The organism is Dietzia sp. IBK-p2-15D (genome assembly GCF_057773105.1).
Window position 1 is genome coordinate 1 of sequence record NZ_JBYMTK010000002.1, and the last position, 57,001, is coordinate 57,001.

General features: G+C 70.4%; 53 protein-coding genes and 1 tRNA gene (1 of these 54 cut by a window edge). 21 read left to right on the forward strand and 33 right to left on the reverse strand.

The window, feature by feature from the left end:
- Nucleotides 1–259: 259 nt before the first annotated feature.
- The 10 genes from AC3DEV_RS02880 to AC3DEV_RS02925 all read right to left on the reverse strand — a co-directional run bounded on the left by AC3DEV_RS02880 (nt 260) and on the right by AC3DEV_RS02925 (nt 12,628).
- Nucleotides 260–2,521, reverse strand: coding sequence for a S9 family peptidase (locus AC3DEV_RS02880; protein ID WP_488371240.1), 2,262 nt, complete (start codon nt 2,519–2,521; stop codon nt 260–262).
- Nucleotides 2,518–3,411, reverse strand: a complete 894-nt coding sequence (locus AC3DEV_RS02885) for a phosphoribosylaminoimidazolesuccinocarboxamide synthase (RefSeq protein WP_069389287.1) — start codon at nt 3,409–3,411, stop codon at nt 2,518–2,520. Before AC3DEV_RS02885 ends, AC3DEV_RS02880 begins: the two co-directional genes overlap by 4 nt.
- Before the next feature lie 70 nt (nt 3,412–3,481).
- Nucleotides 3,482–4,345: an alpha/beta hydrolase gene (locus tag AC3DEV_RS02890; protein ID WP_488371241.1), complete on the reverse strand. Its 864-nt coding sequence runs from the start codon at nt 4,343–4,345 to the stop codon at nt 3,482–3,484.
- A 54-nt stretch (nt 4,346–4,399) separates the two neighbouring features.
- Nucleotides 4,400–4,618 carry a hypothetical protein gene (locus AC3DEV_RS02895; protein ID WP_396444175.1) on the reverse strand — a complete coding sequence of 73 codons (219 nt, stop codon included), beginning with the start codon at nt 4,616–4,618 and terminating at the stop codon, nt 4,400–4,402.
- Nucleotides 4,619–4,696: 78 nt separating this feature from the next.
- Entirely contained in the window at nt 4,697–6,136 is a 1,440-nt protein-coding gene (gene purB / locus AC3DEV_RS02900) for an adenylosuccinate lyase (protein WP_488371242.1), read from the reverse strand.
- Nucleotides 6,137–6,158: 22 nt separating this feature from the next.
- Entirely contained in the window at nt 6,159–6,302 is a 144-nt protein-coding gene (locus AC3DEV_RS02905; protein ID WP_156776009.1) for a hypothetical protein, read from the reverse strand.
- A 68-nt stretch (nt 6,303–6,370) separates the two neighbouring features.
- Nucleotides 6,371–7,546 carry an aminotransferase class I/II-fold pyridoxal phosphate-dependent enzyme gene (locus AC3DEV_RS02910; protein WP_488371243.1) on the reverse strand — a complete coding sequence of 392 codons (1,176 nt, stop codon included), beginning with the start codon at nt 7,544–7,546 and terminating at the stop codon, nt 6,371–6,373.
- Nucleotides 7,547–7,576: 30 nt separating this feature from the next.
- On the reverse strand, nt 7,577–9,289 hold the full coding sequence (locus AC3DEV_RS02915; protein WP_488371244.1) for an SLC13 family permease: 1,713 nt from the start codon (nt 9,287–9,289) through the stop codon (nt 7,577–7,579).
- Nucleotides 9,290–9,378: 89 nt separating this feature from the next.
- Complete coding sequence (locus tag AC3DEV_RS02920; protein ID WP_488371245.1) at nt 9,379–10,857, reverse strand: family 43 glycosylhydrolase; 1,479 nt, start codon at nt 10,855–10,857, stop codon at nt 9,379–9,381.
- Nucleotides 10,858–10,996: 139 nt separating this feature from the next.
- Nucleotides 10,997–12,628, reverse strand: coding sequence for an AMP-binding protein (locus tag AC3DEV_RS02925; protein WP_119191924.1), 1,632 nt, complete (start codon nt 12,626–12,628; stop codon nt 10,997–10,999).
- Between the two features lie 164 nt (nt 12,629–12,792).
- Between AC3DEV_RS02925 and AC3DEV_RS02930 the strand changes: the two genes are divergently transcribed.
- Nucleotides 12,793–13,944 carry an acyl-CoA dehydrogenase family protein gene (locus AC3DEV_RS02930; RefSeq protein WP_119191923.1) on the forward strand — a complete coding sequence of 384 codons (1,152 nt, stop codon included), beginning with the start codon at nt 12,793–12,795 and terminating at the stop codon, nt 13,942–13,944.
- 83 nt (nt 13,945–14,027) lie between these two features.
- Nucleotides 14,028–14,612 (forward strand): isopentenyl-diphosphate Delta-isomerase, encoded by a 585-nt coding sequence (idi, locus tag AC3DEV_RS02935; protein WP_488371246.1) that lies wholly within the window; start codon nt 14,028–14,030, stop codon nt 14,610–14,612.
- 14 nt (nt 14,613–14,626) lie between these two features.
- Here idi and purD read toward each other — a convergent pair whose 3' ends face one another.
- Both purD and AC3DEV_RS02945 read right to left on the reverse strand, forming a co-directional pair.
- A complete protein-coding gene (purD, locus tag AC3DEV_RS02940) occupies nt 14,627–15,883 on the reverse strand; it encodes a phosphoribosylamine--glycine ligase (protein WP_120285136.1) in 1,257 nt (418 codons plus the stop codon).
- A 58-nt stretch (nt 15,884–15,941) separates the two neighbouring features.
- The gene (locus AC3DEV_RS02945) at nt 15,942–16,646 is read right to left on the reverse strand and encodes a TetR/AcrR family transcriptional regulator (RefSeq protein WP_396468090.1); all 705 of its coding nucleotides are present in this window, start codon (nt 16,644–16,646) and stop codon (nt 15,942–15,944) included.
- Between the two features lie 126 nt (nt 16,647–16,772).
- Here AC3DEV_RS02945 and AC3DEV_RS02950 point away from each other — a divergent pair, with 126 nt between their 5' ends.
- A complete protein-coding gene (locus AC3DEV_RS02950; RefSeq protein ID WP_067711927.1) occupies nt 16,773–17,201 on the forward strand; it encodes an HIT family protein in 429 nt (142 codons plus the stop codon).
- A gap of 34 nt (nt 17,202–17,235) precedes the next feature.
- Here AC3DEV_RS02950 and AC3DEV_RS02955 read toward each other — a convergent pair whose 3' ends face one another.
- The 3 genes from AC3DEV_RS02955 to AC3DEV_RS02965 form a co-directional block, all read right to left on the reverse strand.
- Nucleotides 17,236–17,661 (reverse strand): nuclear transport factor 2 family protein, encoded by a 426-nt coding sequence (locus tag AC3DEV_RS02955; protein ID WP_488371247.1) that lies wholly within the window; start codon nt 17,659–17,661, stop codon nt 17,236–17,238.
- On the reverse strand, nt 17,645–18,019 hold the full coding sequence (locus tag AC3DEV_RS02960; protein ID WP_363426409.1) for a nuclear transport factor 2 family protein: 375 nt from the start codon (nt 18,017–18,019) through the stop codon (nt 17,645–17,647). The genes AC3DEV_RS02955 and AC3DEV_RS02960 overlap by 17 nt, the downstream gene beginning before the upstream one ends.
- A gap of 178 nt (nt 18,020–18,197) precedes the next feature.
- Nucleotides 18,198–18,270: transfer RNA gene (locus tag AC3DEV_RS02965), tRNA-Thr, on the reverse strand.
- Between the two features lie 77 nt (nt 18,271–18,347).
- On the opposite strand from AC3DEV_RS02965, the gene AC3DEV_RS02970 reads away from it, so the two are divergent.
- From AC3DEV_RS02970 to AC3DEV_RS02980, 3 genes are all read left to right on the forward strand, one after another.
- Entirely contained in the window at nt 18,348–19,730 is a 1,383-nt protein-coding gene (locus AC3DEV_RS02970) for a threonine/serine exporter family protein (RefSeq protein ID WP_253696030.1), read from the forward strand.
- A 70-nt stretch (nt 19,731–19,800) separates the two neighbouring features.
- A complete protein-coding gene (locus AC3DEV_RS02975; RefSeq protein WP_067711921.1) occupies nt 19,801–19,983 on the forward strand; it encodes a hypothetical protein in 183 nt (60 codons plus the stop codon).
- Between the two features lie 34 nt (nt 19,984–20,017).
- Nucleotides 20,018–21,466 (forward strand): alpha,alpha-trehalose-phosphate synthase (UDP-forming), encoded by a 1,449-nt coding sequence (locus tag AC3DEV_RS02980; RefSeq protein ID WP_488371248.1) that lies wholly within the window; start codon nt 20,018–20,020, stop codon nt 21,464–21,466.
- An 81-nt stretch (nt 21,467–21,547) separates the two neighbouring features.
- Here AC3DEV_RS02980 and AC3DEV_RS02985 read toward each other — a convergent pair whose 3' ends face one another.
- The 12 genes from AC3DEV_RS02985 to AC3DEV_RS03040 all read right to left on the reverse strand — a co-directional run bounded on the left by AC3DEV_RS02985 (nt 21,548) and on the right by AC3DEV_RS03040 (nt 33,250).
- On the reverse strand, nt 21,548–22,327 hold the full coding sequence (locus AC3DEV_RS02985; RefSeq protein ID WP_488371249.1) for a hypothetical protein: 780 nt from the start codon (nt 22,325–22,327) through the stop codon (nt 21,548–21,550).
- Nucleotides 22,324–22,866: a hypothetical protein gene (locus tag AC3DEV_RS02990; RefSeq protein ID WP_096906008.1), complete on the reverse strand. Its 543-nt coding sequence runs from the start codon at nt 22,864–22,866 to the stop codon at nt 22,324–22,326. Before AC3DEV_RS02990 ends, AC3DEV_RS02985 begins: the two co-directional genes overlap by 4 nt.
- The gene (locus AC3DEV_RS02995; RefSeq protein ID WP_335672364.1) at nt 22,866–24,284 is read right to left on the reverse strand and encodes an MCE family protein; all 1,419 of its coding nucleotides are present in this window, start codon (nt 24,282–24,284) and stop codon (nt 22,866–22,868) included. The genes AC3DEV_RS02990 and AC3DEV_RS02995 overlap by 1 nt, the downstream gene beginning before the upstream one ends.
- Entirely contained in the window at nt 24,281–25,549 is a 1,269-nt protein-coding gene (locus AC3DEV_RS03000) for an MCE family protein (RefSeq protein WP_488371250.1), read from the reverse strand. Before AC3DEV_RS03000 ends, AC3DEV_RS02995 begins: the two co-directional genes overlap by 4 nt.
- The gene (locus AC3DEV_RS03005) at nt 25,549–26,814 is read right to left on the reverse strand and encodes an MCE family protein (RefSeq protein ID WP_488371251.1); all 1,266 of its coding nucleotides are present in this window, start codon (nt 26,812–26,814) and stop codon (nt 25,549–25,551) included. Before AC3DEV_RS03005 ends, AC3DEV_RS03000 begins: the two co-directional genes overlap by 1 nt.
- Complete coding sequence (locus AC3DEV_RS03010; protein ID WP_488371252.1) at nt 26,811–27,959, reverse strand: MCE family protein; 1,149 nt, start codon at nt 27,957–27,959, stop codon at nt 26,811–26,813. Before AC3DEV_RS03010 ends, AC3DEV_RS03005 begins: the two co-directional genes overlap by 4 nt.
- On the reverse strand, nt 27,952–29,007 hold the full coding sequence (locus tag AC3DEV_RS03015) for an MCE family protein (RefSeq protein WP_488371254.1): 1,056 nt from the start codon (nt 29,005–29,007) through the stop codon (nt 27,952–27,954). The genes AC3DEV_RS03010 and AC3DEV_RS03015 overlap by 8 nt, the downstream gene beginning before the upstream one ends.
- Entirely contained in the window at nt 29,004–30,242 is a 1,239-nt protein-coding gene (locus tag AC3DEV_RS03020; RefSeq protein ID WP_182658413.1) for an MCE family protein, read from the reverse strand. The genes AC3DEV_RS03015 and AC3DEV_RS03020 overlap by 4 nt, the downstream gene beginning before the upstream one ends.
- 9 nt (nt 30,243–30,251) lie before the next feature.
- Nucleotides 30,252–31,094 (reverse strand): MlaE family ABC transporter permease, encoded by an 843-nt coding sequence (locus tag AC3DEV_RS03025; protein ID WP_371607075.1) that lies wholly within the window; start codon nt 31,092–31,094, stop codon nt 30,252–30,254.
- Nucleotides 31,095–31,104: 10 nt separating this feature from the next.
- On the reverse strand, nt 31,105–31,869 hold the full coding sequence (locus tag AC3DEV_RS03030; protein ID WP_096906016.1) for an MlaE family ABC transporter permease: 765 nt from the start codon (nt 31,867–31,869) through the stop codon (nt 31,105–31,107).
- 260 nt (nt 31,870–32,129) lie between these two features.
- Nucleotides 32,130–33,047 carry a 3-oxoacyl-ACP reductase gene (locus AC3DEV_RS03035; protein ID WP_067712141.1) on the reverse strand — a complete coding sequence of 306 codons (918 nt, stop codon included), beginning with the start codon at nt 33,045–33,047 and terminating at the stop codon, nt 32,130–32,132.
- A gap of 8 nt (nt 33,048–33,055) precedes the next feature.
- Nucleotides 33,056–33,250, reverse strand: coding sequence for a ferredoxin (locus AC3DEV_RS03040; protein WP_067712138.1), 195 nt, complete (start codon nt 33,248–33,250; stop codon nt 33,056–33,058).
- 107 nt (nt 33,251–33,357) lie between these two features.
- On the opposite strand from AC3DEV_RS03040, the gene AC3DEV_RS03045 reads away from it, so the two are divergent.
- The 4 genes from AC3DEV_RS03045 to trhA are packed head-to-tail and all read left to right on the forward strand — an operon-like array spanning nt 33,358 to nt 38,115.
- On the forward strand, nt 33,358–34,620 hold the full coding sequence (locus AC3DEV_RS03045) for an acyl-CoA dehydrogenase family protein (protein ID WP_096906017.1): 1,263 nt from the start codon (nt 33,358–33,360) through the stop codon (nt 34,618–34,620).
- Between the two features lies 1 nt (nt 34,621).
- Entirely contained in the window at nt 34,622–35,692 is a 1,071-nt protein-coding gene (locus AC3DEV_RS03050) for an acyl-CoA dehydrogenase family protein (protein WP_488371255.1), read from the forward strand.
- Entirely contained in the window at nt 35,689–37,362 is a 1,674-nt protein-coding gene (locus AC3DEV_RS03055; protein WP_488371256.1) for an AMP-binding protein, read from the forward strand. Before AC3DEV_RS03050 ends, AC3DEV_RS03055 begins: the two co-directional genes overlap by 4 nt.
- A gap of 21 nt (nt 37,363–37,383) precedes the next feature.
- Complete coding sequence (trhA, locus tag AC3DEV_RS03060; protein ID WP_181694273.1) at nt 37,384–38,115, forward strand: PAQR family membrane homeostasis protein TrhA; 732 nt, start codon at nt 37,384–37,386, stop codon at nt 38,113–38,115.
- Nucleotides 38,116–38,291: 176 nt separating this feature from the next.
- Here trhA and AC3DEV_RS03065 read toward each other — a convergent pair whose 3' ends face one another.
- Both AC3DEV_RS03065 and AC3DEV_RS03070 read right to left on the reverse strand, forming a co-directional pair.
- Nucleotides 38,292–39,398, reverse strand: coding sequence for an NAD(P)H-dependent flavin oxidoreductase (locus tag AC3DEV_RS03065; RefSeq protein ID WP_488371484.1), 1,107 nt, complete (start codon nt 39,396–39,398; stop codon nt 38,292–38,294).
- 2 nt (nt 39,399–39,400) lie between these two features.
- Complete coding sequence (locus tag AC3DEV_RS03070) at nt 39,401–41,038, reverse strand: acyl-CoA synthetase (protein WP_488371257.1); 1,638 nt, start codon at nt 41,036–41,038, stop codon at nt 39,401–39,403.
- Nucleotides 41,039–41,120: 82 nt separating this feature from the next.
- Here AC3DEV_RS03070 and AC3DEV_RS03075 point away from each other — a divergent pair, with 82 nt between their 5' ends.
- The 5 genes from AC3DEV_RS03075 (at nt 41,121) to AC3DEV_RS03095 (ending at nt 46,701) form a co-directional block, all read left to right on the forward strand.
- Nucleotides 41,121–41,927, forward strand: a complete 807-nt coding sequence (locus tag AC3DEV_RS03075; protein WP_488371258.1) for a crotonase/enoyl-CoA hydratase family protein — start codon at nt 41,121–41,123, stop codon at nt 41,925–41,927.
- A gap of 68 nt (nt 41,928–41,995) precedes the next feature.
- Complete coding sequence (locus tag AC3DEV_RS03080) at nt 41,996–42,373, forward strand: response regulator transcription factor (protein ID WP_488371259.1); 378 nt, start codon at nt 41,996–41,998, stop codon at nt 42,371–42,373.
- 16 nt (nt 42,374–42,389) lie between these two features.
- On the forward strand, nt 42,390–43,646 hold the full coding sequence (locus tag AC3DEV_RS03085; RefSeq protein WP_488371260.1) for a HEAT repeat domain-containing protein: 1,257 nt from the start codon (nt 42,390–42,392) through the stop codon (nt 43,644–43,646).
- On the forward strand, nt 43,643–45,085 hold the full coding sequence (locus AC3DEV_RS03090) for a glycosyltransferase family 2 protein (RefSeq protein ID WP_488371261.1): 1,443 nt from the start codon (nt 43,643–43,645) through the stop codon (nt 45,083–45,085). The genes AC3DEV_RS03085 and AC3DEV_RS03090 overlap by 4 nt, the downstream gene beginning before the upstream one ends.
- On the forward strand, nt 45,082–46,701 hold the full coding sequence (locus tag AC3DEV_RS03095; protein WP_488371262.1) for a sensor histidine kinase: 1,620 nt from the start codon (nt 45,082–45,084) through the stop codon (nt 46,699–46,701). Before AC3DEV_RS03090 ends, AC3DEV_RS03095 begins: the two co-directional genes overlap by 4 nt.
- On the opposite strand, the gene AC3DEV_RS03100 is transcribed toward AC3DEV_RS03095, so the two are convergent.
- Complete coding sequence (locus tag AC3DEV_RS03100) at nt 46,691–48,151, reverse strand: aldehyde dehydrogenase family protein (protein WP_488371263.1); 1,461 nt, start codon at nt 48,149–48,151, stop codon at nt 46,691–46,693. The genes AC3DEV_RS03095 and AC3DEV_RS03100 overlap by 11 nt on opposite strands.
- Before the next feature lie 175 nt (nt 48,152–48,326).
- On the opposite strand from AC3DEV_RS03100, the gene AC3DEV_RS03105 reads away from it, so the two are divergent.
- Nucleotides 48,327–49,181 (forward strand): hypothetical protein, encoded by an 855-nt coding sequence (locus tag AC3DEV_RS03105; RefSeq protein ID WP_488371264.1) that lies wholly within the window; start codon nt 48,327–48,329, stop codon nt 49,179–49,181.
- 104 nt (nt 49,182–49,285) lie between these two features.
- On the opposite strand, the gene AC3DEV_RS03110 is transcribed toward AC3DEV_RS03105, so the two are convergent.
- Together AC3DEV_RS03110 and AC3DEV_RS03115 are read right to left on the reverse strand one after the other, a co-directional pair.
- The gene (locus tag AC3DEV_RS03110; RefSeq protein ID WP_488371265.1) at nt 49,286–50,881 is read right to left on the reverse strand and encodes an AMP-binding protein; all 1,596 of its coding nucleotides are present in this window, start codon (nt 50,879–50,881) and stop codon (nt 49,286–49,288) included.
- 87 nt (nt 50,882–50,968) lie between these two features.
- The gene (locus AC3DEV_RS03115; RefSeq protein ID WP_488371266.1) at nt 50,969–52,003 is read right to left on the reverse strand and encodes an LLM class F420-dependent oxidoreductase; all 1,035 of its coding nucleotides are present in this window, start codon (nt 52,001–52,003) and stop codon (nt 50,969–50,971) included.
- A gap of 89 nt (nt 52,004–52,092) precedes the next feature.
- On the opposite strand from AC3DEV_RS03115, the gene AC3DEV_RS03120 reads away from it, so the two are divergent.
- From AC3DEV_RS03120 to AC3DEV_RS03140, 5 genes are read left to right on the forward strand one after another with little or no spacing between them, the layout of a single operon-like run.
- Nucleotides 52,093–53,112 (forward strand): Zn-ribbon domain-containing OB-fold protein, encoded by a 1,020-nt coding sequence (locus AC3DEV_RS03120; RefSeq protein ID WP_488371267.1) that lies wholly within the window; start codon nt 52,093–52,095, stop codon nt 53,110–53,112.
- 12 nt (nt 53,113–53,124) lie between these two features.
- A complete protein-coding gene (locus tag AC3DEV_RS03125; protein WP_256820085.1) occupies nt 53,125–54,186 on the forward strand; it encodes a thiolase domain-containing protein in 1,062 nt (353 codons plus the stop codon).
- Nucleotides 54,183–55,391: a thiolase domain-containing protein gene (locus AC3DEV_RS03130; protein ID WP_488371268.1), complete on the forward strand. Its 1,209-nt coding sequence runs from the start codon at nt 54,183–54,185 to the stop codon at nt 55,389–55,391. Before AC3DEV_RS03125 ends, AC3DEV_RS03130 begins: the two co-directional genes overlap by 4 nt.
- Entirely contained in the window at nt 55,388–55,906 is a 519-nt protein-coding gene (locus AC3DEV_RS03135; RefSeq protein WP_488371269.1) for a nuclear transport factor 2 family protein, read from the forward strand. The genes AC3DEV_RS03130 and AC3DEV_RS03135 overlap by 4 nt, the downstream gene beginning before the upstream one ends.
- 2 nt (nt 55,907–55,908) lie before the next feature.
- Complete coding sequence (locus AC3DEV_RS03140) at nt 55,909–56,814, forward strand: TIGR03619 family F420-dependent LLM class oxidoreductase (RefSeq protein ID WP_488371270.1); 906 nt, start codon at nt 55,909–55,911, stop codon at nt 56,812–56,814.
- A gap of 87 nt (nt 56,815–56,901) precedes the next feature.
- On the opposite strand, the gene AC3DEV_RS03145 is transcribed toward AC3DEV_RS03140, so the two are convergent.
- Nucleotides 56,902–57,001: the final stretch of an alpha/beta hydrolase gene (locus tag AC3DEV_RS03145; RefSeq protein WP_488371271.1), read on the reverse strand. It continues 917 nt past the right edge of the window; the window shows 100 of its 1,017 coding nt (coding positions 918–1,017); its start codon lies beyond the right edge, outside the window — the gene reads right to left on this strand; it ends in the stop codon at nt 56,902–56,904.

Genomic DNA, 57,001 nt, shown 5'->3' on the forward strand with positions numbered 1-57,001 from the left:
GACATACTCAAGCGCCAACCGCCGCCTCTCCTCAACGCTGCGCTCGCGTGATGGAACAACCACCGTCATCTCGACACCCTCCCGCCAGCGCCCATCGCCGACTCACAACCAGCCTGAGCCACAGGGCAGATCCCGAATTGGAGTAGCGGATCCTCGGGGTGGGGTGGGCGCTGGGCGGGGTGGGCGCTGGGTGGGGTGGGCGCGACTCCGGGTGGGCGCCGGGCGGGTCTAGCGGGCGGGCCGGGCGGGCCGGGCGGGTCTAGCCTGCGCCCGCCGTGCGGACGGTCCACGCGTACTCGAACGCGGTCTGACGCCACCGCTCATATCGCCCGGACACTCCCCCGTGCCCCGCGCTCATCTCACAGCGCAGCAGCACCGGCCGATCTGCCGAGTTGGCCGACGGGGACACCGCCCGCAGCCTGGCCACCCACTTGGCGGGCTCCACGTACAGCACCCGGGTGTCGTTGAGCGAGGTCACCGCGAGGATGGCCGGATAGTCCTTGGCCTCGATGTTCTCGTACGGGGCGTACGAGGCCATGTAGTCGTAGACCTCCTCGGAGTGCAGCGGATCGCCCCACTCGTCCCACTCGATCACCGTCAGCGGCAGCTCCGGCATGAGGATCGAGGTGAGCGGGTCGACGAACGGCACCACGGCCTGGATGCCCGCGAACAACTCGGGGGCCAGATTCGCGACCGCCCCCATCAGCAGACCGCCCGCGCTTCCGCCCTCGGCGACCAACCGGTCCGGGGCGGTGAGCCCGGAGTCGACCAGGTGTCGCGCACAGTCGACGAAGTCGGTGAAGGTGTTGCGCTTCGTGTGCGTCTTGCCGTTCTCGTACCAGAGCCGGCCCATCTCACCGCCGCCCCGCACGTGCGCCACGGCGAAGGCCATCCCCCGGTCGAGCAGCGAGAGCCTCGCCACCGAGAACGCGGGATCGATGCTGGTCTCGTACGAGCCGTAGCCGTACAGCAGCGTCGGCACCTGCTCGCCGGCATCGACGCGGGCGGCGGTGCCGGTGGACATCACCAGCGAGATCGGCACCCGGGTGCCGTCCGCTGCCGTCGCCCAGTCGCGTCGCTGGACGTAGCCGCTCGGGTCGTACCCGCCGAGCACCTCCTGCTCACGCAGCAGCGTCCGCTCCCCCGAGGCGAGGTCGAGCGAGTAGACCCGGCCCGGCGTGACGAACGAACCGAAGCCGAACCGCAGGACCGGCGAGTCCCACTCCGGGTTGGACCCCGGACCGGAGGTGTACAGCTCCTCGTCGAACTCGACGGGCTCGAACCGCCCGTACGCCTCGACTCCCGCCGTGGACCCCTGCTCGAGCGGCATCAGCGCGAACCGCGGCAGCGCCGCTTCGCGGTACCCCAGCACCAGCACGCGCGCGAAGGCGTCCACGCCCTCCACCCGGACGTCGTCACGGTGGGCCACCAGCGTGCGCAGATCCCGCAGCTCGCCCTCGATCGGACCGACAGGCGCCTCGACCACCTCGTAGTTCGGGGCGCCGTCGTTGTGGGTGATGATGAACCGGTCCTCGCCACCGACGACCGCGTGCTCGACGTCGTACTCGACGCCCTCCTGCCGCGGCCGGACGCACCAGAACTCGCCGGCGGGATCGTTCGAGTCCAGGCACCACACCTCGGTGGTGATCTTGGACCCCGCCGCTATCTGCAGGAACTTTTCGCTGCGTGTCTCGCCGACCCCGATCCAGTAGGACTCGTCGGGCTCGTGGAAGACCTTGTCGTCGTCGTCCCTCGTCGTGCCCAGCCGGTGACGCCACACCGTGTCCGGCCGCCAGGCGTCGTCGACCGTGACGTAGAAGACGTACCGGCCATCGCGGGACCAGGTCACACCGGCGGCGATCCCGGAGATCTCCTCGTCCGGGGCCGTGTAGTCCGGGTCGAGCGAGCGGAAGCGCAGCGTGTACCGCTCGTCGCCCTCCGTATCCGTGGCCCACGCCAGTGCGCGGCCGTCGTGGCTGACCGAGAACGCGCCCAGCGCGAAGTAGTCGTGACCCTCCGCCTCGGAGTTGCCGTCGAGGAGCAACTGCTCACCCGGCAACTCCACGTCCGGGGAGACCTCGGGCGGAACCCAGCCCGCGGCGTCCGACGGGTCGTCGACGAACTGCTGCGGGACCGGGACCCGACAGTGCCTGGCGTACGAGCGGCCCTCCTCGGTGCGCGAGAAGTACCACCAGCCGCTGGCGCGCACGGGAACCGACATGTCGGTCTCCTTGACGCGGGAGCGGATCTCCTCGTAGACCTCGCCCTCCAGGGGCTTGAGGTCGGCGGTCATCGCATCGGTGTAGGCGTTCTCCGCCTCGAGGTACGCACGGGTCGCGGGAGCGTCCTTGTCGCGCAACCATTCGTAGTCGTCGACGAAGACGCGGCCGTGGTGCTCGCGACGGAAAGGACGGCGCTCGGCCTGCGGCGGCGTGGGCGTCTGACCCGTCGCGGTGGCAGTGGCTGCGGTGGCGGTATCGGTGCCGGTCTTGTCGGTGTCGGTCGTCTCGGTGGAGCTCACGCTGCGTCGCCCCCGATCCAGTCGGCGAACGAGCGGCCCGAGATGCGCTCGTAGGCCTCGATGTAGCGCGCCCGCGTCGCGTCCACGACCTCCTGCGGCAGAGCCGGTGGCGGGGTGTCGGCATCGGAGTTCCAGCCCGCCTCCGGGCCCGTCAACCAGTTCCGCACGTACTGCTTGTCGAAGCTCGGTTGCACACGGCCCGGCGAATACTCGTCAGCGGGCCAGTAGCGCGATGAGTCCGGGGTGAGCACCTCGTCGGCCAGGATCAGCTCCCCGTCCGCCAGGCCGAACTCGAACTTGGTGTCCGCCAGCAGCACTCCGCGCTCGGCCGCCATCTCCGCGGCCCGCGCGTAGACGTCCAGCGTCGCCGTACGCAGCTGCTCGGCCAGCTCGGCCCCGACGATCCCGGTGAGCTGATCGAACGAGATGTTCTCGTCGTGATCCCCCACCGCCGCCTTGGTGGCCGGGGTGAAGATCGGCTCGGGCAGTCGGCTGGCCTCGACCAGGCCCCCGGGCAGCTCGATGCCACACACGGTCCCCGACTCCCGGTACTCGGTCATCCCCGACCCGGTCAGGTAACCGCGGGCCACACACTCGGCCGGAACCATGTCGAGTCGACGGACCACCATCGCGCGGCCGAGCACCTCGAGCGGGATGCGCTCGTCGTCCAGCGTCCCGGCCAGGTGGTTGGGCACGTCGAGGGCGTCGAAGAAGTAGGCGCTCATCGCGGTGAGCACGCGGCCCTTGTCCGGGATGGGCGTGCCGAGAACGTGGTCGTAGGCGGAGATGCGGTCGGTGGCCACCAGGAGGAGCGTCTCACCGTCGATCTCGTACAGCTCGCGGACCTTTCCGGAGACGAGATGGCGGTAAGAGGAGAGATCGGGTCGCATGACGGCCAGCGTAGCCGGAGGCCCACGTCCCGAGTCGAGACCGTCGGCCCCCACCCGTGGTTGGTCGGACTCAGCCCAGTCGGGCCTCGAGCCACTCCCCCAACGCCGCGTACGCGTCCTCGGCGCACAAGTCGTTGAACAGCTCGTGGAGGCCGCCCTCGAATTCCCGGTAGGTGATCTCCGGGCGCGGGTCGTGGTCCGAACCGGCGATCTGCGCGAAGCGCCGAGCGCCCGACGGATAGGTGATGGTGTCGGCCGAGCCGTTGAGGATCAGCGTCGGCAACCGCAGTGCCGGCGACCGCTCGATGAACTTGAGGCCGCCGGCGAGCATCGTCCCCGCCGTCACCGCGGGCACGCCCTTGTGGTGGACCAGCGGATCCGAGGTGTAGTCCTCGACGTACTCGGGCACTCGGGAGATGTCGTGCGGGTCGAGCTTCTCCACCGGCAGGAACGGCAGGAGACGAGCGATCACGGGCGCCGCCACGCGCAGCGGTGCCGGGGTCCCCTCCCCCACGACGAGCCCGGGCGAGGAGAGGATGAGGCCCTTGAGGTCCCACGGCCGCCGGAGCGCGGACTCCCCCGCGATCAACCCACCCATCGAATGCCCCATCAGCAACCGGGGCAGGGACTCGGCCCCGCCCCCGTCGGCCGACCGGCTCCACTCCACCACCGCGTCACGCACCGCGAGGTTGTCGCGGATGTGCGTCTCCATCGACACCTTGGCGCGGGGCCCGGGAGCCGTGCCGTGGCCACGCAGATCGTAGGAGGCAACACTGATCCCCCGGTCGGTGAGGAAGCGGATCGTCCGCCCGTACCGGCCGGAGTGCTCGGCGAAGCCGTGCACGAGCAGCAGCAACGCCCGGGGCTGGTCAGCGTGGTGCAGGGTCACCTGCAGGCCGGAGGTGCCGGGGACGGGAACGGGGGTCTGGCGCATGAGCACGAGAGTAGCGCCGGTAGCCCCACCGGCGACGTCGATTGACCGGCCGCCTCAGATCCCGAGCTGGTCCAGGATGAGGCTGCCGGCACCGAGCGGCATCAGAGAGAACGCGATCGGAACGTAGAACTGCTGCATGAACGCCCCCGGGTCGATCCCGACGGCCGAACTGGCCGTGGCGAGCCCGGCCTGGATCATCCCGAACACGTCGTACAGTGCGCCCCCGAGGGAGCCGTCGGGCCTGGTGACCATGAGGTGGTCCTTCCTCGTCACTCGGCGACGGGAGGACCCCGCCGCCTTCGGTGTACAAGGCTTATCGGTCGGGGGGCCCGACGAGTTACGGACCGGCTGTCAGAGGATCGAACCCGGCGTGTAGCCGGCCGCCTCCGGGTGGCGGGCCACGAGCGCCTCGACGCGGGCGGCGACCGCGTCGACCTGGTCGCCGGCGGCGCCGACGAACGCGGCACGATCCGCGAGCGCCTCCTCGAGCGCGGCGCGATCCAGCGGCAGCCGGTCGTCGGCGGCGAGCCGGTCCAGCAGATCGGGTTCGCGGCCCTCCTCGCGCATGGCCAGCGCCACCGCCACCGCGTTCTCCTTGATCGCCTCGTGCGCGACCTCGCGGCCGACCCCGGCGCGCACCGCGGCCATGAGGACCTTGGTGGTGGCGAGGAACGGCAGGTAGCGCTGGAGCTCCTTGTCGATCACGGCCGGGTAGGCGCCGAACTCGTCGAGCACGGTGAGGAACGTCTCGAACATTCCGTCCAGGGCGAAGAACGCATCCGGCAGCGCGACACGACGCACCACGGAGCAGAAGACGTCGCCCTCGTTCCACTGCGCGCCCGCGAGTTCGGCGGCCATGGAGCCGTAACCGCGGAGAACGACCTGCAGACCGTTCACGCGCTCGCAGGAGCGGGTGTTCATCTTGTGCGGCATCGCGGACGAGCCGACCTGGCCGGGCTGGAAGCCCTCGGTGACCAGCTCGTGCCCGGCCATGAGCCGGATGGTCTGCGCCAACGACGACGGGCCGGCGCCGAGCTGCACGAGCGCCGAGACGACCTCGTGGTCCAGCGACCGCGGGTAGACCTGGCCCACCGAATCGAAGGTGCGGGCGAAACCGAGATGCTCGGCGATCCGCCCCTCGAGCTCGGCCAGCTTGGCGGCGTCGCCACCGAGGAGGTCGAGCATGTCCTGCGCCGTGCCCATCGGGCCCTTGATGCCGCGCAGGGGGTACCGCTCGAGCAACGACTCCACGCGCTCCAACGCCACCAGCAGTTCGTCGGCCGCGGAGGCGAAACGCTTGCCCAGCGTGGTGGCCTGCGCGGCGACGTTGTGGCTGCGCCCGGCCATCACGGTGTCGCGGTGGGCGACGGCGTGCTCGGCCAGACGCCGGACCGCGGCGACGCCCCGGTCGCGGACGAGCTCGAGTGACCGCACCACCTGGAGCTGCTCGACGTTCTCGGTGAGGTCCCGGCTCGTCATGCCCTTGTGGATGTGCTCATGGCCGGCGAGGTCGTTGAACTCCTCGATCCGGGCCTTGACGTCGTGCCGGGTGACGCGCTCGCGCTCGGCGATCGAGCCGAGGTCGACGCGGTCGATCACCGCCTCGTAGGCCTCGATCACCCCGTCGGGGACGTCGATGCCCAGGTCGCGTTGTGCGCGCAGCACCGCGATCCACAGCTGCCGCTCGAGCACGATCTTGTGCTCGGCGGACCACAGCGTGGCCAGGTCGGCGCTCGCGTAGCGCGAGGCGAGGACGTTGGAGATGCGGGGCTTGCTGCTCTGGGCGGTCACGCCCCCCAGTATCGCAGCCCGGTCAGGAGATCATCGAGCCGCCGGTGGACCCGGCCAGGATCTCCCGGGCGTTGAGGTAGACCTGCTCCACCGTGAGCGGAGCCTGCGCCAGCAGCCACGGCCGGGTGACGTAGACGATGGCGGTGATGATCTCGGCGGAACCCATGCGCCGACCGTAGCGCTCCGCGGGCGCCGGCGGGGGCCGTACATCACAGCCGCCCGCGGGGCCGGTACCTACGGGGCGAGCACGGCCTCCAGCCGGTCCATCGCCTCGGCGATCTCCTCGGTGCCGCCGGCGAAGCTCAGCCGGACGGTGTGGCCACCGTCGACGGTGTCGAAGTCGACGCCCGGCGTCAACGCGACCCCTGTTCGCTCGAGGACCTCCGCGCACCACGCCACCGAGTCGTCGGTCCAGCGTGAGACGTCGAAGTACGCGTAGAAGGCGCCGTCGGGTGGCGCGATCTCCCCCACGCCCAGCTCGCCCAGTCGGCGCAGGACCAGGTCGCGGTTTCGGGCGTACCGCTGGACGTGGCCGTCCAGCTCGGCGGCAGCGGCTTCGGTGAACGCGGCGACGGCGGCGAACTGGGCATCGGCGGGCGGACAGATGGTGAGATTGCCGATCAGGCGGTCCACGGGGTCGCGCAGGTACTGCGGGAGCAGCATCCAGCCGATCCGCCAGCCGGTCATGGAGAAGTACTTGGACACCGAGCCCATCACCACGGCCTCGCGGCTGGTCTGCCACGCGCTCGCACACCGGCGGCCGTAGGTGACGCCGTGGTAGATCTCATCGCTGACGAGCAGCGTGCCGTGGGCCTCGCACCAGCCCGCGAGGGCCTCGAGTTCGCCCGCGTCGATGATCGTGCCGGTGGGGTTCGCCGGGCTCGCCACGATGAGGCCGGCGGGCGCGTGCCCCAGTTCCGCCGTCACCGCCTCGAGCTGCGCGACCGTGGGTTGGTACCGGGTCTCGTGGCCGCAGGCGATCTCGTGGACCCGGCAGCCCAGGGCCTGGAGGGTGTTGCGGTAGGCGGGGTAGCCGGGGCGTGCCATCACGACGGTGTCGCCGGGGTCGAACGCGGCGAGGAACAGCACGGTGAAGCCGCCGGAGGACCCGGTGGTGACGACGACGTCGTCGGCCGTCACGTCCACCCCGTCCCGCCGCCGGTGGTACCCCGCGATCGCCTCGCGGAGCGGCCGGATACCCAGCGCCTCGGTGTATCCGAGGATCTCGGTGTCCAGGGCGTGGCGGGCGGCGGCGAGCACCGGGCCGGGGGCCGGGGTCGAGGGCTGCCCCGCGCACAGCGAGATGACGTCGCCGTGGGTCTCCTGCCGGCGGGCGGCGGCGGCGAGGACGCTCATGACGTGGAAGGGCTCGACGGCCGAGCGGCGGGAGGGTTCGCGTGCGACGGGCATGCCCCCGACGCTAGCGCGCCGGTCAGACGATCAGCCGGTCAGCCCGAACACCCACACCAACAGCGTCATGGTGACCGCGGTGATGGCGATCAACCCGATCAGGTTGAGCCAGATCCCGCCGCGGATCATCTGGCCGATGGTCACGTATCCCGAGCCGTAGGCGATCGCGTTGGGCGGGGTCGCCACCGGGAGCATGAAGGCGCAGGTGGCGGCGAGCGCGACCGGGACGGCCAGGAACATCGGATCCAGGTCCAGGCCGAGGGCGACGCCACCGGCCACCGGCAGGAACGTGGCGGCGGTGGCGGTGTTGCTCGTCAGCTCGGTGAGGAACAGGACCCCGGCGGCCGCGACGAGCACCAACGCGACGGTCGGCAGCGCGTCCAGCGCCGACGCCTGCTCGCCGATCCACCCGGTGAGCCCGGAACCGGAGAACTGTGCGGACAGTGCCAGTCCGCCGCCGAACAGCAGCAGCACGCCCCACGGCAGGCCCAGCGCGGCGTCCCAGGTGAGCAGCCGCACCCCGCGCTCGGTGCCGGCCGGCAGCAGGAACAGCAGCAGTCCGGCGGTGAGCGCGATCCCGGCGTCCGAGATCGGCGGGTCCTCCCACACCAGCGGCACGGCCACCCAGGCCACGGCCGCCGCGACGAACACCGCCAGGACGCGCCGTTCGCCCGACGAGGTCGGGCCGAGCCTGCGCAGTTCGTCGTCGAACAGTGCCCGACCCCCGGGGATCCGCTCGATCTCGGGACGGAACAGGACCTTGGTGAGGAGGAACCACGTGATCACGAGCATGACCACCGCCAGCGGCAATCCGACCAGCATCCAGCGACCGAAACCCAGGACGATGTCGTGCTCACCCTCCAGATAACCGGCGAGAAGGGTGTTGGGCGGGGTGCCGATGATGGTCGCCAGCGACCCGACCGACGCCGCATAGGCGATGCCCAGCATCAGCGCCGTGCCGAAGTTCGACCGGATCACGGCCTGCTTCACCTGATCGGAACGCGGATCGGACGAGGAGTCCATCCGGGGGATCGCGTCCTCGCCGTCGTTCCCACCGGCTCCGTCGTTCCCACCGGCGCCGCCGTTCCCACCGGAGCCGGCGCCGTCCTTCCCACCGAGCTCGGAAGCGAGCATCAGCACCGACACCCCGATCGGCAGCATCATCACCGCCGTGGCCGTGTTGGACACCCACATGCTCAGGAAGGCGGTGGCGATCATGAACCCGGCGACCACCCGGGTCGACCGGGTGCCCATCGCGCGCACGGTGAGCAGGGCGATCCGCCGGTGCAGGTTCCAGCGCTGCATGGCGATCGCGATGAGGAAGCCGCCCATGAACAGGAAGATGATGTTGTTGCCGTACTCGGCGCCCACGTCGTTGACCGAGACGTCCTCACCCAGGACGGGGAAGACGATGAGCGGCACCAACGCGGTGGCCGGGATGGGGATGCACTCGGTCATCCACCAGATGCCCAGGAGCACGGCGACCGCCGCGGTGAGGCGCGCGTTGTGTTCGAGATCGCCCGGCATGACCAGGTACAGGATCACGGCCGCCACCAGCCCGACGACGGTGCCGATCACACTGCGGACGAACTCGCCCCGCGGCACCGCGGGGTCGAGCTCGCCGGGTGACTTCTGGCCGATCTCCATCCCGCGGTCGGGGTCCGGCTCCAGACCCCGCAGGTGTGGTGCCATCACGATCCTGCGGTCGTCGGTGCCGCCCGCGTCCGTGCCCCCGCCGGTCATGGCCCGCTCCCTCCGCCGGTCACCCCGACGCCTCCCAGCGGGGTGCTCTGGCGCTCACGGTAACCCCGGGACGGCCGCCTCACATCCGATCAGGAGCCGGACGATCCGATCGGGGCGGATCCGAGTGCGCCCGATCCGAGTGACAGCGTTCCGTCCGGGGCGACCTCGAGGCCGAACACCGCCAGTTCCTGCGCCGCGCCGCCATCCGCGGCACCGATCGAGACCACCAGTTCGTGGCGGCCCGGGGCGAGCGGCGCGGCCGGCCGGAGCGTCAGCAGGCGGTCCACCGACGCCCCGGCGCCCACGCTCACCGGGACGGCCGGCAGGTCCCCGGTGCCGGTCACGATCGGCAGTGCGAGCCGTCGCTTGTCCGGGCCGGTGATGGTGGCCCGGACCTCGCCGGAGTAGGCGGTGCCGGTGGAGGCGACCCGTACCGACAGGTCGATCACCTCGTCGTCGTCGTCTGCGTCGGTGTCGTCGTCGACCGGTCGCAGTGCGGCCTGCCCCACCGCGGTGAGGCGGACGGGGAGCGCCACCACCGGATCGGTGGCCCTCGACTCCGACGGGGTCCCGTCCCCGACGACCGGCCAGCCGCCCACCCAGTCCAGCCGATCGAGCATCAGGTAGCGCCGCTGCACGCCGCCCGGCAGCACGGCGCTGCCGCGCGGCGCGGCGTGGTAGAGCATCCAGTCCCGGCCGGCGTCGTCGGTGGCCACGTCCACGTGCCCCGGGCCCACCCAGTCGGCGTCACCGCGCAGGATGACGTCACCGGGAAGGGGCTCGCCCGGCGCCTGCACCAACGGGCGCCCGGTCCTGTCCTCGTACGGCCCGAACAGTCCGTCGGCGCGGCCGCCCAGCACGCGGTACTGCGAGGCCTCCCCGTCGCAGCACAGCCCGGCGCTGGTGAACAGGTGCGTGCGCCCCTCACGGGTGACCACGGCCGGGGCCTCCACGCCGGGGCCGGCGACGAGCACGGGGTCGCCGTCCAGCGCCGTGCCGGTGGCGTTCATCGGCACCGCGTGAATGCCCTCGAAATTCCCCATGAGCATGACCGGGCCCGCGTCGGTGACCACCACCTCGGGGTCCATCGGGTCCAGGTCCTGATACGGCTCCGGGGCGCCGTGGCAGACGATCGGCGCCGGATCGTGCGTCCACGGGCCGTCGACGCCCGGCGCGGTGGCCCGGCCGATACAGGGCGCGGCGCCCCCGGTCGTGTAGTACATGACGGCGCCCGTCGCGGTGAGGTGGACGTCGGGCGCCCACAGGAACGAACCGGGCGGGGCCCACGCGGGCCGGGCGGCGAACGCGTCGCCCACGTACTCCCACTCCACCAGGTCGAAGGACCGGAAGTGCGGGATGAGGCGGGACCCGGCGCCGTCGCCCCAGTCGTCCGAGGTCGCGTGGACGTGGAACGCACCGTCGGCGCCCCGCTGCACGGAGGGGTCGGGGGCGACCGAGGAGATCACCGGGTTGGCCGCCGCCGTCGCCGCGGCGGTCGCCGAGGCGAGAGGGACGACGACGACGAGCGCCGCGGACACGAGAGCACGGGCAGCCGCCGCCGGTTTCATGTGCTGAGGGTAGACCCGTCACGGGGTGTGTGAACCGCGTTCACCGCGTTCGGTCGGGGCGGATGCGGTGCCGGTGGTGGCGACGCGCGGCGCGGGCCGCCTCAGGCCTGCCCGGCGCGCTCAGGCCTGTCCGGCGCGCTCAGGCCTGTCCGGCGCGCTCCTTGCGCAGCAGGAACCGCTGGATCTTGCCCGACGGGGTCTTGGGCAGCTCGCGGACGAAGTGGATCCGGCGCGGGAAGGCGTGGGCGGCGAACTCCGTCTTGACCCACTTCTGCAGGCCGGACTCGGCCTCCGGGCCACCCTCCACGCCGTCGCGCAGGACCACGTACGCCTCGAGGACCTCCCCGGCCAGGTCGTCGGGGACGCCGATGACCGCCGACTCGAGCACGTCCGGGTGCTTGGCCAGGACGGACTCCACGTCGAACGGGCCGATGCGGTACCCGGACATGATGATCACGTCGTCGTCGCGGCTCGAGAAGTAGAAGTGGCCGTCCGCGTCGAGCTTGGCGGCGTCGCCGGTGTAGTACCAGCGCCCGTCCGCGCTGAAGCGCTCGGCGGTCTTCTCCGGGGCCTGGTGGTAGCCGGTGAACCACATGAGGGGGCTGGCGGGGACGTCGATCGCCACGCGGCCCAGCTCGCCGACGGGAGCGGGCTCGTCGGAGTCCGCGGCGAGCACGGTGCACGACCAGCCCGGCAGCGGCACGCCCATGGAGCCCGGGCGCACGTCCTCCCGCAGCGAGTCATGCCACGGGTTGATGATGAACATCCCGTGCTCGGTCTGCCCGTACTGGTCGCGCACCTCGACGCCGAACTGCTCGGTCGACCACTCGATCACCTCGGGGGTGAGCGGCTCACCGGCGGCCGAGGCTCGGCGGAGCGTGACGTCGGCCGGCGCGATGTCCCGCTTGGCCCGCATGGTGCGGTACACCGTCGGCGCGGCCGCGAAGTTGGTGACGTGGAAGTACTGCAGGACCGCGAACGCCAGCTCCGGGCTGTAGCGGGCGTGCAGCAGCAGGCTCCGACGGCCGACCGCCAGTGGGCCGAGGATGCCGTAGTAGAGGCCGTACGCCCAGCCCGGGTCGGCGCCGTTCCAGAACACGTCGTCGGCCCGCACGTCCAGGCCCGTCTCGATGTACTGGTGGAACGCGGCCAGGGCGCGCACCGGCACGACGACGCCCTTCGGGGTGCCGGTGGTGCCGGAGGTGAACAGCATGACCAGGCCGGCGTCCGGGCCGGTGACCGCCGCGGCGAGGCCGGGCTGCTGGGCGGCGGTGATCGCGGCCAGGTCGAGGTCGCCGTCTCGGGCCTCGGGGCAGTCCGCCAGGCCGGCGACGACCACCGGGACGGCGACGCTCTCGAGCTTTCCTCGCTGGTCCGCGTCGGAGACGACCACCTTGGCGTCGCCACCGGTGAGACGCATCTCGATGGCCGGCCACGCGAACGCGGTGAACAGCGGCATGTGGACGGCACCGAGTCGCCAGATCCCCATGAGGGTGAACACCAGGTCCGCGGACTTGGACATCAGCGTGGCCACCCGGTCGCCCTCGCCCACGCCGAGCTCGGCCAGCGCCGCGGCGACCTTCTCGCTCTCGGTCCGCAGCTCACCGTAGGTGATGTCCCGCCCGGACAGGTCGGCGTCGATGACGGTGAAGGCGACCGCCTCGGGGGCGTGGCGGTCGCACAGGAACTCCGCGGCGCTCGCACCGGGGACGTCGTAGATCGCCAGCAACTGCTCCGGCGACAGGGGCGTGGACGCGGTGTTCTCGGTCATACCGCCAGATTGTGTCGCACGTGACCCACGACGCACCAGCAGCACCCACCAACGGGCACCCCCACTATCGGGGCTGGGCGGTCCGTGTGGTGGCGGTGCACTCTAATGGGAGTCGACCGACCCCGGGGACCGCACGGTCCCCCACCCGCACCCGGAGGACCCCCATGGCCGTGGACCGCCTGCTCCCCAGCGACGAGGCGTACGAACTGCTCGAGATGACGCGTTCCGTCGCGGACAAACTCCTCGAGCCGATCGCCGCCGAGCACGAGCGGAACCACACCTACCCCGAGGGCCTGTTCGCCCAGCTCGGCGAGGTCGGGCTGCTGGGCCTGCCCTACCCGGAGGAGTTCGGCGGCGGCGACCAGCCCTACGAGGTGTACCTCCAGGTGTTGGAGGAGCTCGGCGCCCGCTGGGCGGCCGTCGCCGTGGCGACCAGCGTGCACGGCCTGTCCTGCTTCCCGCTGGCCACCGCCGGGACCGACGCGCAGAAGGCCGAGTGGCTGCCGGGCATGCTCGCCGGCGAGCAGATCGGCGCGTACTCGCTGTCCGAGCCGCAGGCCGGGTCGGACGCCGCCGCCCTGCGGTGCCGCGCGGAGCGGGAGGGCGACGGCCCGGGCTCCGTGTTCGTCGTCAATGGCACCAAGTCGTGGATCACCCACGGCGGGATCGCGGACGTCTACAACACCTTCGTCCGCACCGGCGAGGGCTCCCGTGGGATCTCGTGCCTGCTCATTCCGCGCGAGACCGAGGGCCTACACTTCGGCAAGCCCGAGGACAAGATGGGCCTCAACGGCGTCCCCACCACCACCGCCTCGTACGAGGGCGCCCGGGTCGACGCGGACCGCCTGCTCGGCGCGGAGGGCGACGGCCTGCGCATCGCGTTCTCGGCCCTGGACTCCGGCCGCCTCGGGATCGCCGCGGTGGCCACCGGCATCGCCCAGCGCGCCCTCGACGACGCGGTCGCCTATGCCCGCGAGCGCGAGGCGTTCGGCAAGACGATCATCGGCCACCAGGGGCTGGGCTTCCTCCTCGCCGACATGGCCGCCGCGGTGGCCTCGGCCCGCGCCTCCTACCTCGACGCCGCCCGCCGCAAGGACGCCGGCCGCCCGTACTCGCGGGAGGCCTCGATCGCCAAGCTCACCGCCACCGACGCCGCCATGAAGGTGACGACCGACGCGGTGCAGGTCCTGGGCGGTGTGGGTTACACCCGCGAGTTCCCGGTCGAGCGGTACATGCGCGAGGCCAAGATCACCCAGATCTTCGAGGGCACCAACCAGATCCAGCGGCTGGTGATCGCCCGCAGCCTCGCGGGCTGATCGGCTTCCGGCTGCGCCCCGCTCGGCGGCCCTCCGGCTGCGCGCGGCGGCCGTGCCCGCCGGAAATGCCTAGGCTGGGCGGCATGTCCTCCCCTTCCGAGTCCCCCGCCACCGCCGGGTCCCGCGCCACCGTGTCGCCGTCCGGGCCGGCCGAGCTCGTCGTCCTCCTCGACGACGACGCCAACCCGATCGGCACCGCCGACAAGGCCACGGTCCACACCACGGATACGCCGCTCCACCTGGCGTTCTCGTGCCATGTGGTCGACGACGAGGGGCGCGTACTCCTCACTCGGCGAGCTCTGGACAAGCGGACGTGGCCCGGGATCTGGACCAACTCGTTCTGCGGCCACCCCGGCCCGGGCGAGGATCCGGTCGAGGCGATAGTCCGGCGGGCCGAGCAGGAGCTCGGAACCCGAGTGGACTCGATCGAACCCGCGGTACCGGACTTCCGCTATCGGGCCGTCGACGACTCGGGAATCGTCGAGAACGAGATCTGTCCGGTGTTCACCGCCCGCATCCGCGCCGAGGTGAACCCGCGGGCCGACGAGGTGTGCGCGCACCACTGGGCCCGCCCGACGGATGTCCGCACCTCGGTCGACGCCACCCCGTTCGCCTTCAGCCCGTGGTTGGTCGCGCAGGTGCCCCGGATGGAGCTCTACTCGCGCTGATCGCGCGGGGCGCGTCAGCCGGGGAGGCTGATGCGCCCCTCCTCGGCGGCCTGGCCGATGTCCCGGCGGAAATGCCCGCCGCCGAGCTCGATGCCGTCGAGGATCCGGTAGGCCTCGGCCCGGGCCGCTGTCAGGTCCGCCCCCGTGCCCACGACCGACAGGACCCGACCCCCGGCGGAGACGAGCCGGCCCTCCGCGTCGCGGGCCGTGCCGGCGTGGAGCACGCCCGGCTGTTCGGCACCTTCGATGAGGTCACCGCGCCGCGGCGTCGCCGGGTAGTGCTCGGCTGCCAGGACCACGGTCACGGCGGCGCCGTCCCGCCACACCAGCGGCGGGAGGTCGGCCAGTCGGCCGGTGGCCACGGAGTGCAGGGTCTCGCCCAGCGGCGACTCGAGCAGCGCCAGCACGGCCTGTGTCTCCGGGTCGCCGAAGCGGCAGTTGAACTCCACGACCTCGGGCCCGGACGAGGTGATCGCCAGCCCCGCGTACAGCAGGCCGGAGAAGCCGCAGCCACGGGCGACCATCTCGCGGGCCACCGGCTCGCACACCTCCGTGACGATCCGGTCGACCATCCCCTGCGGCAACCACGGCAGCGGCGTGTAGGCGCCCATCCCGCCGGTGTTGGGACCGCGATCGCCCTCGCCGACCCGCTTGTGGTCCTGGGCGGGCAGCAACGGCACGACGGTCTCGCCGTCGACCAGACAGAACAGGGAGACCTCCGGGCCATCGAGGAACGACTCCAACAGCACCGGGTGCCCGTCGTCGAGACAGGCGAGAGCGTGCGCCCGGGCCGCGTTGCGATCGGGTGTCACGACGACTCCCTTGCCGGCGGCCAACCCGTCGTCCTTGACCACCCAGGTCGGTCCGAAGCGGTCGAGTGCGTCGTCGAGGTCGGCGGGCGAGTCCACGATCTCGGCGCGCGCGGTCTTCACACCCGCAGCCGCCATGACGTCCTTGGCGAACGCCTTGGACCCCTCGATGCGCGCGGCCTCGGCGGACGGGCCGAACACCGGGATCCCGGCCTCGCGCAGGGCGTCAGCGACGCCCGCGACCAGGGGCACCTCGGGACCGATGACGACCAGTCCGGCGTCGAGCTTGCGGGCCAGGGCCGTCACGGCCGCCGGATCGGTCACCGTGAGTTCGTGACACTGCGCCTGCACCATGCCGGGGTTGCCCGGCGCGGCGTGCAACTCCGTCACCGCGGGATCCGCGGCGAGGGCGACGAGGAGGGCGTGCTCACGGGCACCGGAACCGATCACGAGAATGCGCACGACGACCACAGTAGCCCGGCCACTGCGCCGGGCTGGCCCGGCCCGGAACGAACGGGCCCTAGACCCCTGCGTCGGCGGTGATGTCGGCGGCGGGGAACGCCGCGTCGCGGGCCCGCAGCCCCTCGTCGGTGAGCAGGTCCGTCAGACACAGATCAATGGTCCGTGCGGTCGACCGTGCGGCGTCCGGGGTCCGCATCGGGCGGATCCCGAACATCGCCTGGGCGCTGAGGCCGTCGATCGCCGCCCACAGCGGCAGCTCGTCGTTCATGACGACCCCGGGCCGGAACGCCCCCGCCTCGATCCCGCGCTCGACGATCGCCTGCAATTCCACATTGATGGCATCGGCGTGCGCGGCGACGGTCTCCGACGGGCCCAGGTTCTCCATCATCGTGCGGGCCCACGCAGGCTCGTCGATCGAGAACTCCACCACGGCGAGAGCCGCTTCGCGCAGCTCGCGGTAGGCGGCGAGGACCGGATCGGACACCGCACCGCCGACGGCCGCGGCCGCCACGCGACCGACCAGCTCGACGAACCCGCGGGCCGCGACCTCCTCGACGAGCTGCTGCCGATTCGCGAAATGGCGGTACGCCGCGGTGGCGGACACCCCGATGTGCGGGGCGATCTCGCGGAGGATGATCGCCTTCTCCCCCGAGACCCTCGCGCGAGCGGTGGCCTCCTGGATGATGGCGTTGCGCAGATCGCCGTGGTGGTAGGCCTTCTTCTTCACCGCGCCCTCTGCCGTCGCAATACCTGCCTCGACCATGTCGATGCTCCTTCGCGTGTGTAGAGAGAACGGGGGCCACCCGGCGGGTGGCGGATACATCCATTAGACCACTTTTCGCCAGTCTGCCACCTGAGGTCATCGCCCCCGATACGTAGGCTGGGGCCCATGTCGACCGTTTTCAGCAAGATCATCGCCGGTGAACTGCCGGGCCGGTTCGTCTGGAAGGACCCCGAGGTGGTCGCCTTCCTCACCATCGCGCCAGTCGCGCCCGGCCACACGCTGGTCGTCCCGCGCGCGGAGGTCGATCGGTGGACCGATCTCGAACCCGCGCTGCTGACCCGGCTCAACGAGGTCGCACAGGCCGTCGGCAAGGCGGTCGTGGGAGGCCTCGGTGCGGCGCGCGCCGGGTATCTCATCGCCGGCTTCGAGGTGCCGCACACCCACATCCACATCTTCCCCGCCGACGACATGTCCGGATTCGACCTGTCGCTGGCGGACCCCGACGCGCCCGCCGAGGAATCCGACGCGGCGGCCGAGACCATCCGGCGGTCGCTGCGCGAACTGGGCTACGGGGAGTTCGTGCCGGAGGCCTGACCCGGACCCCGACTCCTCATCCCGCCCCTCCGGTTCAGTGGCCGAGCGCTCGCCAGACGTTCTGCATGTCCTGGTAGTCGGTCCACTCCGCGACGAGCCCGTCGCGGAGGGTGAAGAACGATCCGACCTCGACCCGTAACCGCTTCCCGCCCACCGTGAGGCGGGTGGTGCGATTGAGCGCCGCGGTGTTCCCGGAGCCGAGCACATGGTGGATCTGGAGGACGACGTCGGAGGCGACATCGGCGTTGAACTCCATGATCTGCCGGAGCCCCTCGTGGCCCCTGACGGTCTGGCTGCCTTCCAGCGTCAGGATGATATCCGGAGCGCAGTACGACCGGGCGGCCTCGAAATCGCCGGAGAACGCCGCCTCGACCAACGCCCTCGCCACGTCGCCGGGGCCCCCGTCACGCGGACGTCGCCCGCCCATGCCGCTCGCCGCCCCGTCATCCGATAACGTCATCGATCGTTTCCATGCTCTTGTAATCCGACCATCGCGTGACCACCCCGTCCTCCACTTCCACGAACGAACACCCCCGGATCTCGATCCCGCCGCTGGGCAGGGTGTACCGCTCGAGGCGGCGCAGCGCGACGACCCCCTCGGACTCCAGGATCTCCCCCTCCACCCCGACCGTGAGGAAACCGGCCAATCGGGAGAGGTCGGACACGATGTCGCGGACACCATCGTGCCCCTCGTAGCGCCTGACCTGGCCTGTCGTATAGACGATCGACGGAGAAGACAGTGCGATGGTCCGCTCGGCGTCGCCCGAGGCGAGGGCGGCCATCCACGCAGTGGCGATCTCTGTTGCGGACTGCGTCATCTCGGCGGCGTCCTTCTGGCGACGGGAATGTTGAGAACATTCTACTCACCAGTAGACGGAGGCTAACAATGATCACTGAACTGGGGGTCCCGCTCGGGGCCGCATCCCGCGGCCACCACCGACGGCCCGACACATGGCGTGCCCTCAGCTTCCGGCTCGAACGCCGATGCCACTCGAGAGCTGGAGACGAGACTTGAACTCGCAACCGCCCGATTACAAGTCGGGTGCGCTACCAATTGCGCCACTCCAGCACGGGCGGCGACACCGCCGCGGCCCGCCAGTCATCCTAACCCGGCCACCGTCGGGGCTCTTGACTACGGTGTGCACCGTGGAGACCCGCGACGCACCGGCACCGCTCACCCGACCCCTGGCGTGGATGGGACTGCGCAAGTCCGCCATGGACCTGGCGGTCGAGCCCCCGCTGTCCCCCATGGCGCCGGTCGACCTCGACGACGACGGCGCCGTCACCGATGTCCTCAACCTCGCCCTCGAGATCGGCGGGATCCTGCTGTCTTCCGGAGAGGGCGCCGCGGACACCGTCGCCCAGGCCGAGTCCGTGGCGGCGGCGTTCGGCCTGCCGGGCGCGACCGTGGAGGTCACCTTCACGTCGCTGACCATCGGGGTCAACCGACGTCGCGGACGACCGCCGATCTCGGTCATCCGGGTGGTCAACTACCGCACCGTCGACATGACACGGGTGACCCGCGTCTCCCGCCTCATCGACCTCATCGTGCGCCGCCAGCTCACCGTCGACCAGGCCGCCGCCGAGGTCGAGAGGATCGTGGCCTCCCCGCACCCGCACTCCTTCCGCGTCGCGGTCCTGGGGTGGGCGATGCTGGGGTGCGCGGTCGTCATCCAGCTCGGGGGTAGCCCGCTGGCCGGCCTCATCTCCATGGTCTCGACGTTCGCCCTGATGTACGCCAACCGCTACCTGGACAGCCACCGACTCCCGAGCTTCTTCCAGCAGGTCGTGGGTGGGTTCATCGCGGCCGCGTGGGCCCTCGCCGCGTACGTGGCCGTGAGCAACAACTTCATCGAGGTCCAACCGTCCCAGCTGGTCGCGGCCGGGATCATCGTGCTGCTCGCCGGGCTCACCCTCGTCGGTGCCATCGAGGACGCCATCACCGGGTTCCCCGTGACCTCTGCCGGGCGAGGGGTCGAGACGATGGTCATGACCGGCGGTGTGCTGGGCGGGATCACGATCGCACTCGCCGCGTTCGAACGCCTCGGCATGTCCCCGCCCCCGATCGACCCGGCCATCGCCGGCAACGCGGCGGTCCACATCGCGGTGTTCGCCGCGGGCGTGGGCGCCGCCGGGTTCGCCGTGGCGAGCTATGCGACGGTGCGCGCGACCTGGCTCGCCGCTGCCGTCGGCGCGATAGGGATGCTCATCTTCCAGGCGGTCATGGCCACCGGCCTGGGCGTGGTGGTGGGGTCCGCGCTCGCGGCCTGCACGATGGGCCTGATCGGCGGCATCCTCGCCCGTATCGCGACCGTCCCGCCGCTGGTGGTGACCATCGCCGGCATCACGCCGTTCCTGCCGGGCCTGTCCGTGTACCGCGGCCTGTCGGCGCTGACGAGCGACCAGACGGGTATCGGTCTGGGCCTGATGTTCCAGGCGTTGGCGATCGCGGTGGCACTGGCCGCCGGGATCGTGTTCGGTGAGTGGGTGACCCGCAATCTGCGCCGGTCGGCGGCCGCGGACGGGTGACGTAGGATCGGCAGCGGACGATGTCGCCCGAACAGGGCGCGCGCCCCCCACCGATCACAGGAGGACACCGATGGCATCCGCCGCCGCCAGCAAAGAACCCGAGCTCGACGACCTGGAGCCGGTCGCGGACGAGACCGCCGACATGGCCCGCAAGGTCGTGGCCTCGTACTCGGCCGACGCCGACGAGTGCCGGATGCTCCTCGACATGCTGGGGATCGGTCCGGAGCCGCAGGTGACGGCGGACGCCGAGTAACCAGACCACAGCGATCCACGCGAGGGGGCAACCGATGACGAGCGGTACCGGGCAGACGTCCACCGGAGCAGGTGCCGACTTCGTCGTCGTCGCCAATCGTCTCCCCGTGGACCTCGTCATCGACAGGGACGGCACCGAACACTGGAAGGCCAGCCCCGGCGGTCTCGTGACGGCGCTGGAGTCCATCCTCAAGGCCAACGACGGCGCCTGGGTGGGCTGGCCCGGCGTCCCCGACGCCGCCCCCGAACCGTTCGACGCGGACGGCATCCGCCTCCACTCGGTCACCCTGTCCGCCCAGGACGTCGAGCTCTACTACGAGGGTTTCTCCAACGCCACCCTCTGGCCGTTGTTCCACGACGTGGTGGTGCCGGCCGAGTACCACCGCGAATGGTGGAACGCGTACCGCGAGATCAACACCCGTTTCGCCGAGGCCACCGCGGAAGCGGCCGCCGAGGGCGCCACCGTCTGGGTGCAGGACTACCAGCTGTTGCTGGTGCCCTGTCTGCTGCGCGAGCTGCGGCCCGACCTGACCATCGGGTTCTTCCTCCACATCCCGTTCCCGCCCGTCGAACTGTTCATGCAGCTGCCGTGGCGCACCGAGCTGGTCGAGGGCATGCTCGGCGCGGACCTGGTGGGTTTCCACCTGCCCGGCGGAGCGGACAACTTCCGGATCCTCGCCAACCGCCTGCGCGGCTACCCGTCCGTCCGACTGCGGTCGACGCGGGGCCGCGCCTCCGAGATCCGGGTGGACGGCCGCATGGTGCGGGTCGGCGCGTTCCCCATCTCCATCGACTCCGCGGCCGTGGACGCCACGGCCCGCACGCGCGAGACCCAGGCCCGCGCCGCCCGCCTGCGCGAGGAGTTGGGTTCGCCGCGGGTCCTCCTGCTGGGCGTGGACCGTCTGGACTACACCAAGGGCATCGACGTCCGCCTGCGCGCGCTCGAGGAGCTGTTCGAGGAGGGGCGCCTGGAGCCCGCCGACGTGACCCTCCTCCAGCTGGCCACGCCGAGCCGCGAGCGGGTCGAGCAGTACCAGATCATGCGGTCGCGGATCGAGGAGTCGGTGGGCCGCATCAACGGCACGTTCGGCGAGATCGGGCACCCCGTGGTGACCTACATCCACCGGCCCGTCCCCAAGACGGAACTGGCGGCGTTCTACGCGGCCGCCGACGTCATGCTGGTGACGCCCGTGCGGGACGGCATGAACCTGGTGGCCAAGGAGTACGTGGCCTCGTGCACCGACGGCGAGGGCGCCCTGGTGCTCAGCGAGTTCGCCGGCGCCGCCGCGGAGCTACGCCAGGCGTACCTGTGCAACCCGCACGATCTCGACGGGGTTAAGGACGCCATCATGGCCGCCGTCGACGACAACCCCGACGACCGTCGTCGCCGCATGCGGTCACTGCGTCGGCAGGTGTTGAGCAATGACGTCCACGCGTGGGCCCGCCGGTTCTTCAACACCCTCGACGCCACCTCGGGCGACTAGGACCCCGTCCGCCCCGGGCGGCGCCCCATACCCGGGCGCCGGCCGGCGGTCAGAGCGCTACCGGGTCAGAGCGCGTCCGGGTCAGAGCGCGTTGAGCTCGGCGAGCTTCCACGTCCCATCCTGGCGGACCATGTCCACGCTCAGCCGTGAGGCCGAACTGGCCGCCTCGGGCGCGTCCTTGGTGGAGACCATCCGGTTGAGCATGACCAGCACGGTGACGTGCTCGGCGTCCGTCACCTCCTGCGGCGCGGCGGCGGCGACGGTCGCGTAGACGGTGGCCTCCTGCTCCTTGGCTGCGGAGGCGACGGTCGGCATGGACTGCTCGACGAACTCCGACAGCGCCGGGTCGGCGAGCCGTTCCCGTACCGCTCCGAGGTCCGCGTCCACCGTCCGGTGGTCGTAGGTGAACATCTGGGTGGTGATCTCGCGCGCCGCGTCGGTGGCCGCCCGGGGCGCGGCCGCGATCTGTTCCTCGATCGCCGTCGCCTCGCGGGCCTCGACGTACTGCCACGTGGCCAGGCCGGTGACGACGACGAGGACCGCCGACACCAGCGCCAGGGCGGTGATCAGGGTGCGCCGACGAGCCGGGTCGATCGGTTCGCGGGACGCCGGCGCCGGCGAGGGCGAGGGCGTCGCGGAGGCCGGCCGGGCGGTCGCCCCGCCGGCGGTGTCCTCATCCGCTCGTGCGTCGGCGGTCTCGGTGCGGGGCATGGCCTCCATGCCCTCGAACAGCCCACCGGCCCGTGCGGCCTCGAGGGCACGCTCGCGGGCGGCGTCGGCCTTGCGCTGGGCGCGGGCCGCGCGTTCGGCCTCGCGCCGGGCGCGACGGGTGGCGCGGATGTCGGAGTCGGGAGTGGTCATGGGATGAAGTTCACCCCCGTGACCTTCATCTCGCCGTCGTCGTGTCGGTTCACGGTCACGCGCACACGGTACTGGCGGTCCTGGTCCTCATCGGACTTCGGGTTGCCGATGGTCTGGTCGATCGCCATGATCACCTCGGCCCGGTCGGGGTAGGAGTGTTCGACGGCGGCGGCGGACACCACACCGTCGGCGACGACGTTGGTGGTCTTGACGACGTCCTCGTACGAATCGCGGCGAGGCGCGAACTGCTCCGAGAAATCACCGTCGATCAGGCCGACGATCTCGTCGACGTCCTCCGACAGCGTCTCCTGCCTGATGGTCATGAGCTTGGTCATCACGGTCGTCGCGAAGTCACGGTACGAGGCGTCGAGTTCGGCAGCGGAGGCCCGGTCGGCGCGCACGGAGGCCGCCGCGTTCCGCTCACCCAGCCACAGCGACGTCGCGACGACGGCGGCCACGAGGCAGACCGCCGCGACCACCGCGGTCACGGTGAGCCACAGGCGCCCACGGTCGGCGGGATTGTCGTCCGGCTGTGGCACTAGGTCACTCCGTTCGTGAGGATGTCGGCCAGGTCGGCGTCCGCCGAGAGTCGTCCGGCATCACCGAGATTGAGCTGACGATACGTCTTGCCGTCGGCGCCCAGGTATTCGCCCGTCGACGGGTCGTACATCGCGGCCGACGTGCGGATCTCCTGTTCACCGGTGTCCGACGACGGCACAACGTTCCACCCGTTGGGGTTGTTCCCGGGCGGACCGACCTCGCTCGTGTCCGGGGGGTTGATCCCCTCGGGCTGGTAGTCGTCCGCCGCACACTCGGCGGGCGACGCCGCCCGCCGGCCGGGGTACGCCATGCACGGCAGGTTGCGGGCGCCTCGCACGACCTGCTGCGAGTCCTGGGGCACCTTGCAGTAGATGCCGTTGATCAGCGGCGGCACCGAGAGGTCCGCCGGCGAGCGGCGTTGATCGGCCTGGAGGAAGCCGGTGGTGCACGGCGGGGTCTCGTTGATCTGGAGGTTGAAGTCCACCTTGATCTCACCGGTGTCCTTGGCGCCGTTGATGGCGGTGATGAGCGAGGACACCAGGGCGGGGTAGATCACGAGGAGCTGCTCGATGGAGCGGTTGTAGACGACGCCCACCTCGCCGACGCTCACCAGATTGGCGACCAGCACCGGCATGGTCGGCTGCAGATCGTTGAGGACCTTGGTCGCCCGCGCCAGAGAGTCCGGGCCGCGTTGGATGATCGAGGTCAGCTGGGGCTCGTTGGTCCGGAGCTGATCGGTCAGGTCCGCGAGGTTCCGGGTCCAGGCCCGGATCGAGTCCGACGAGCGGAGCTGGGAGTCCAGGACCGGCTCGGCGTCGGCGATGAGCTGACGGGTGACGTCCGTGTTGGAACGGGCCTCCTCGAGCAACAACTGGGCCGAGTCGAGGAAGCGCTGCAGGTCGCGCTCCGAGCCGTTGAACGCGTCGAACGACTCGGAGATCACGCGTCGCATCTTGGCATCGTCGATCGACGCCATGAGCACGGTGGCCTGGTCCAGTACCGGTCCGATCCCCTGGGGCATGTCGACCCGGTCCCGCCCGAGCACGGACCCGTCCGCCAGCTCGCCGCTCGGTTCGCCCTCCGGGACGAACTCCACGTATTGCTCACCGACCGCCGAGACGCTGCGGATCTGGGCCCGGACGTTCTCCGGGACATCGGCCCGCGCGTCGAAGTGCAGGTTCGCCACGACGTGCCCGGGTGTGAGGGTGACGGAGTCGACACGACCGATGACGTTGCCGAGGTACGAGACGTTGGCGTTCTGGTAGAGGCCGCCGGTGTCGGGCATCTCCAGGGCGACGTCCGTGCGCTGCCATCCGAAGGCCGTGGGCAGCTTGAGGTAGGACACGGACATGACCGCGAGGGCCAGAACGGTGACCACGGCGAAGATCGTCAACTGGATCCTGACGAGACGGGTCATCGCGGTGCCTCCTCGGTCGGGGTGGCGGACGGCTCCGCGGGCGCGGGATCCCCGGCGGTCTGCTCCTGCGCCGGCGCGGTGGCGGCCCCCGCGGCCGCGGGCACGCCGTCGGGTGCGGGCGCGCCGTCGGGTGCGGGCTCCGGCCGGGGCACGTCGAGGGAGTACGGGTCCGCCCCGGCGAGCGGATTCGGTGCGAGTCCGATGTAGCCCTCGACTCCCGCCATCCGGTTACCGAACTCGGTGCCCAGGAGCATGGTCTCCGCCAGGCGCGGCATCGTCGCGTCGGCGTGGATGTACAGGTTGGCGTAGTCCCCGCGCAGGAAGTTGTCGATACCCGCCTGCGGGAACGGGAACGTGATGAGCGAACTGAGCACCCGGGTCATGTCACGTCCGGCGTTCGCCAGCCCCTCGAGCACCGGGGTGAGATCGCGGAGGTTGTCCACGAGATCCTGTCCGCCGCCCGCATCGATGACCTGGTTGGCCTTGTTGCCGAAGTCGCCGAGCGAGACCAGGGCCGTGGTCAGCTGCTGCTTCTGGTCGTTGATCAACGTCAGCGCCTCCGGCATCTGGGCCAGGGCCCGGGCGAGGGTGTCGTTCTGCTCGTTGATCTGTCGCGACAGACGGTCGAGCCCCTCCATCGCGGCGATGATGTCGGCACGCTGGTCGTCGAGTCCGCTGACGGTGGTATCCAGCTGCGTGAGGACCTCGTTGGCGTCGATCTCGCGGCCGTCCAGGGCGGTGTTGAGCTCGGTGGCGATGGTCTCGAACTGGGCCAGGCCGCCGTCGGTGAGGACGACCGACAACGCCGACAGCGTCTGCTCGGTGGTTGGGTAGACGCCGGCGCGGGCCAGCGGGATCACGTCACCGTCCGCCAGTGTGCCCTGCGGGTCGCCCTCCGGCGGCGGGAAGAGCTCGAGGTGCTGGGAGCCCAGGAGGCTGGTCTGCCCGATCTTGGCGTGGGCGTTGGCCGGGAGCCTGACCTCCTCGTTGAGGCTGATCGTGACGATCGCGGTGTAGTCCTCCACCCGCATGGCGGTGATGGAACCGACGTTGACATCGTTGACCCGCACCGGGGAGTTGCGGGTGATGGTCGTGACGTTGGGCATCTCGATCGTCACCTCGTAGGCACCCTCACCCTTGCCCTGGGCCCCGGGGAGCGGAAGGGAGTTGAGACCCTGCCACGAACACCCGGCCCCCGAGAGCAGGACCACCGTGCCGAGCGCGCCGACCGCCCGCAGGCGGGACCCGGATCCGTTGCCGAGCATCAGGCACCTCCCGTCACGAGCAGGGTGTCGGTGAGGTTGTCCCCACGGTTGACGACGTTGACCAGCGGGTCCGGGCGGTCCGACACCGGCTGCACACCGGGCGGGGTCCGGGTCCCGGGCTTCTGACGATCCCAGATCTGGTGGGGCTCGGCGGTCGGGGTGATCGGCGGGGTGACCGCGCCGTACGGGTAGTTGGAGGTCAACGAGTTGAACAGCGGACCCATGTACTCGGCGCACAATTGCGCATCGGACTCGGCGGTGTTGTTGGCCAGGCCGGCGATGGCGCCGCAGATGAAGTTGGTCGGGTTGGCCATCTGGTTCATGGCCAGGACACCGGTGAGCACACCCTGGTACGGCCGGTAGATGTTGTAGAAGTTCGACATCGCCGTCGGCCCCACGTGCAGCACGCCCTCCAGTTCCGCCCGGCGGTCGCGGACGACCTCGGTCGCCCGGCCCAGCTTGTCGACACCGGTGGTGACACGGTCGCCGTGGTTCTCCAGGAACCGGTTGATGTCCATCACCGCCAGATCGAGATCGCGCAGGGCCGCATCGATGTCCGCGGTCTGGTCGCCCAGCACCTGGGAGACGCTGGCGAGCCTGCCGCCGAAGGAGACGATCTGCTCCTCGCTCTGGGACAGGGCCGTGACGAAGAGCTGCAGGTTCTTGAGGGTGGTGAAGAGGTTCTCTCGGCCGTCGGACAGCAGCGACATGGTCTGCGACACCTCGCTGAGAGCATCGCGGATCTCGCCACCGTTGCCCTCGAGCATCGAATCCGCCGACTCCACGAAGTCCCCGAGCGGACCGGTCTCCTCGTCACCGGTCGGCCCGAGGGCCGAGGAGAGCTTCATGAGCTGCTCCTTGACCCCGTCCCACTCGACCGGGACGGCCGTCCGCTCGACGGGGATCGTCCCGCCGTCGGGCATCTCCTCCCCACCGGTGAAGGCGGGGGTGAGCTGGATGAAGCGCTCGGCGACCAGGGATTGCGCGACGAGCAGCGCGTTGGCGTCAGCCGGGATGGCGACGTCGCGATCGACCTCCATGGTCACCTTGGACTTGCCGTCCTCGGTGGCGATCTCGGAGATGCTGCCGACTCGCACACCCAGGACCCGCACGGTGTCGTCCTCGTAGACACCCCGGGTGGACGGGAAGTAGGCGGTGATCGTCTTGGTCCGACCGGTGAAGAACCACACCGCGCCCACGACGATCGCGATCACGGCGAGCAGCGCCACGACCTTGGCCGCGGTGGAGGACAGGAGTCGACTCATCGGGGCAACCTCTTCTCGCCCCAGCCGGGGTGTTCGTCCATGAGGGTCAGGCCCGGGACACCCGGCATGGTCGGCTCCCGCACGAGACCGGGTTCGGGTTGGACGCGGTCGTCGATCAGCGGCAGGAGGTCCCGCACGATGGTCTGCTGGTACTGCCCGAGGGACAGGTTGGACACGTAGGCGTTGAACCACGGCCCGGAGGCCACGGCCTCACTCAGCGCGGTCGAGAACGGGACGATCCGGCGCAGGCCCAGATCGATGTCGTCCTTGTTGCGGATCAACAGGTCGCTGACCCGCTCCAGCTTGTCCAGGGCGGGCCCGAGTTGAGCCTCGTTGTCCTGCACCACGCCCGAGAGCTGGCGGGAGAGCTCGTCGATGTTGACGATCAGCTCACTGAGCGCCCGGCGCCGCAGGTCGAGCTGGGTGAACAGGACGTTGCCGTCCACCATGAGCTGATTGATCTGATCGCTTCGCCGGCCGAGGACGTCCGTCGTCCCGGCGGCCTTCTCGAGGAGTTGCCGCACCCCCTCGTCACGTTCGTTCAGGGCCCGTGAGAGCCGGGTGATCCCGTCGATCGCACCTCGGACCTCCGGGGAGGACCCCTCCATGGTCTCCGCGAGCACCGTCAGGGCCTCGTCCACCTTCTCGGTGTCCATGGCCTCGACCGTGTCGCTGAGGTCACCGAGCGCCGAGGTGAGCGAGTACGGGACGGAGGTCCGATCGAGCGGGATCGTGTTGTCCTCCAACTCGCCGCGGCCATCCGAGAACACGCCGAGGGCGCGTCGACCGAGGATCGAGTCCGTCTTGATCTGTGCCGACGTGTCGGTCCCCAGGTCGACGTCCCGGTCGATGGTGAAGCCGACCCGGACACGGTCCCCGTCCAACTCGATCGAGCGGATCGAACCGACCTTCATCCCGGCCACCTGGACCTCGTCGCCGGTCGTCAGTCCGGCCGCGTCGGCGACGTAGACGGTGGCATCGCTCATCCCGTTGACGTAGGGGATGCGGTCGTAGTTGAGGGAGATGCCCATCAAGGCCACCGCGCCCACCGCTCCCCAGATCCCCAGCTTCTTGGAATCCCGGTCGCGGAACCGGAGTTGACCGCGGGGCGCCTTCGGCGGGGCCCCGTTCGACTTGTCACTCATCGGGGAACGAACACCGTCCCGTCGTCTGCTCGTACTGCGGCAGGTAGAGCCCCTGGCCGGTGACCGGGTTCGTGATCTGCACGATCACGCCGCAGAGATAGAACTGGAAGAAGCTGCCGTAGACGCCGAGCCGTCCCATCTTCTCGAAGTCCGACGGGAGCCGGTTCATCACGTTCTCCACGAACGGCTCGTCCTCGTTGATGAGCGTCGCCACCCGGTCGATCTGGGCGACGTCCTCACGCAGGGCGGGGCGGACGTCGGCCAGCAGGGTGGTCATGTTGGCGCTCGCGTCGTTGAGGCGGTCGACGGACTCGCCGATCGGTCCGGCGTTCGCGGACAGACCGGAGACGAGCTGCTGGAGGTCGTCGACGATCGAATCCACATTGTCCTGGTTGTCCGCCACCGTGGTGAGCACTCCGTTGAGGTTGGTGATCACGTCGCCGATGAGCTGATCGCGGTCCGCCAGCGTCTGTGTCAGGGATGACGTCGCGGCGAGCAGGTCCTGGACGGTCCCCGCCTCCCCCTGGAACACCTTGACGATGGACTCGGAAAGCTGGTTCACCTGGCCGGGATCGAGCGCCTTGAACAGCGGTCGGAACCCACCGAGGAGCGCGTCCAGATCCAGGGCCGGCGATGTCTGGGACAGCGGTAGCGTCCCGCCGACCTCGAGCGGGGACTGGTCACCCTCCCCGCGTTTGAGTTCCAGGTACCGGTCCCCGGTGAGGTTCTCGTAGCGCACCATCGCCTCGGTGCTGGTGTGGACCACCTGGTCCCCGGCCACCGAGAACTCCACGGCGGCGGTGTTCCCCTCCGCCAGTTCGATGCTGCCGACCGTGCCCACCTCGACGCCGGCGATCCGCACCTTGTCCCCCGGTTCGAGACCGGAGACGTCGGTGAAGGCGGCGTTGTAGTCCTCGGTGTCACCCGACCGGTACTCGCTGAAGACCACCACCAGACCGATGAGGACCAGCGCCATCACCGTGGTGAACAGCGTCAGCTTCACCACGGTGGCGCGGAGGTCGCGCGCTGCCGCGCGCCCCGCGCTCACGGGGTGCCCCCGTCCATGCCGAGCATGACCTGCAACAGGGTCGGCGGGGCGGGTACCCCGGGGACGGTCGGACGGAGCGGACCGAAGAGCGGCGCGGGGCGAGAGGTGAACACGTCGGGCATACCCTCCACGGGGTTGGAGCCGGTGTCGGTGACGACGAACGGGGCGTGGACGTCCGGGTCCGGGAACGGCAGTCCGTAGCAGTTGGGCCCGGTGCTGGCGTTGACCTTCGGGAGGTCCTTGGGGTACTCGTACGCGCGCGCACCCTGCTGGAAACCGGCCTTGAACACGAGGCCCGGCTGGTCCTTGCCACCGAAGGCGGACATCGCGCCCTCGACACCCTGGTTGAGCCCGACGATCAGACAGGTCAGCATGGGCGAGTACTCGGCGAGCAGGCTGGTGGACGCCCGCAGGTCCGACAGTGTCTTGACGAGCTCGTTGCCGTTCTCCGACAGCAGCCGCTTGCCGGTCTCCCCGGTTCCGATGCTGGAGGCCAGCAACTGCTCGAACCGGGCCTGGTTGTTGACCACGTTGGCGCCGACGTCCGTGCCGGAGTCGAGCAACCGCATCAGGTCGGGCGTGACGTCGGCGTAGAGGTTGGCCACCCGGGACCCCTTGGCCAGGTCGCGCTGGAGGGTCTCGATCTGCGGGTTGATCTCCTGCAGGTAGTCGTTCAGATCGGTGATCGTGCGCCCCACCTGCTCGCCCCGGCCGTCGACCGCGCCGGAGATGGCGCCCAGCGTGGCGTTGAGCTTCTCCGGCTCGATCGCCTCCAGCAGGACGGTGAGGTCCTCGAAGAGGGTGTTCACCTCGGTGGTGACGTTGGACGTCTCGACGACGGCCCCGGCCTCGAGGGCCGTCGGGGCAGGGCGCGCCGGGGGTTCGAAGTCGACCGACTTGGCTCCGAAGACCGTATTGGACCCGATCGTCACGACCGAGTTGGCCGGGATCGCCTCGAGAGCGGCGGGATCCACCTCGATGTCGAGGGTCGCGCCGTCGAACTCCTGGCGGATGTCGGTGACATTGCCGATCTCGACGCCACGCGAACGCACCTTCGCGTCGGCCTCCATGACCAGACCCGCGCGATCGCTGCGCACGGTCAGCGGCACCCGGTCGTCGAAGGCGCGCACGAACATCAGGAGCGAGAGCGCGACCACGACGACGATGAACAGCGCCAGGCTCGCGGCCGCGATGCGCCTGGGCACCGCGTCGCTCTGACTCACCGTCCTCGCCATCTGTGTCTCCTATCCCGACAGGTTGAAGTTGCCGTCTCCGCCGTAGATCGCGAGGGAGACGAGAAGGGTTACGGTCACCACGGCGATGAGCGAGGTGCGGACGGCGTTTCCGACGGCGGTGCCGACTCCGGCGGGACCGCCGGCCGCGTTGTAGCCGTAGTAGGTGTGGATGAGCATGATCGTGATGGCCATCGCGATGGCCTGCACGAAGGACCACAGGATGTCCGTGGGGATGAGGAACGTCGAGAAGTAGTGGTCGTAGACGCCCCCGGACTGTCCGTAGATCTCCACGGTCGCGAACCGGCTCGCCAGGAACGAGGCGATGACGGCGAGGGAGTACAACGGCACCACGGCGATCATCCCGGCGACGATCCGCGTGGAGACGAGGTAGGTGACCGAGTCGATCGCCATCACCTCGAGTGCGTCGATCTCCTCCGACACGCGCATCGCGCCCAACTGGGCGGTCGCACCGGCCCCGATGGTGGCCGCCAACCCGATGCCGGCGATCACCGGGGCGGCGATTCGCACGTTGATGAACGCCGCGAAGAAACCGGTGAGCGCCTCGACCCCGACATCCGTGAGCGACGAGAACCCCTGGACGGCGATCACGCCGCCGGTGGCCAGGGTGAGGAACCCGACGATCACCACGGTGCCGCCGATCATCGCCAGCGCGCCCGTACCCATGGCGATCTCGGCGATGAGCCGCAGCGTCTCCTTGCGGTAATGCGTGAGCGCCCGCGGCGTGGCCAGAAGCGCTCGCCAGAAGAACAGGGCGATGCCGCCGAAATCGTCGATCCTGCCGACGGTGTGGTGCCGGGCCCGCGCGAGGCGCGGGAACCGGGTGGTCTCGATGACGGTCACCTCACGCCCCCAGGACCTTGACACCCACGGCGGTCACCACGGTGTTGACGACGAACAGCGCCATGAACGCGAAGACGACGGTCTCGTTGACCGCGTTGCCGACCTCCTTCGGACCACCGCGGACATAGAGCCCCTTGTAGCAGGCGACCAGCCCGGCGAGCATCCCGAACAACCCGGCCTTGACCTGCGCGAGTATCAACTCGCCGAGGCCGGTGAGCAGCGTGATGCCGTTGACGAAGGCCCCCGGGTTGACTCCCTGGAGCAACACGGAGAAGAGGAACCCGCCGAGGATGCCGATGGTGCACACCAGCCCGTTGAGCAGGAGGGCGACGAAAGTCGACGCCGCGACCCGGGGCACCACCAGGCGCTTGACCGGATCGATGCCGAGCACCTCCATCGCGTCGATCTCCTCGCGGATGGTGCGCGCTCCGAGGTCTGCACAGATGGCGGTCGCGCCTGCGCCGGCGACGATGAGCACGGTGACCATGGGGCCCACCTGCGTCACCGCGCCGAGAGCGGCTCCGGCGCCGGACAGGTCGGCCGCGCCGATCTCGCGCAGCAGGATGTTGAGCGTGAAACTCACCAGGACCGTGAAGGGAATCGCCACCAGAACGGTGGCCAGCATCGAGACGCGGGCGATGAACCAGGACTGCTCGACGAACTCCCGGCCCTGTCGCACGATCGTCGGGAAGGAGACGAAGGTGTCCAGCGTCATGGCGACGAAGTCGCCGATCCCTCTGAGCGGCGCATCGATAACCCTCGCCATGGCGCCCCCTCCTGTCTTTCATCCCCCGGGCCACGCGCGATCGGCCACAGTGGCCTGGACTACCCCGGCCTGAACAAGTGACCGTTTCGTGTGATCCCGATTACACAGTATCTAGAACGCGTTCTATCTGGCAAGGGCTTCCCCATCCCCCCGACCGGTGCCCCTGCCAGCTCGTGTCGGGGGAATCTAACACGCCCGACACACCAATAAGTCGTCCCCGGCGCGATCGATGTCGATCACGCCGGGGACGGGCCCGCCACTCAGAGCTTCATGATCTCCGCAGCGGAGAAGGACTTGCCCTCCGGGCGGCCTGACCAGTGCCCGGAGATCGCATCCGCGAACTCGCGACGGTCCCATACGCCGCCCTCTGCGTCGAACCTCTTCTCCACGACGGGCGCCTCCACGAGCGCCACCATCCCGCCGTATACCACGAACAGCTGACCCGTGACGTCCGCGGCAGCGGGCGAGGCCAGGTAGGACACGAGGTCCGCGACCCGGTCCGGCGAGAGCGGATCCGGCCCTTCGGAGGGGTCCCAGGGCTCGAAGACCGCCTCCGTCATCCCGGTGCGACCGCGCGGGGCGATCGCGTTGGCGGTGCAGCCGATGCGCTCCAGCACCCGCGACGCGGACAGCGTCAGCGCGGTGATCGCGGCCTTGGCCGCGCCGTAGTTGGCCTGGCCGGGCGGGCCGAAGAGCCCCGCCTCCGACGAGGTGTTGATGAGCCGGCCGTAGACCGGCCCCCCGGACTTCTTGCTCTCCTCGCGCCAGTGGGCGGCCGCATTGCGGGTGAGCAGGAAGTGACCGCGCAGATGCACCTTCACGACCGCGTCGAAATCCTCGTCGGAGAGGTTGAACAGCATCTTGTCGCGCGTGATCCCGGCATTGTTGACCACCACGTGCAGCCCACCGAGCTTGAGGGCCTCGGCCACCATGGCGTCGGCGGTCTCCCGCTCGGAGACGTCGCCCACGACGAGTGCCGCCTTGGCTCCGGCCGCCTCGATGTCCGCGATCACCGCGTCTGCGGCTTCACCGGCGCGGATGTCGTTGATGACCACCGCGGCCGCGCCCGACCTGGCGAGCTCGACCGCCTCGGCCGCGCCGAGACCCGAGCCGGACCCGGTGACCACGGCGACCCGCCCGTCGAGTGAAAGGTCCGCGTCGAGCTTCTCCCGACCCATCCCCGCGGTCACTCCGCGGCCTTCAGCGCGGCCATCGGGCACTTCTCCACAGCCTTGAGTGCGCGCTTCTGCAGGTCCTCGGGGACCTCGTCGACGATCACACGCACGACCTCGTCGTCGTCGTTCAGCTCGAAGACCTTCGGCGCCAGGCCGACGCACACGGCCTGCCCCTCGCAGCGGTCGGGATCGACTTCAATCCTCATGCCGTCCTCCTCGGTCGCACCCACGGCCACCATGGCCGCGAGATGGTTGGATACTATGTGAGACACGACACTAGAACGTGTTCCACTCACCGATGAGCTTAGGGCATATGGACATCACCTACACCACCGACCAGGAACGTCTGCGCGGGGAGTTGCGCGAGTATTTCTCGGCACTGATGACCCCTGAACGACGCGAGGCCTTCACCTCCACCACCGGCGAGTACGGGCACGGCGACGCGTACCGCGAGATCGTCGCGGAGATGGGCCGAGACGGCTGGCTGACACTGGGGTGGCCCGAAGAATTCGGCGGGAAGAACCGGCCGATGATCGAGCAGCTCATCTTCACCGACGAGGCCGCGATCGCCGGCGTCCCGGTGCCGTTCCTCACCATCAACTCCGTGGCGCCCACCATCATGGCGTTCGGCTCCGACGAGCAGAAGAACTACTTCCTGCCCCGGATCAGCCGCGGTGAGCTGCACTTCGGCATCGGCTACTCCGAGCCGGACTCCGGCACCGACCTCGCGTCGCTCCGCACGCGGGCGGTCCGCGAGCCCGGGACCGGTGAGCACGAGGGCGGCGAGGTCTACCGGATCAACGGTCAGAAGATGTGGACGTCGCTGGTGGCGTACGCCGACTGGATCTGGCTGGCCGCGCGCACTGATCCGGACGCCAAGCGCCACAAGGGCATCTCCATGATCATGGTGCCCACCGACGCCGAGGGCTTCTCGTGGACCCCGGTCCACACGATGGCCGGCCCGGACACCAGTGCCACCTATTACCAGGACGTGGTGGTCCCGGCGAGCAACCTCGTGGGCCCCGAGCACGGCGGCTGGCCGCTCATGACCAACCAGCTCAACCACGAGCGCGTCGCCCTGACCTCGGCGGGGCCGCTGCAGGCCTCACTGCGGCAGGTCGTGCAGTGGGCGCGCACCACCCGCTCGGCGGACGTCGGCATGCCCGGGGACGGCACCGTCATGGACAACGAGTGGGTGCGGACCCACCTGGCCCGCGTCCACGCGATGGCCGAGTACCTGGCCCTGCGCAACTGGGAGATCGTCTCCGCGGACACCGCCGCGCCCACCCGCATCGCCGCGTCGGCGACCAAGGTGTACGGGACCGAGACGGCGTGCGAGGCCTACCGGTTGCTCATGGAGGTCCTCGGATCGAGCGGCTACCAGCGCTCCCACTCCCCGACCGCCGCCCTGCACGGGCGCATCGAGCGCCTCCATCGATCGGCGCTCATCCTCACCTTCGGGGGCGGCACCAACGAGGTGCAGCGCGACATCATCGCCACCGCCGGATTGGGGCTGCCCCCGGCGCCACGTGTCGCCCCCGCGCCGTCCGCCAGCACCGCCCGGAAGGAGCGCTGACATGGATTTCTCCGTCGACGACACCACCGCGGAGCTGACCGCCCTCGTCCGTGACATGGGCGAGCGTCTGGTCACCGACGACTCCCTGCGAGAACTCGACGCCCGGTTCGGCCCCGGCACCGAGTCCGGCGGAACCGACCGCGACACCGCCCGGTTCCACGCCCGATACTGGGAGGAACTGGTCCGGGCCGGGGTCCCGGCCGCCCTCGCCCCGGAGTCGCTCGGCGGCGCCGGGCTGGGGGTGATCGGCGAGGCCCTGGTCCTACGCGAGTTGGGCCGGGTCGTCGCCCCGGTTCCCCTGTCCCCCGCGATACGCGCGGCCCACCTGCTCGAGGCGGCCGGGCAGACCGACCGCGCCACCGCCGTGGCGGAGGGGCGCGAGATCGCCGCTGTCGCCGACGGCTGGTCCGGCTCCGCACCGGAGGTGGACTGGGCGCCGATCGCCGATGTGATCGTCCGGTCTTCGGCCGACGGCCTACACGTGGCGGACGGCGCGGCGGTCACCGTGGAACGCACGGTCCCCGTCGACTACTCGTGCAGCGGGCTCGTCACCGGTGACCCCGGTGCCGCCACCGCGCTCGCCGCCGGGGCGCTCGAGTTCGATGCCCTGCGCCGCCGCGTCCACCTTGCCGCCCACCAGTGGGGCGTGATCGAGGCCGCGCTCGAGCGCACCGCCGCGTACGCGAGCACCCGCCACCAGTTCGGTCGCCCCATCGGCACGTTCCAGGCCGTCGCCGCCCGCCTGGCGGACGGGTCCATCGACGTCGACGCCGTCCGGTTGAGCACCCTGCGCGCCGCCTACGAACTCGACGCCTGTAGCGGCGACCCCGGCCCGACCGCACACGCGGCGGTGGCCTCCGCCCACTTCTGGGCCTGCGACGCCGGCCACCGCCTCGCCCACACCGCCGTGCACGTCCACGGCGGCGTCGGGTTGGACCGCTCCGAGCCCGCCCACCGCTACTTCCTCGCCGCGAAGGCCGGCGAGTTCCGTCTCGGCGGCGCCACCCGGCAACTGCTCGACCTGGGCGACGTGCTGGCCACCGCGGGCGACCCGTGGGAGTACTCGGCGTGAGCGGCGCGGTGAAGACGATCGCGGACGTCGCCGCCCAGCCGTTCACCTCCGTCGCCGACGCGGTGCACGCCCTGTCCGCCGTCGGCGACCGCGGAATCTGGTCCGAGGGTCGGCTCACGCCCTGGTCGGAGGCCGTCGGTGCGGTGGCCGTGCGGATCGCGGCGCTACGGGAACTGATGACCTCGTCGTCGTCATCGTCGTCGTCACCACCGGCACGTCCCCACGTCGGCCTCCTCCTGGCCGGCACGCCCGAGTACCTCCACCTGCTCGGCGCGGCGGCATGCTCGGAGCTCGTCGTGGCCGGGCTCAACCCCACGCGGCGCGGCGAGGCCCTGATCCGCGACGCGGCCCTCGCCGACTGCGCGCTCATCCTCACGGACACCGACAACGCCGCACTGCTGGACGGGCTCGACCCCGGCGTGCCCGTGGTCTCCGTCGACTCCCCCGAGTGGACCGCGCTGCTGGACCGGCATGCCGGCGCGGCGCTCCCCGAGGTGGCGGACGTGCCAGCCGGCCCCGACGACCTCGTCGCGCTGGTGTTCACCTCGGGCACGAGCGGCGACCCCAAGGCCGTCCGGATCACGCAGAGCAAGATCTCCGTGCCCGGCCGCATGCTCGCCGAGAGGTTCGGGATCGGCGCGGACGACTGCGTGTACAGCGCGATGCCGCTGTTCCACTCCAACGCCGTGATGGTGGCGTGGCCGATCGCCCTGTACTCCGGATGCTCGATCGCCCTGCGGCGTCGCTTCTCCGCCTCCAACTGGCTCGACGACGTCCGGCGACACGGATGCACCTTCGCCAACTACGTCGGCGCACCACTGTCCTACATCCTGGCCACCCCCGAGCGCCCCGACGACGCCGACAACCCGATGCTCGTGGTCTACGGCAACGAGGCCCCGGCCGACGTGCGCCGCGAGTTCGCCCGGCGCTTCGGCGTCACCGTGGTGGACGGGTTCGGTTCCAGCGAGGGCGGCATCTCCGTCACCCGTACGCCCGGGACCCCCGACGCCGCACTCGGTCCGCTGCCGGACGGGGTACGGATAGTCGACCCGGAGTCCGGGGACGAGTGCCCCCGCGCCCGCTTCGACGACGCCGGTGTCCTGCTCAACGCCGACGAGTCCGTGGGTGAGATGGTCGCCGACGGGCCGGGCCTGTTCTCCGGGTACTACGGCGACCCCGCCGCCGACGCCGAGAGGATGCGCGGCGGCCGGTTCCACTCCGGTGACCTCGCGTACGTCGACGACGACGGATGGGTCTACTTCGCTGGCCGGTCCGGTGGCTGGATGCGCGTGGACGGGGAGAACCTGGCGGCGGCACCGATCGAACGCGTACTACGCCGTCACCCCGATGTGGCGGAGGTCGGCGTGTACGCCGTGCCGGCGGAGTCGGTGCGCGGTCCGGCCGTCATCGGCGACGCCGTCGCCGCGGCGGTGGTGCCACGCGAGGGAGCAGACGTCTCGACCCTGGCGGACGGATTCGGCGATTTCCTCGCCGCCCAACCCGACCTCGGGCCCAAACAGTGGCCGTCGCTGCTACGGATGACCGCCGCGCTGCCACGGACGGCCAGCTTCAAGTTCCGGGCCCGCGACCTCAGCTCGCTGGGCGCCGAGTCGGCCGGGGACAGGGTCTGGGTCCGCGCCGACGGTGGAGGGGCCTTCACCCCCGGGTGAGGTCGTCGGTAGGTTTGGCGTGTGGACCACGCCGTGAACCCCGACCTGCAGCATCCCGCCGGCGACGGCATCAACGCCGATGCCGTCGCCGCCGATGACGACTTCGGTATCTCCGCGCCCGTCCCGCCCAAACCGCTGCTGCGGGGGTGGATCCACGCCGGCACCCTGCCCGTGGCGATCGCGCTGGGCGTCGTGCTCACCGTCCTCGCCGAGGGCACCGCGCTGACCTGGGCCTGCGCCGTGTTCCTGGCGACCTCGACCCTGCTGTTCGGGATCTCGGCCCTGTACCACCGGGTGAACTGGGGGCCACGCGCCGCGGCCCTGATGCGCCGGCTCGACCACTCCAACATCTTCCTGCTCATCGCCGGCACGTACACCCCCATGACGGTGGCGGCACTGGAGCCCCCGACCACCCAGATCCTGTTGACGCTCGTGTGGTCGGGGGCTCTGCTGGGGATCCTGTTCCGCCTGTTCTGGTTGTCCGCGCCGCGCTGGCTGTACGTTGTCCTCTACATCGGCCTCGGCTGGACCGCGGTGTGGTTCGCCGGCGACCTCATCACCGCCAACCTCGCCGCCGTCATCCTGGTGATGGTCGGTGGCGTCGCCTACACCGGCGGCGCGGTCGTCTACGGCCTCAAGCGACCCGACCCGGCCCCCGGCGTCTTCGGCTTCCACGAGGTGTTCCACACGTGCACCGTGATCGCGTTCGCCTGCCACTGGGCCGCGATGCTGCTGTTCGTCCTGACCAGCTGATGACCTGCTGACGACCTGCTGGCCCGATGGCCAGCTGGGCGACCGCTCCGGCGAGCCGCCCGATACAGAAACGAGAATCCGCTATCCCGATTCCGGATCCGCTACCCGAATTGGGCTGGCGGATCCGGAATCGGAGTAGCGGATCTGGCCGATGACGGCGAGACAGGCCCGGCCGGTCAGGCCAGGGTCGTGCGCAGTCGCTCGACGGCGGCCTCGTACTCGGCGACGATCTGCGCCATCGTCTCGGCCACGGGCACCACGCCCTCGAGGGAGCCGATGATCTGCCCTGCGGGCATCGCCACGACCTCGGGATCCTGCGCCTCGGAGATCCGCTGGTGGGCCTCCGCGACGAGGATGTTCTGCAGCGGCATGGGCAGCGGGTCCGGCGCGTCGGCGGCGGCCCACGCCTCGGTCCACTTGCTCTTGAGCAGCCGCGCGGGCTTGCCCGAGTAGATGCGCGTGCGGACGGTGTCGCGGCTGGTCGCGGCCACGAGCGCCTTCTGCATGGCCTGCGACCCGCCGTCCTCGGCGTACTCGGCGGCCGTGAGCCAGCGCGATCCCATCCAGGCGCCCTGCGCGCCCATCCCGATCACGGACGCGACCTGGGTCCCGTCGCCGATGCCACCGGCGGCCAGCACCGGGGCCCGGCCGTCGAGGGCCTTGACGATCTCGGGGACCAGCACCATCGTCGCGACGTCGCCGGTGTGACCTCCCGCCTCGCCGCCCTGGGCGATCACGATGTCCACGCCGTTGTCGACGTGGGCCAGGGCGTGCTTGGTGGCGCCGGCGAGGGCGGCGACCTTCATCCCGTTCTCGTGGGCGAGGTCGATGATGTGCTTCGGCGGCGAGCCCAGGGCGTTGGCGATGAGCACCGGCCGGTGCTTGAGAGACATCTCCACGTGCGACTGGGCGACCGAGTGGAGCCACCCGATGACCCCTGCGTTGTGCTCGGCGTCATCGCCGAGCGGCGGGACGCCGAGGTCGTCGAGGACCCGGGAGACGAACGACTTGTGCTCCTCGGGGATCATCGCGGCGATGTCCTCCGGGCTCCCCTCGGTGGGGACCTTGTTGGGCATGACGATGTCCACCCCGTAGGGCTTGCCGTCGGTGTTCTCGTCCATCCAGGTGAGGACCTCGTCGAGTTCCGCGGCATCGTTGTACCGCACACACCCGAGCACGCCCATGCCGCCGGCACGGGTCACGGCGGCCGCGACGGCCTTGGACGGGGTGAACGCGAAGACCGGGTACTCGATCCCGAACTCCTCCGTGAGGGAAGTGCGAATGCTCACTTGCTGATCTCCTGGCTGTCGTCTGCGGGGCGGGACGCGGCGATGTCCGCGGCCCACCGGTAGTCGGGCTTGCCCGCGGGATTGCGCTTGACCGAGGTCTCGACCCAGACCGCGCGCGGGCACTTGTAGCGGGCGATCTCCGTGCGCGCGTGCTCGTTGATCTCCTCGATGGGCGGGCACTTGCCGTCCCGGGTGTGCAGCACGGCGGCGACCTTCTGCCCCATCCGCTCGTCGGGGACGCCGATCACCAGCGCGTCGAACACGTCGGGGTGCGTCTTGAGGGCCGCCTCGACCTCCTCCGGGTGCACCTTCTCGCCGCCGGTGTTGATGGACACCGAGCCGCGGCCGAGCATCGTGACGGTGCCGTCGGACTCGACCCGGGCGTCGTCGCCGGGGATGGAGTAGCGCTTGCCGTTGTACGTCTTGAACGTCGCCGCGGTCTTGGCCTCGTCCTTGTAGTACCCCAGCGGGATGTGACCGGTCCGGGCCACCTTGCCGATGACATCCGATCCGGGTTGGATCTCGTTGCCGTCGTCGTCGAGGACCGTGGTCTCGCCGTCGATCTTCACGCGCGGACCGCCGGTGTGGGTCTTCCCCTTCTCCGCCAGTGCGATGCCCGAGAAGCCCGTCTCCGACGACCCGATGGAGTCCGAGATCATCGCGTTGGGGAAGGCCTCGATGAACTGGTCCTTGACCGAGGGCGAGAAGAGCGCGGCCGAGGACCCGATGTAGAAGAGCGACGAGGGGTCGTACTTCTCCGCGTCCCAGGCCTCGATCATCGGGCGCGCCATCGCGTCACCGGTGATGAACATCAGGTTGATCTTGCGGTCGGTGACCGTCTGCCAGACCGTCTCCGCGTCGAATTCCGGGATGAGCACACTCGTGTGACCGGCGAACAGGGCCATGAGGATCGCCCACTGGGCTCCACCGTGGATGAGCGGCGGTAGCGCGGCCCGGACCAGCACCCCACCGTCGACGGCCTTGTTCGCCAGCTCCCATTCGTCGGCGACCCGCTCCCCCGTGAGGAAATCGATGCCACCGCCCAGGACCATGAACACGTCCTCCTGGCGCCACATGACGCCCTTCGGCGAACCCGTGGTGCCACCCGTGTACAGCATGTAGATGTCGTCGTTCGAGCGCTCGCCGAAGTCCCGCTCCGGGGACTGCGCCGCCAGGGCGTCCTCGTAGTGCGCCACGAAGACGCTCTCGGGGACCACCGGGTCCGGCCCGTCGGTCCCGTCCTCGAACACCAGGCAGTGCCGGACCCCCGGGGTCCTGGGCAGGGCCTCGGCCAGGGTCTGCGAGTACCGCCGCTCGTGGATCACCGCGACGGCGTCGGAGTTGTCGAGGAGGTACTCGAGCTCGGCAGGGACGTAGCGGAAATTCACGTTGACCATGACCGCGCGGATTTTGAAGATCGCCACCATGGCCTCGACGGCCTCGACGGTGTTGCGGCTGTACACCGCGACCTTGTCATCGGGCCCCACCCCCACCGACTGCAGGTGGTGGGCGAGTCGGTTGGCACGGTCCTCGAACTCCCGGAAGCTGAGCTCACGATCACCCTGGACGAGCACGAGCCGGTCGGGGACACGGTCCACGCTGTGTTCTACGAGATCTCCGATGGTGTACGCCATGCCCCCAAACTAGAACGTGTTACCTTCCCGTGGTGTGGGTTACATCGAACCCGGCATAAAGAAATCCTCCAGGAGGCCCCAGATGACCAGCGTCGCGACGCCCGAGGACCAGCACCTGCTCACCGAGCGGCGTGGGCACGTCCTGATCGTCACCATGAACCGCCCCGAGGCCAGGAACGCCCTATCGGCGCCGATGATGCGGGGCATGGAGGCCGCCTGGGATCTGGTGGACACCGACCCCGACATCCGGGCGTGCATCCTCACCGGCGCCGGCGGGTTCTTCTGCGCGGGCGCCGACCTCAAGGCCATGAACTCCGACGCCCCGGGGGACAAGTTCGCCGGCGGCGGTTGGGACCTCACGACGCTCCCGGCCCTGCTCAAGGGCCGTCGACTGAGCAAGCCGCTCATCGCCGCTGTCGAGGGGCCGGCCATCGCGGGCGGGACCGAGATCCTGCAGGGCACCGACATCCGCGTCGCCGGACGGTCCGCGAAGTTCGGTGTCTCCGAGGCGCGGTGGGGCCTGTACCCACTCGGTGGTTCGGCGGTCCGACTCGTGCGCCAGATCCCATACACCGTCGCGATGGAGGTCCTCATGACGGGCCGCCACCTCACCGCGGAGGAGGCCGAGCGTGTCGGGCTCATCGGCCACGTCGTCGACGACGGATCGGCCCTCGACAAGGCCCTGGAGATCGCCGACCTCATCTCCGCGAACGGTCCGCTGGCGGTCCGGGGGATGATCGAGACCATCCGCCGCACCGAGGGCATGCACGAGGAGGAGGCCTTCCGCATCGACGCCGAGGTGGGCGGGCGGGTCTTCGCCTCCGCCGATGCGAAGGAGGGCCCGCGGGCCTTCGCCGAGAAGCGCACGCCCGAGTTCCGGGGAGAGTGACTGCACGCCCCCGGGTCTGCCGATATGGTCGACGTGACAGCCGTTGAGACGAAGGGTGGGGCGAGCCAGTGACAGGACCAGGGCCGCGGGTCGTGATCGCCGACGACGACGACGACATCCGTGAGCTCGTCGCCTTCAAGCTCGACAACGCCGGATACGAGATCCGCACCGCCCGCGACGGGGTGGAGGCCCTCGAGGCGATCACGAGCTTCGCCCCGTCCCTGGCCATCCTCGACATCATGATGCCCGGTCTGTCCGGGCTCGACGTCCTCCGGCGCCTGCGGGACGGTGAGGGGCCGGAGGACTGCCGCGTCCTGCTCCTCACCGCCCGCGCCCGGGATTCCGAGGTCGACGCGGGGTTCGCGGCGGGTGCCGACGACTACGTCATCAAACCCTTCAGTCCCCGGGAGCTACTCCGCCGGGTCGACGCGTTGCTCGGCCGGTAGAACCGCGGACCGCCCGGTGCTCCTCTCGTACGACGACCCCTCGCCCTCCCTGCTCGACGACGTCGCGCCCGAGGTCGCGTCCAGCGTGCTCACCACATCGCTGTGGATCCTGGTCGCCTCCATCGCCGTGCTGATCATCGTGATGCTGTGGGCCCACGCGGCGCGGATCAGCCGTGGTCGTCGTGTCGAGCGCATCCTGCGGCCGATCCGGCCCCGGCTGCTCGCGCTCGCCGCGGACGAGGATCCGGAGGGCGAGCCCCCCGGGAGGCTGAGCCGATACCGGGCGCGGGTGGTCGACCGCGCGGTACTCGACCTGCTCGGCAAGGTCCGTGGCGGTGCCGTCACCGCGCTGGTCGACATCCTCGACGGGCACGGCACCGTCGACGGTGCACTCCGCGGTGTCCGCTCGTTGTCGGCCACCACCAGGGCCCGCTCGGCACAGGTGCTCGGGGCGACGCGGCGGCCCGAGCACGCGGCCCCCCTGGCGGGGCTGCTCACGGACCGCGACCGCGCCGTGCGTTCGACCGCCGTGCGCGCCCTCGGGGTGCTCGGTGACGCGACCTACGCCGACGCGGTGTTGCGCGCTGTCCGCGAGGTCGGGGGTATCTCCGGGGTGCCCTCCCACGTCGCCGCGGACGCCCTCTTGGCCATGGGCGACGACGTCCGCGAGGCGGTGCGGCGCGGTCTCGACGACCCGGACCCCGGTGTGCGGTACGTCGCCGCCACCGTCGCGGCCCGCGGCGGTATGGCCTCCCTGCTGCCCCGCATCCTGCACCTGTTCCGCACCGACCGGGACGAGCGGGTACGTGCGGCCGCCGCGCGCACGCTCGGGATGATCGGGGACGCCCGCGTCATCGACGATCTCGGGCGGGCCCTCGGGGCCCACGAGTCGGCGACCGTGCGACTGGCCACCGCCACTGCCCTCGGTGAACTGGGCGCCCCGGCCGCGATCCCGCCCCTTCGGACCGTTCTGGCCGATCCCGACCGGAGACTGGCCGAGGTGGCCGCCGGCGCGCTCGCCTCCCTCGGCCGGAGGGGCGAGGCCGTCCTCGTCGACGCCCTGGAACGCGGCACCATCCCGCCGGAGATCTCCGTCCGGGACACCTCAGTGGTGTCGGAGGACGACCTGGCCGCACTCGCCTCGCTGGGGGCGGTGACCGCCATCGCCATCCGGGAGCGCAGGCCCGACCTGTACGACCTCGCCATGAGCGCCCGGCGGGCCGGCGAGCCCACGCATCACGATGCCCACCGGGACGAGGAGCCGGCCCCGTGATCGAGACACTCCGCGTGGTGATCGCGACTCTGCTGGATCTCATCGCCTGGCCCATCCTGCTCTACTTCGTGCTCATCAACTCCTCGTACCTGGTGCTCGTGATCGCCGCAGCCGTGGACTTCAGGAGCACGCGTCGTCGTCGTCGTCATTCCGGTCGCGTCGAACGTCTCGGCAGCCACACGGCGCCGGGGGTCTCGGTGGTCGTCCCCGCCTACAACGAGGCGGCCGGCGTCGTCGAGGCCGCCCGCTCACTCCTCGGACTGCGCTACCACCGCCACGAGGTGATCGTCGTCAACGATGGGTCCTCCGACGAGACCCTCCGCGTCCTCGTCGAGGCGTTCGATCTGGTCCGTGCCGACCGTGAGGTGCCCCACGACATCCCGACCCGGCAGGTGCCCCGCGGGATCTACGTCCCGCGCGACGGATACACCCGGCTCACCGTCATCGACAAAGCCAACTCGGGGCGCTCGGACTCCGTCAACGTCGGCATCAACACCGCGGTGGAGGACCTCATCATCTGCGTCGACGGCGATTCCCTGTTGGACCCCGACGCACTGCTCATCGTCACCGAGCCGTTCGCGGACGACCCGCTTCGCACCGCTGCCACCGGCGGTGTCGTGCGAGTCGCCAACGGGTGCACCATTCGGTCGGGGCAAATCGTCGATGTCCGGATGCCACGCAATCTCCTCGCCCAGATCCAGGCGCTCGAATATCTACGGTCATTCTTCCTGGGCCGGTCAGGATGGTCCAAGCTGCGGGCGCTGATCCTCATCTCCGGCGCCTTCGGCTGCTTCCGACGCGACCTGCTCGTGGAGGTCGGCGGACTCGACCCCGACTCCATCGGCGAGGACTTCGAACTCGTCATGCGCCTCCACCGTCTACTCCGCGAGCGCGACCAGGACTACCAGGTGACGTTCGTCCCCGAGCCTGTGTGCTGGACAGAGGTGCCGGAGACCCTGAAGGTTCTCGGCAAGCAACGCGCGCGATGGCACCGCGGGCTCTGGGAGACGTTGGTCAAACACCGCGTGATGTTCGGCAATCCGCGATACGGACGGGCCGGCACGCTCGCCGTCCCCTACTACTGGGCTTTCGAACTGTTCGCGCCCCTCATCGAGGCGGTCGGCCTGGTGCTCATGGTCCTGGGGTTCGTCCTGGGCCTGGTCAATCCCACCACCTTCTGGTTGTTCCTCGCCGTGGCCTACGGGTATGCGATCGTCGTCGCACTCACCGCAGCCGCCGTAGACGAGGTGTACTTCTCTCGTTACCACCGGTTCGGGAGCATGCTCTCCCTCATCGCATCGTCGGTCCTCGAGAACATCGGCTACCGCCAGCTCCACGTCATCTGGCGCCTCCGGGGCTGGTGGCAGGCGCTGCGCGGGAGCGAGCAGCAGTGGGGCGTCATGACGCGCCGCGGCTTCACCACGGAGGGGGCGTCGTGACGGAAGCAGCGACGACCCCGGATTCCGGACGGCCCGCCGAGAAGGTCTCCGAGGTCCTGCGCCGCAAGAGCCGCAGCATGCTCGTCCTCGTGGTGGTGATCGCGCTGCTGGGGCCCACCCTCCTGCTGGTCCAGTTCTACTTCTCCCAGCGCACCAGCTCCATCTATACCCCCGTCGTCGACACCACCAGCCGGTTGGTGATCGCCATGCGCTGGGCCCAGTCGGATCTGCGGATGGATCGCGCGTACGGCCTTCCCGGCGTGGAGGACAGGTTGCGGGTACTCGAGACGGACTCGCGGGAGGCACTGACCGAGCTGCAGCGTCTGGTCGGGGACGACGACGCCTTCTCCCCCGCCCTCGGCAAGCTCACTTCCGCTTCCGAGTCGTGGTGGCGCTACGCCGAGGCGGTCGTCGGGACGACGCCCGAGCTCGCCGCCGGGGAGTCCCCCCTCAGCCAGCAGGAGAACATTGACGCGGTCATGGACTTCACGGCGATGGTCACCGCCGCCGACACGCTGCTCTCCGCGGCCATGGACAAGCGGGCGGAGATGCGCACCTGGCGGACGGTCACGCTGTGGAGCGGGTCCGCGCTGACCTTCGTGATCATCTTCCTGGCCTCCACCGCGATCATCCGTGACACCCGCCGGACCGCCCGGACGATCGTCGATCCCATCGAGGAACTCGCCGAGGTGGCCCGGAACGACACCGAGGGCGGACGAGGTACCCGCGCCCGCACCGACGAGGGCCCGACGGAGGTCCGCGCGCTCGCCGCGGCGTTCAACGTGCTGTTGGACGCCAGAGATGACTACGAGGCGGGCCGGGAGGAACACGTCCGCAGGCTCGAGGAACTGGACCGGCAGAAGGACGACTTCGTCTCCACGGTCAGCCACGAACTCCGCACGCCGCTGGCCTCGATCATCGGCTACACCGAGATGCTGTGCGACGGCGACGGCGGCGACCTCACCCCCGCCCAGCATCGTCTGGTCTCGGTGGTCCAGCGCAACGCGGACCGGCTCAAGGGCCTGATCGAAGACCTGCTCACGCTCAGCCGGATCGAGGCCAGGGGCCTCGACACCGATCACGACCGGCTCCACCTCGACGCGGTGGTGGGTCACGTCCTCGAGTCGCTCCGGCCCGTGGCCGCCCGCGCCGACCTCACTCTCGCCGAGCGGATCGATCCGGCCGAGGTCACGGGCGACTCACTGCAGCTCGAGCGGGCGGTGACCAACCTGGTGAGCAACGCCATCAAGTTCACCCCGGAGGGTGGGTCGGTCACCGTGACCCTCACCGCGGACGACGACGCGGCGACCGTCACCGTGTCCGACACCGGCATCGGTATCCCCGAGGCCGAGCACGAGCACCTGGGTACGCGGTTCTTCCGGTCGAGCACCGCCCAGCGTGGGTCCATCCCCGGAACCGGGCTGGGGCTGAGCATCGTCCAAGCGATCGCCGAGGGTCACGACGGCGGCCTGGATTTCGACTCGGCGGAGGGCGAGGGCACCACCTTCCGGCTGACCGTGCCGCTGCACCACGTCCGCCCCCCCGGGGCCAGCGCCCCCGGGAACAGCGCCCCCAAGGACACCGTCCCCGGGGGCCGCGGCCCGACTACAGCTTGAGCCGTGTCCGGACCTGCATCGCCCTCAGGTATCCCGAGGCCATCCGCTGTTTGTCCTTGGTGAACGGCGGCACCATAACCTCCGAGACGCTGCGGTCGAACGAGTGGTGCGCCACCGCCCGCTCGTGAGTGAACGTCCGGAAGCCGTAGTGGCCATGGTAACCGCCCATGCCCGAGTTGCCGACGCCGCCGAACGGGATGGCGGACGAGGCCATGCCGATCCCGAAGTCGTTGCCGTAGATGTTGCCGGAGCGGGTGCGGTCGGCGACGGTCTCGAAGCGGTCGTTTCGGTCCCCGTACCAGTACAGGACGAGCGGGCTGGGCCGGTCGTTGACGTAGCGGATCGCCTCGTCGAGGCCCCTGTAGCCGAATACCGTGAGGACGGGGCCGAACACCTCCTCGGAGTCGATCTCCATGTCCGGGGTCACGCCGGTGAGCAGGGTGGGCGCGATCTTGCGGCCGACCGGGTCGGGCAGCCGTTCGCCGGCCGGCGCGGCGTCGCGTTTGTCGGCGCCCTTCCCCACGGCGTCGTCGATCAGGCCGACGATCCGCTCGTAGTTCGAGGTGTTGACGGTCGCCGTGTACTCGGGGTTTCCGACGATCGCGGGCAGGCTGGTGCGCCACTGGTCGAGCACGGTGTCGCAGAACGCGTCCAGTCCGTCCTCGGGGACGAACACGTAATCCGGGCACATGCACACCTGACCGCCGTTGACGAGGCGGGAGGACGCGATGCTGCGCGCAGCCCGGTCGATGTCGGCGCTGGTGTCGACTAGGACCGGGTTCTTGCCGCCCAGTTCGAGGGTGACGGGGGTGAGGTTCTCCGCGGCGTCCTTGGCGACGGACTTGCCGACCCCTGGCGAGCCGGTGAAGAACAGGTGGTCGTACGGGAGGCGGGAGAAGTCGGCGCCGCGGCCGTGTTCGGGGCCGGCGAAGGCCAGCTCGTCGACGGCGAAGTATTCGGGCGCCCGGCTGCAGAGCACCTCCGTGGTGTGCGCGGTGACCGAGCTCGGGCGGATCATCACCCGGTTGCCGGCGGCCAGCGCGGAGCCCGCGGGGACGATCGTGAGGTAGAGCGGGAAGTTCCAGGGGCCGATGATCCCCACGACGCCCTTGGGGTCGTGTCGGATCTGTTGGGTGAAACCCAGTCGGTCCAGTGCGCGCGAGGGGCGGGTGGGCTTCATCCACTTGCGCACGTGGCCGCGCTGGTGGTCCAGGTCCGGGATGGAGGAGGCGATGTCGGTGAGCGTGGAGAGCGTCTCGGGGCGGGAGCCGTAGTCCTCGCGCATGGCCTCGGTGAGCTCGGCGGCGTTGTCCAGGACGAGCTTCTTGAGCCGGCTGATGCGGTCGCGGCGGATCTTGGCGCCGGGCTGCGGGTCGGCGAGGAACGCCTGTTGTTGCCGCTCGAGGATCTGCGCGAGCGTGAGATCGCGCGCGGTGGGGGTCGTGGCCATGCCACCAGGGTAGAACGTGTTCTCGCCATGTGCGAGCCAGCTGGAAGCAAGGGACGTTACAGAAAACTTCGAGATAGGTGAATATTTTCACAAAACTCTTATCGGGTAGCCAATCGCCTGGAGAGGTGCTTACATCGCCTATGTCACATCCCTCCACACCTAAGGAAGAGAATCTATGCGCACTCGCGTCACTCTCGCCGCGTTCGCGGTCGCCGCCCTGGCGGCCACTCCCCTCGCCAACGCCCAGTCCGCCGAACTCATGCTCGACGTCCAAGCCGCCTCCTCCGGGGTCGCCACCGGTTCCGGCATCCCAGCCGGCTCGCTGGGCTCGATCGGCGCGCCCGAGGACGACGGCCTCGCTCCCGGCGCCAACCTCGGCACGGTCGACGGCGACCGCTCGGTCGGCTGCGACGTCAACTGGGTGGCCGAGGCCATCAACGCTCTCGAGTCGGACGAGGACAGCGACCTCTACCTCGGCCAGGACGGCGAGCCGGTCAACAGCCCCGCGAATGGCGGCTTCGTCTCCGAGCTGAGCTCCGGCTTCGACAGCCCCGGCGAGCTCCAGTTCCAGCACTTCACCAGCCAGGACGGGCAGACCTTCTACTGGCGTACGCCGGTCGCCACCCAGGTGCCGATCAATGACGCGGTCCTCACCCTGACGTTCGAGCCGAACACCTTCACCGAGGCGCCCACATCCAATGATGTCGGCGTGTCGTTCTTCGAGCCGCGTGAGGATGCGTTCGGCATGCCGGACTACGACTGGTCCAACGATGCCGGACAGCCCACCGTCTCCGGCTCGGTCGAGGAGGGCTTCACGCTCACCTACGAGCTCGGCGACCTCGAGGCCATGACGGGCGTCGGCGTCCAGGTCGGCGGCCCCGTAGAGGAAGACGTCACCTCGCAGACCGGCACCGCCACCCTGACCGGCACCTACCCGGTCGGCACCGAGAGCTGCACCCCGGTTCAGGGCTCGATCGCCGGCACCCCGCTCGGCTCGCTCGCCGGCTCGCTGGCCGACCTCGGCAGCTGATCCAGCCGAAGCCGAGCGCAGGACAGCGCTGCCGCGGAACACCGCACCCCCTGCCGGATCCGGCAGGGGGTGCGGTCGTTCTCAGGGCCGGACGAGGACCCCGGCTACGCCCAGTACGAATCCTTCAGCGTGCGCTTCATCAGCTTCCCGTTGGCCTGACGGGGCAGCTCGTCCACCACGTCGATCGACCGCGGCATCTTGAACTTGGCCAGTCGGCCGGAGAGGTCGTCGAGGATCTGCGTCTTGAGCTCGTCGGACTCGACGTACCCCTCGGCCAGCTCCACCACGGCCTTGACCTCCTCACCCCAGTCCTTGTGCGGGATGCCGAACACCGCCACGTCTCGGACCGCCTCATGGCGGGTCATCTCCGACTCGATCTCGGCCGGGTAGATGTTCACACCGCCGGAGATGATCATGTCGTTCTTGCGGTCGCACAGGAACAGATAGCCGTCGGAGTCCACGTAGCCGATGTCGCCCATGGTGAACAGCTCGCCGACGTAGGTCTTCGCGGTCTTCTCCGCATCCTGGTGGTATTCGAACTTGGACCCGTGCATCTGGAGGTAGACGTTGCCGATCTCGCCGGTGGGCAGCTCGTTGCCGTCGTCGTCGAGGATCTTCAGGGTGGTGGTCTTCCAGGGCCGCCCCACGCTGCCGGGCTTGCGCAGCCACTCCTCGCCGGTGATGGTGCATCCACCACCCTCGGTGCCGGCGTAATACTCCGTGAGCACGGGGCCCCACCAGTCGAGCATCGCCTGTTTGACGTGCTTGGGGCACGGCGCGGCACCGTGGACGATCGTGCGCAGGCTCGACACGTCGTACTTCGCGCGCACGTCCTCGGGCAGCTCGAGCAGTCGGGAGAACTGGGTCGGCACCATGTGCGACTGGGTGACGCCGTGGGCGTCGATGAGCCGCAGCATCTCCTCGGGCGTCCACTTGTCCATGAGGACTGCGGCCTGCCCGAGGTTGAGCGAGATGGTGACGAAGTTGAGCACGGCCGTGTGGTACAGCGGCGAGCCGCAGATGTGGACGTTGTCCGGCGCCTGGATGTCGAACCCGGCGAAGAAGTAGTAGTTGGGCACCGTCACCTGGTCGGGCGAGGCACCGGTGAGCGGGCGCCGCACACCCTTGGGACGTCCGGTGGTGCCGGAGGTGTAGAGCATCGGAGCGCCGAGGGTCCGGGACGACGGCAAGGGGTCCTCCCCCTGCGCCGGGGCGGTGAGCTCGGCGAGCGGACGGAACCCGGGGACGTCGCCGATGGCGTAGCAGCGGGAGGGGTCGAGCCCGGCCTCCGCGGCGGCGGCGGTGGCGACGTCGGCGAACCGCTCGTCGGCGATGAACACCGTCGATCCCGAGTTCTCGAGGATGTAGGCCACCTCGGGGCCCGTGAGGTGCCAGTTCGCGGGAGCCACGTAGAGACCGACCTCGATCGCCGCGTAGTAGACCTCGAGGAAGCCGATGCTGTTCGGCGCCAGGAGGACGATGCAGTCCCCGGCCTCCAGTCCGAGCTCGCGCAGACCGCGGGCGTAACCGTGGGCGGCGCCCGCGAGTTCGCCGAAACTCACCTGACGACCGGCCGCCTCGATCACCGCGACGCGGTCCGGCTCCGCTTCGGCGATCCGGTAGACACTGGTCACGTGCTCCCCGGTCCGCGGGTCGAGGACTCCGGCGTCGGTGGGGACGGAGGGTGTGGGTGCGCTCATGCCCCCACACTAGAACGCGTTCTAGCCTCCGTCGAGGCTTTGCCCTCCGCCGACCCGCTTCTCTAGGGCGTCCGCACCCGGCCCACGTCAGTCGATGAACTGCGCGATCGTCTCGATCTCCTCCACCGACCGGGCGGTCACCACGAGCATCGTGATGCCGGCGGCCTCCCATTCGGCGATCTGCGAGCGCACCGAGTCGGCGTCGCCGATGATCGCGGTGGCCTCGACCATCTCGTCCGGCACCGCGGCGGCCGCCTCCTCCTTGCGCCCGGTGCGGAACAGTTCGGTGATGCGGTCCACGTCGTCGCCGAAGCCCATGCGACGGAACGCCTCGGCGTGGAAGTTCTTCTCCTCGGCTCCCATCCCGCCCGCGTACAGGGCGGTGAACGGCTTGTAGGCGTCGAGGACGCCGCGACGGTCGTCCGTCACATGGAGTTGGCACAGGAAGGCCACCTCGAAGTCCTCGCGCGTGCGCCGTGCGCCGGGTCGCGCGAACCCCTCGTCGAGCCACGAGTTGAACTCGTGAGCGGTCCGCGGCGACGCCAGGAAACCCAGCCAGCCGTCGGCGATCTCGGCCGCCAGGGCGACGTTCTTGGGCCCCTCGGCTCCCAGCCAGATCGGCACGTCCTCCCGCAGTGGATGCAGGATCGACTTGAGCGGTTTGCCGAATCCGGAGGCGTCCGCGCCCCGGTAGGGCAGGGCGTAGGCGGGCCCGTCGGAGGTGACGGGCGCCTCGCGGCGCAGGACCTGGCGGATGATGTCGATGTACTCGCGGGTCCGGGCGAGCGGCTTGGCGAACGGCTGGCCGTACCACCCCTCCACCACCTGCGGCCCGGACACACCCAGCCCCAGAGCGAAGCGCCCGCCCGACAGGTGATCGAGGGTCATGGTGCTCATGGCGGTGGCCGTGGGCGTCCGCGCGGAGAGTTGCACGACGGCCGTCGACAGCCGGATGCGCTCGGTGAGCGAGCCGTACCAGGCCAGCGGCGTGAAGGCGTCCGACCCCCAGGCCTCGGCGGTGAAGACGGTGTCGAACCCCGCCCGGTCCGCCGCCACCACGAGGTCGGCGTGATTGGTGGGCGGCTGGGCGCCCCAGTATCCGAGTTGTAGCGCGAATTTCATGCGCATCAGTGTGACCCACGCGCTGGCCCGTGGTGTCCCGCCCGGGGAAACCCACACAACCCGCGGTGGAACGTGTTCTACTCGAGGGCGTGACATCAAGAGAGATCGTTGTCGATATCACCCCACCGGACGAGCCCGTACTGTCGGCGTCCCTGGCCCCGTCGTTCGACTACACACGGTCGACCGGCCCGGTGCTGGGAGCGTTCTTCACCGGCCTCCGCGATCGACGCCTGGTCGGTAACCGCGATTCGGCCGGCACCGTGCACCTGCCGCCGGTCGAGTTCGACCCCCACACACGCCGGGCCCTCACGGAGACCGTGGAGGTGGGTTCCGGTTCCGGGATCGAGGGCCTCGTCGTCGTATGGACCTGGGTTCCCGAACCCACCGAGGTCAACCCCCTGGACTCCCCGTTCGCGTGGGCGCTGGTGCGGTTCGACGGCGCGGACACCGCCATGCTCCTGCCCCTGGCCGCCGACGGCCCCGACGCGGTGAGTACCGGGATGCGCGTCCGGCTGCGGTGGGCCGCCGAGCGCACCGGGACCATCCACGACATCGCGTGCGTGGTCCCCGCCGACGCCCCGGTCGACGCCGGTGTCGACGACGACGAGGTCCCGCAGCAGACCGACGACCCCGTCACCATCGTGGTGACGCCGATCGGACTGTCGGTCACCCATACCGCCGGACCCGCCGAGAGCGAGTACCTGCGCGCGATCGTGCAGGGCAAGGTGCTGGGGCGGCGCCGCTCCAACGGCCCCGAGGTCTACGTGCCACCGCGCGACTACTGCCCGTCCGACGGCGTGGCCATGGGCGAATACGTGGAGGTGTCCGACATCGGCACGGTGACCACGTTCGGCATCGTCAACGTGCCGTTCGCCGGTCAGCAGATCAAGCCTCCGTACGTCACCGCCTACATCCTGCTCGACGGTTCCGACGTGCCCATCCAGCACCTGGTGCTGGGCTGCGAGGCGTCCGAGGCGCGGATGGGGATGCGCGTTCGCGCCGTGTGGACCCCCGAGTCCGAGCGCCCCGCCTCGATGAAGGCCATCGCGCACTTCGAGCCCACCGGCGATCCCGACGCCGACCCCGACACCTATGCCGATCACCTGTAGAGGACACCACCCGTGACCCCCAACGCTCCCCGGGACGTGGCCGTCGTCGGATTCGCCCACGCCCGCCACACCGAGTCCACCTTCGGCACCACCAACGGTGTCGAGATGCTCGCCCCCGTCTTCGCCGAGTGCTACCGGCAGACCGGACTGGACCGCACCGACATCGAGTTCTGGTGCTCCGGCTCCTCCGACTACCTCGCCGGCCGCGCCTTCTCGTTCATCTCCGCGGTCGACTCGATCGGCGCGGTCCCGCCGATCTCCGAGTCGCACGTCGAGATGGACGCCGCCTGGGCGTTCTTCGAGGCCTATCTCAAGATCGCCTCCGGACAAGCCGACACCGCCTTGGTCTACGGGTTCGGCAAGGCCTCGGCCAGCACCGACCTCGACTCCGCCCTGGCGCTGCAGCTCGACCCGTACACCGTCGCCCCGCTGTGGCCCGGCCGGCACCACGTCGCCGCCCTGCAGGCCCGCGCCGGCATCGACGCCGGCCGGTGGTCCGAGGCGGAGATGGCCGCCGTCGCCGCCCGCGCGACCGGCCGCGACGAGACGGACCTGCTCGCCGAGCCGTACGTGGCCGACCCACTGCGTCAGCACGACTGCCCGCCCGTCACCGACGGCGCCGGCGCGATCATCCTCGCCTCCGCCGACCGGGCCCGCGAGCTGGTCGACACCCCGGCGTACATCACCGGGATGGAACACATCGCCGACTCCGCCGAGTTCGGCGCCCGCGACCTCACCGACTCCCCGTCCGCCCGCGCCGCCGCCGTCCGCGCGACCGGTTCGTCCGGGGACCGCCCAGACCTCGGCGGCGTCTCGGTGGCCGAGCTCCACACCCAGTACACCCACCAGGAGCTCCTCCTGCGCGGCGCGCTGGGCATCTCCGACGACGTCGCCGTGACCCCGTCGGGCGGCTCCCTGCTCGCGGACCCGCTGTTCAGCGCGGGCCTCGAGCGCATCGGCTACGCCGCGCACAGCATCTGGGAGGGCCGCTCCGAGCGCGCGCTCGCCCACGCCACCAGCGGCCACCTGCTGCAGCAGAACCTCATCTGCCTCCTGGAAGGACGCACCGCATGAGCGCCCCCGCATCCGGAACCCACGGCTCCGGTCTGCCCGCCGCCGTCCTCGGGACCGGCCAGACCCACCACGTCGCCCGCCGCACCGACATCTCCATGGCCGGGCTCTGCCGCGAGGCCATCGACGCCGCCATGATCGACGCCGGGGTCGGCTGGGACGACATCGACGCCGTGATCGTCGGCAAGGCCCCCGACCTGTTCGAGGGCGTCATGATGCCCGAGCTGATGATGGCCGACGCTCTCGGCGCCGTCGGCAAACCGCTGCTGCGCGTCCACACGGCCGGGTCCGTCGGCGGCTCGACCGCTGTCGTCGCCGCGTCCCACGTCCAGTCCGGCCGCTACCGCCGGGTGCTGGCAGTGGCGTGGGAGAAGCAGTCCGAGTCCAACGCCATGTGGGCGCTCAGCCTGCCCGTGCCGTTCACCGCGCCCGTCGGGGCCGGCGCGGGCGGCTACTTCGCCCCCCACGTGCGCTCCTACATCCGCACCACCGGGGCGCCCGAGCACGTGGGCGCGATGGTCGCGGTCAAGGACCGCCTCAACGGTTCGGTCAACCCGCACGCCCACCTCAAGCAGCCCGACATCACGATCGACAAGGTGCTGCAGGGACAGATGCTGTGGGACCCCATCCGGTTCGACGAGACCTGCCCCTCCTCCGACGGCGCGGGCGCGATAGTCATCGGCGATGCCGAGGCGGCCGAGGCCGTGGAGTCCGCCGGCCGACAGGTCGCGTGGGTCCACGCCACCGCGCTGCGCACCGAGCCCGGGACCTTCGCCTACCGCAACTACCGCAGCCCGCAGGCCGGCCGCGACGCCGCCGCTGCTCTGTGGGCCGAAGCCGGGATCACCAACCCGGCCGAGGAGATCGACGCGGCCGAGATCTACGTGCCGTTCTCCTGGTTCGAACCCATGTGGCTGGAGAACCTCGGGTTCTGCGCGGAGGGCGAGGGGTGGCGCATGACCGAGTCCGGCGCCACCGCGCGCGACGGCTCCCTGCCGGTCAACCCGTCCGGCGGCGTGCTGTGCTCGAACCCCATCGGCGCGTCCGGCATGCTCCGGTTCGCCGAGGCCGCCCGTCAGGTGATGAATCGAGCGGACGAGCACCAGGTCCCCGGCGCACGCAAGGCCCTGGGCCACGCGTACGGCGGTGGATCCCAGTACTTCTCCATGTGGGTAGTGGGGACCGACCGTCCGGAGCGTCACTCATGAGCAACCCCTATCTGGACGACGACGGGCAGTACCGCCCGCTCGAGATGAGCGACGCAGCGCTGGCGAGTCCCGCCTACGCCGCCGCGCGCCGCTCGTGGGCCGCGACCAACACCGGCGACCGCGACGCCTGGATCGCCGGCTGGAACCCCGAGGGCACCATCGAGGATCCCGTGGGTCCGTCGATGTTCGACGCCGAGGGTATCGGCCACACCGGCACCCAGCGGCTCCTGGAGTTCTGGGAGAAGGCCGTGGCCACCCCGGATCACATCGAGTTCCGGTTCGACCGCGGGATCGCTGCGGGCGACGAACTCCTCTGCATCGGTACAATGCACACCCACATGGGCTCCAGCATCATGGAGATCGACATCGCCGTGGACTACCGCGTCGACTCGCAAGGCCGGCTCGTGAACCTTCGCGCCTTCTGGGAACAGGACGTGGCCATGGCCTCAGGACTGCGACCGCTGACCGACGACGACCGGGCAGCCATCGCCGGCGCCGCAGGAAAGAGCGAGTGACCATGAGCCGCGTAGCGGACGTCGAGTTCTCCGTCCCCGTCTCCTTCTCCCCCGTCGACCAGTACCTCGACATCGCACGCGGCGCCGAGGCCGCGGGCATCGACCGGATTGTCCTGCCCGACTCGCTGTTCCACCCGCGGCGTCAGGACAAGGACTACCCGTACACGCCGGACGGCTCCCGGATGTGGGACGAGAACACCGAATGGGTGGAGCCGCTCATCGCCTGCGCCGCCATGGGCGGGGCGACCTCCCGGATCCGCTTCTGCCCTCAGGTGCTCAAGGTGGGCCCGCGCAACCCCCTGCTGCTCACCCGGCAGGTGGGCTCGGTCGCGTTGCTCACCGGCAACCGGCTGGACCTCGGCGTGGGCATCGGCTGGGACCCCAACGAGTTCGAATGGTGCGGCGCGCCGTTCAAGGGGCGCGGCAAACGCACCGACGAGTCACTGGCCATCATGCGAGAAGGCCTGCGTGGCGAGTGGATGGAGTTCCACGGCGAGCACTTCGACTTCGACGAGCTCATCTTCACCCCGGCGCCGTCCGAGCAGGTCCCCTTCTACGTGGGTGGCCACACCGAGATCGCGCTCAAGCGCGCCGCCCGCGTCGGCCAGGGCTGGACCAGCGCGATGATGGGGTTCGACGACATCGGCGCCACCGTGACCCGCCTGGGCGAACTGCTCGAGGAGCAGGGGCGCTCGCTGGCCGACCGCGGCGACGGCAAGCGCTTCGCCATCCAGGTGGTGTGCCTGGACCGCTACGGCTCGAAGGGCTTCGCCGAGCTGGCTGCGGCCGGTGTCACCGACATCATCGTCATGCCGTGGCTGATCGAGGGCCACGGGTACGACTGCACGGCCGAGCAGAAGATCGAGTCGATCGCCCGCTTCGGCGAGAAGTACGGCCTCACCGGCTGAGCACGCAGCGTCACCCCCGCACGCCCACCGACCCTGCGCCCCGGCCCCCGATCTCCCGGGGCCGGGGCGCTCCGGTGCGTACGTCCCTCATGCCGGCAGATGCGCCGCGATGTCGTCCAGACAGGCGAGGATCGCGCCGTGCGTGTCCTGCGTGGCCTCGAGGTGCATGAGGTGTCCCGCCGGCGCC

Bases quoted from the DNA above. Each gene is read 5' to 3' on its own strand.
- AC3DEV_RS02975 (WP_067711921.1), top strand. From the start codon at position 19,801: ATGGCATCCGCCGCCGCCAGCAAAGAACCCGAGCTCGACGACCTGGAG.
- AC3DEV_RS02925 (WP_119191924.1), bottom strand. From the start codon at position 12,628: ATGACCGAGAACACCGCGTCCACGCCCCTGTCGCCGGAGCAGTTGCTG.
- AC3DEV_RS03040 (WP_067712138.1), bottom strand. From the start codon at position 33,250: ATGAGGATTGAAGTCGATCCCGACCGCTGCGAGGGGCAGGCCGTGTGC.
- AC3DEV_RS02905 (WP_156776009.1), bottom strand. From the start codon at position 6,302: ATGGGTTCCGCCGAGATCATCACCGCCATCGTCTACGTCACCCGGCCG.
- AC3DEV_RS03100 (WP_488371263.1), bottom strand. From the start codon at position 48,151: ATGGCCACGACCCCCACCGCGCGCGATCTCACGCTCGCGCAGATCCTC.
- AC3DEV_RS03070 (WP_488371257.1), bottom strand. From the start codon at position 41,038: ATGGCGTACACCATCGGAGATCTCGTAGAACACAGCGTGGACCGTGTC.
- AC3DEV_RS03115 (WP_488371266.1), bottom strand. From the start codon at position 52,003: ATGAAATTCGCGCTACAACTCGGATACTGGGGCGCCCAGCCGCCCACC.
- AC3DEV_RS03050 (WP_488371255.1), top strand. From the start codon at position 34,622: ATGGATTTCTCCGTCGACGACACCACCGCGGAGCTGACCGCCCTCGTC.
- AC3DEV_RS03135 (WP_488371269.1), top strand. From the start codon at position 55,388: ATGAGCAACCCCTATCTGGACGACGACGGGCAGTACCGCCCGCTCGAG.
- AC3DEV_RS02950 (WP_067711927.1), top strand. From the start codon at position 16,773: ATGTCGACCGTTTTCAGCAAGATCATCGCCGGTGAACTGCCGGGCCGG.
- AC3DEV_RS03005 (WP_488371251.1), bottom strand. From the start codon at position 26,814: ATGAGTCGACTCCTGTCCTCCACCGCGGCCAAGGTCGTGGCGCTGCTC.
- AC3DEV_RS03045 (WP_096906017.1), top strand. From the start codon at position 33,358: ATGGACATCACCTACACCACCGACCAGGAACGTCTGCGCGGGGAGTTG.
- AC3DEV_RS02885 (WP_069389287.1), bottom strand. From the start codon at position 3,411: ATGCGACCCGATCTCTCCTCTTACCGCCATCTCGTCTCCGGAAAGGTC.
- AC3DEV_RS03140 (WP_488371270.1), top strand. From the start codon at position 55,909: ATGAGCCGCGTAGCGGACGTCGAGTTCTCCGTCCCCGTCTCCTTCTCC.
- AC3DEV_RS03020 (WP_182658413.1), bottom strand. From the start codon at position 30,242: ATGGCGAGGACGGTGAGTCAGAGCGACGCGGTGCCCAGGCGCATCGCG.
- AC3DEV_RS02995 (WP_335672364.1), bottom strand. From the start codon at position 24,284: ATGACCCGTCTCGTCAGGATCCAGTTGACGATCTTCGCCGTGGTCACC.
- AC3DEV_RS03035 (WP_067712141.1), bottom strand. From the start codon at position 33,047: ATGGGTCGGGAGAAGCTCGACGCGGACCTTTCACTCGACGGGCGGGTC.
- AC3DEV_RS03110 (WP_488371265.1), bottom strand. From the start codon at position 50,881: ATGAGCGCACCCACACCCTCCGTCCCCACCGACGCCGGAGTCCTCGAC.
- AC3DEV_RS02930 (WP_119191923.1), top strand. From the start codon at position 12,793: ATGGCCGTGGACCGCCTGCTCCCCAGCGACGAGGCGTACGAACTGCTC.
- AC3DEV_RS03075 (WP_488371258.1), top strand. From the start codon at position 41,121: ATGACCAGCGTCGCGACGCCCGAGGACCAGCACCTGCTCACCGAGCGG.
- idi (WP_488371246.1), top strand. From the start codon at position 14,028: ATGTCCTCCCCTTCCGAGTCCCCCGCCACCGCCGGGTCCCGCGCCACC.
- AC3DEV_RS02915 (WP_488371244.1), bottom strand. From the start codon at position 9,289: ATGACCGGCGGGGGCACGGACGCGGGCGGCACCGACGACCGCAGGATC.
- AC3DEV_RS02920 (WP_488371245.1), bottom strand. From the start codon at position 10,857: ATGAAACCGGCGGCGGCTGCCCGTGCTCTCGTGTCCGCGGCGCTCGTC.
- AC3DEV_RS03010 (WP_488371252.1), bottom strand. From the start codon at position 27,959: ATGAGTGACAAGTCGAACGGGGCCCCGCCGAAGGCGCCCCGCGGTCAA.
- AC3DEV_RS02945 (WP_396468090.1), bottom strand. From the start codon at position 16,646: ATGGTCGAGGCAGGTATTGCGACGGCAGAGGGCGCGGTGAAGAAGAAG.
- AC3DEV_RS02960 (WP_363426409.1), bottom strand. From the start codon at position 18,019: ATGACGCAGTCCGCAACAGAGATCGCCACTGCGTGGATGGCCGCCCTC.
- AC3DEV_RS02910 (WP_488371243.1), bottom strand. From the start codon at position 7,546: ATGCCCGTCGCACGCGAACCCTCCCGCCGCTCGGCCGTCGAGCCCTTC.
- AC3DEV_RS02890 (WP_488371241.1), bottom strand. From the start codon at position 4,345: ATGCGCCAGACCCCCGTTCCCGTCCCCGGCACCTCCGGCCTGCAGGTG.
- AC3DEV_RS03105 (WP_488371264.1), top strand. From the start codon at position 48,327: ATGCGCACTCGCGTCACTCTCGCCGCGTTCGCGGTCGCCGCCCTGGCG.
- AC3DEV_RS02985 (WP_488371249.1), bottom strand. From the start codon at position 22,327: ATGACCACTCCCGACTCCGACATCCGCGCCACCCGTCGCGCCCGGCGC.
- AC3DEV_RS03130 (WP_488371268.1), top strand. From the start codon at position 54,183: ATGAGCGCCCCCGCATCCGGAACCCACGGCTCCGGTCTGCCCGCCGCC.
- AC3DEV_RS03030 (WP_096906016.1), bottom strand. From the start codon at position 31,869: ATGGCGAGGGTTATCGATGCGCCGCTCAGAGGGATCGGCGACTTCGTC.
- AC3DEV_RS02980 (WP_488371248.1), top strand. From the start codon at position 20,018: ATGACGAGCGGTACCGGGCAGACGTCCACCGGAGCAGGTGCCGACTTC.
- AC3DEV_RS02955 (WP_488371247.1), bottom strand. From the start codon at position 17,661: ATGACGTTATCGGATGACGGGGCGGCGAGCGGCATGGGCGGGCGACGT.
- AC3DEV_RS03000 (WP_488371250.1), bottom strand. From the start codon at position 25,549: ATGCTCGGCAACGGATCCGGGTCCCGCCTGCGGGCGGTCGGCGCGCTC.